Genomic DNA, 55,656 nt, shown 5'->3' on the forward strand with positions numbered 1-55,656 from the left:
CGATCAGCTTCGCGCCGGGTGCGACGCCCTTCTCTTGGCCGTCCGACGCGGCGCCGCTGCCGGCGATCGTCGACGCGACGTGCGTACCGTGCCCGTTGAAGTCGGCCACCTCCTCGTACGGCACGAAGCTGGTGCTGGTCGCGATCTGCCCGGCCAGGTCCGGGTGTTCGGCGTCGACACCCGTGTCGAGCACCGCGACCGAGACACCGGTGGCGGTGTTCCCCTCCGCCCAGACCTGCCGCGCGCCGATCTGCGCGGTCGAGTCGGCCAGGCTGGCGGTGACCCGGCCGTCGAGCCAGACCTTGGCGATACCGCCGGTGAACGACGGGCCGGCCGGTGCACGCCGGGCGGTCGTACCGGCCGCTGTCCCGGTCAGCGAGGACCAGAACGTCGGTGCCTGCGCGCGTTCCTGGGCAACGGCCGCGCCCTGGACGCTGGTGAGCGGCCGTACGACCGTGGAGCCGGCCACGTTCGCCGTGGTACGGGCACGGGCGGCGGCGTCGGTGTAGCGGACGATCAGCGGCAACCGGTCGGTGTTCGCGTCGTCGTAACCGTCGGCGATCAGCCCGGTCACGTTGAACAGTTGCCGGTCGAGCAGCCCCGCGGTGACGTACGGCAGGGCGGCGTCCGGGTAGACGTACAGCGATCCGTCGACCACCGCGCGGTGGAAGCTGGCGGTTGTCCCGTTCGGACCCTCGACCGAACGCAGCGCGCTGCCGTCGGCGGCCGTGCCGACCGTGACCTTGTCGCCGGTGATCAGGGTGACGCTGTGCGAGCTGCCGGCTCCCGGTGGGGGTGAGGTGACCGGAGCCTGCGGTGGAACCGGGCCGGCGGGTGCGGCGGCGGCGGGCGGGGTGACGCCCACCGCCAGGGCCGCGACCGTACCGAGGGCGATCAGCCCCGGCCTGCGGATGGGTACGAGAGGCAAGGGATTTCCTTCGTCGTCATCGGATGTTTGGCAAGAGCATCCGGCCGGTCTGTTACATCGACACCAAGATCAGCCTGGCGGCGTTGCGACATGTCGCATTCTTGCCATCCGGTCCGTGGACCGGCGGTGCCAGCCCAGCGGTGCCAGCCCAGCGGCGTCAGCCCGGCGGTGCTATCCCGTGGGGGCGGACGCGGAGTAGCGGGCCGGGGTGGCGCCGAGGTAGCGGCGGAAGTGTCGACTCAGGTGCGACTGGTCGTGGAAGCCGACCGCCACGGCCACCTCGGCCGGGGGCTCACCGGCGAGCAGCCGACGGCGTGCGGAGTCGATCCGCCGCCCGGTCAGGTACCGGTGCGGTGGCACCCCGTACGCGCCGGTGAACGACCGGACCAGGTGGCTCGGGTCGGCGTGCAGGATCTCCGCCGCCTGTCGCAGCGAGACCCCCTCGGCCGTACGGGCGTCGATCAGGTCGCGCAGCCCCGTGGCGAGGCGGCGGTCCGGCGCGGCTGGTGGACTGCTCGGGTGCCGGACCAGGTGCCGGCGCAGCCGCTCACCCACGAACGCCAGCCGGCTCTCCGCCTCGAACGCGTCGGCGGGGGTGGCGAGGGCACGGTGAAGCTGGTCGATCCGGCGCCGCAGCAGGGGGTCGTGCAGGGTGGGGGTGTCCACGGACGCGTCGACCAGGCCCGGGTCGAGCACTGATTCGTCGAGGTAGAGGACCCGTTTGCGGAAGCCGTACCGGGTGGCCGCCCGTCCGTCGTGGACCACGTGCGGCGGCAGGAGGGTGACCGCCTGCTCGGCGGCGTCGTGGCCGTGCCGGTCGAGGGCGTAGTTGATCGCACCGTCGTCGACGATGAGCAGGGTCCAGGTGTCGTGGGTGTGCGCCGGGTAGGCGTGGCCGAGGAAGCGGGCGTGGAAGACCTCGGTGATCCCGGCGACCACCGGATGCCAGGCGGTGACCCGCTCGGGTCGTGGCGTGTGCCGCACGTCAAGAACGTACAAGACCGGGGTGGCGGTGGGCGGCAGGGTGAGGGACATGACCACCTTTTCCACCAAGATCGCCGTACTGCTCCGGGACGACCTGGCCACCTGGCAGCGGCTCAACGTCACCGCGTTCCTGGTCAGCGGGATCGCGGCCACCGCACCGGAGGTGATCGGCGAACACCACGTCGACGCCGACGGCACGAAGTACCTACCCATGTTCGGCCAGCCGGTGCTGGTCTTCGCCGGCCCCGGCACGCTGCTGACCACGGCACACGGGCGGGCGGTGGAACGCGGGCTGGCGATGTCGGTGTTCACCGCCGAGCTGTTCGGCACCGGGAACGACACCGACAACCGGGCGGCCGTACGGGCGGTGGCCCGCGCCGCGCTGGACCTCGTCGGGTTGGCGGTCATCGGACCCCGCAACGCCGTCGACAAGACACTGAAGGGCGCCAGCCTGCACCCCTGAGCACCCGCCGGTGGTAGCTGACGTCGGTACGCGGGTGGTGTCCTCGGGATCGCCTTCGTTCGGCCATCGCGGGGCAACCTCGGCCTCACCCGTACTCCGAAGGATCGGTGTTGATCTTCGATTGTCTGCCCGAAGGAGAACCTCCATGCAGAAACTCGATCGACGCGGATTCCTCGGCCTGACCGGCGCCGCCGGCGTCGGGCTCGCGGCGGCGGTGGCCGGCCTCTCGGACGCCCCCGCCTGGGCCACCGGCAGGCTCCCCACCGACCTGTTCAAGCTGGGCGTCGCGTCCGGCGACCCGCTGCCCGACGGAGTCGTGCTCTGGACCCGGTTGGCGCCCGACGCCCTCGCGGCCGACGGCCTCGGCGGCATGCCCCGCCGGGTCGTCCCGGTGCAGTGGGAGGTCGCCGAGGACGCCCGGTTCCGGCACGTCGTCCGGCGCGGCCTGGACCTGGCCACCCCGGAACTGGGGCACTCCGTCCACGCCGAGGTCAGCGGGCTGCGGGCCGACCGCGAATACTTCTACCGGTTCCGCGCGGGCAACGAGGTCAGCCCGGTCGGGCGGACCAGGACCGCTCCCGAACCGTGGGCGCGGCCCGGCAGCCTCGCCTTTGCCTTCGTCTCCTGCCAGAACTTCCCGACCGGCCACTTCACCCCGTACCGGCACCTGGTCGAGGAGGACCTCGACCTGGTCGTCCACCTCGGCGACTACATCTACGAGGGTCCGGCGGCCGGCACGATCGGACGCGCCCACCTGCCGGCGGCGGAGATCTTCTCGCTGGCCGACTACCGGGTACGGCACGCCCAGTACAAGACCGATCCGGATCTCCAGGCCGCACACGCCCGGTTCCCGTGGGCCGTCACCTGGGACGACCACGAGGTGGAGAACAACTACGCCGACGAGCTCTCCGAGGACGCCAACCAGTCACCGGAGAGCTTCCGGCAGCGTCGGGCCGCCGCCTACCAGGCGTACTACGAGCACCTGCCGCTGCGGCGCAGCGCGCTGCCGCGCGGTGCCGACATGCGGCTCTACCGGCGGCTGCGGTACGGCCAGCTCGCCGAGTTCAACGTGCTCGACGGCCGCCAGTACCGCGACGACCAGGTCTGCGGGGGCGGTTCGTCGGCACCCTGCGACGACGCCCTCGACCCGTCGCGGTCGATGCTCGGCGCGCAGCAGGAGAAGTGGCTGCTCGACGGGCTCACCTCCTCGCACGCCACCTGGAACATCCTGGCCCAGCAGACCGTGATGGCCCGCGCCGACCGCGACCCCGGACCGGGGCTGCTGCTGCCGATGGACAACTGGAACGGGTACGAGCCGGCCCGGCAGCGGATCTTCGACCGGGTCGCCCAGCGCCGGATCGACAACATGGTGGTGGTCACCGGCGACGCCCACTGCAGCATGGTCGCCGACCTCAAGCAGAACTTCGACGACCCGAAGTCGCGCACCGTCGGCGTCGAGTTCCTCGGGACCTCGATCACCTCGGGGGCCGACGGCGCGGACATGGACGCCCGGGGCACCGAGTGGCTCGCCTCGAACCCGCACATGAAGTACTACAACCAGCGGCGCGGGTACGTCCGCTGCACCGTCGGCCGGGACGAGTGGCGCAGCGACTACCGGGTGGTTCCGTACGTGACGACACCCGGTGCACCGGTGAGCACCCACGCCAGCTTCGTGGTCGAGAGCGGACGTCCGGGCGTACAGGCGGACACCACCCACTGACCGGCGCGGCGAGACGACCGTAGCGGCTCAGGAAGCGGAACCGGGGTGCCCGGAGCGCCGCAGGCCGGCACTGCCGGCCTGCGGCGCCCGGCGCGCGGAGAAGGAGCTCCGCGCTGACCGGCGGTGATAGTCGTCGCGATGGGTGAACTCGACGACCAGACCGCCGGGAAGACTGATGCCCCGCCGGGGATCGGCGAGTTCCTCGGTGAACGGCCCGGCCCCGGCGCGGGTCGTGAGGGTTCCCCGTTCCGGCCCGGACAACTCCGGTGTGCCGGGGTGGGCGAGGCGGAACTGGGCGATCGACCGGCGGACGAGGTGGAGCAGTTCACGGGCCGCGCCCGCCGAGCCGAGCTCACCGCCGCCGAGCGCCAGGCCCGGCTGCCGGATGGTTCGCAGGCTGTCGCAGACCAGCAGCAACCGTTCCGGCTGGTTGCCCGGCCCGGCCGGCAGCAGGTGCAGCCGGCCCGGCCACTGCCAGCGGATCTGCCCGGTGACGATCCGGCTGCCGACCTGTTCCGACCGGCGGCGGTGCCGGGGCCGGCCGGTCCGGGCCTCGCCCGGTACGCCCACCTTGTCGAAGTCCCAGTTGTCGCAGACGAACGCCAACCGCCGGTCGGTGACGGTGACGTCCGCCGGCCGGAGCAGGGACCAGTGCAGGTTGCCGTTGCCCAGCGACGGGCCGAGCAGGTAACCGGCCACGTCGACCCGACCACGCCAGAGGGACCGCTCGCCCGGGTCGAGCAGCACCCGGTGGTGCCGGTCGAGCTGGGGGTACCCGCGGTCGTCCTGGTCCGGCTGGTCGAAACGGTGCGGCCGGACGAAGTACGGGGATGCGTCGTCGCTCATCGGCGGAGGGCCTCCTGTGGACGAACTTCCTCCTGTCCAGGTTCGCGGACTGCGTGACCCGCGTCATGACACCTGTTAGGGGGTCGGCTGATCGGGTGAGGCGTATGACCGGTAGTCGCCGATCTCCTCCGCCCGTACGAGTCCGTCCTCGATCGCTCGGGCCAGCAACGCCGCCTTGGTCGCCGCCGGGCGGCCGGCGCGGGCGTACTTGATCCGGGCCCGGTCGACGTACTGCTTCACGGTGTGCTCGCTGATGTTCATCCGCCGGGCCACCGAAGCCTTCGACATCGACTGGAACCAGAGCAGCAGCGCCTCACGCTCCTTCTCGGACAGTACGGGTCGACCCGACCGGCGGTCGCCGACGATCGCACCGGCGAGCGCGGGCGGCACGTACCCCCGGTCGCTGGCGGCGGCGAGCACCGTCGCGACGCAGTGTTCGCGCCCCTCGTGCTTGGCGAGGAAGGCCACCGCCCCGGCGTCGAGGACGGCCAGGATGATGTCCGCCTCGGTGTGTTCGGAGTAGACCACCACCCGGCGGCCGGCGGCACCCAGCTCGGCGACCTTGTCGAGGACCAGGTGCCCGTGCAGCCGCAGATCCAGCATGATCACGTCGGCGGTCGGCTGGTCGTCGCCGAGCACCACGTCCGGATCCTCACCGGTCGCGACCACGGTCAGCCGCGGCTCCTGGTCGAGCCAGGAACGTACGCCCTCGACCACCACCGGGTGGTCGTCGATGATCGCGACGGTGAAGCGCTGCTCCCGGTCGTCGCTCACGTGGCCCGCCACCGGGTCTGCGCCCATACCTGATCCCCGTCCCGCTCGTAGACGTACTCGACTTCTCCGTTGTCGGTGCCGGTCGCGGCCGGCCCGGCCGGATCCGGTCCGGTGCTGGGGGTGACCACGCTGACCACCACCTCATCCGGCTGCGCGACCACGGTCAACCTGGCCCACTGCCGGGCGGTGGCGAGGGTCGCGGTGAGTGGTTCGGCCAGCCTGCGGCGAACGTGTACGGGTAACGCCGGCAGCGTACCAACGGAAACCAGCTCGACCGGAAGACCGTTTCGTTCGGCGATGTCGACCGCCGCCCGCAGTTCGTGCAGCAGCGGATCGGGCACGTCGTCGGACTCCGCGATCAACCGGCGCAGCCGTGCCGCCTCCAGGGCGCACCGCTGCTGCACCGCCGGATCGGTCGGGTCGGCGGAGCCGTCGGCCAGTTCCGCGAGCAACGCCCCGGCGGTCCGGCTGACCAGGGCCAGGCGTTCCTGCCGGTCGGCTCGGGCCCGCTGGGCGGCGATCCGTTCGGCGTCGAGGGCCGCGCGGGCCGCCGCCGTACCGGCCGTACGGGCGGCCAGGGTACGCAGCACGCTGGCCGCGACGCTGAACGCGATCGGGAGGGTCGCGGTGCCGTACGTGTACATGGCGTACCGGCTCAGCCCGGCTGCGTCCCCGGCGCCGTAGGCGAAGACCGCGACCAGGGCGATGGCCGCCTCGGCGGCGAAGACCGCCACCAGTGCGGTGACCGGCCGCCCCCACAGCACGAGGACGACAAACCAGCCGAGTGTGCCCCAGCCCCAGTTCGCCGGCAGGAACAGCAGTTCGTCGGGGGTGTTGACGAAGACCACCGCGTCGACCAGGAGCAGTACGCCGATCAGCCGCCAGGTCGGCGTACGGGTGCCCCGGAGCAGGTGGGCGGCGGAGATCGCGCCGACCACCACGAAGATCAGCCATCCGGCGCCGACCGTCCACGGCCACCGGTACACCGACCAGTTCCCGAGCAGGGCCGGCACGTTGACCACCGTGTGCCAGCCGAAGGCGATGAGTACGGCGGCGATCCGGCTGCCCCGGTCGGCGGTGGCGGCGACACCGGCGACCACGTCCCTCGGCGTCGCGCCGGTGCCGTCCCGGGCCGTGGTGGCGTCCCGACCGGTGGTCCGGTCGGGATCGGCGCTGCGGGCGAGCGGGACGGTCCGCCGGGTCGCCGCAGCGGCGCCGATCGGGTGCGGTTCAGTGGACATCGGACCACTCCAACCGGACCCGGGTGCCCCGACCGGGTGCGGAGTCGACCTCCGACCGTCCGCCGATCGCCGCCATCCGCCCGTGGATCGACTCGCGCAGGCCGTACCGGTGCAGCGGAACCGTCAGCGGGTCGAAGCCCGGCCCGTCGTCGGTCACCTCGACCGCGACGCCCGCGTCGGCCAGGGCGGTGAGCCGTACCGAGACGGCGGCGCCGGGGGCGTGCCGGGCCACGTTGGACAGCGCTTCGGCGGCGCTGTCGGTGAGCGCGTCGGCGATGTCCGGCGGCACCGCGCAGGGGTGCAGGTCCACGGTCGGGGCCAGCTCGGGCAGGCGGTGCAGGAGGGCCCGGAGCCGGTCGTCGAGGGCCGCCGGCACGCTCGGGTCCGGCGACGCCGACAGCGCGCGGGTGCGGGACGAGGCCAGCTCGTCGAGCGTACGCAGGTCGGCCGCCGCCCGTACGCGCAGCAGCGGTGAACCGGCGCCCACCCCGCCGAGCCCGACGACGGTGAGCGTGGACAGCACGGTGTCGTGCAGGTCGCGGTTGTGCCGGCGTTCCGCCGCACGGGCGGCTCGGGCGATCAGCACCTCGCGGGAGGCCCGCTGGTAGTCGGCGAAAGCCTCGTCGGCGGCGCGGCTGCTGCGCCGGGTCAGCGCGGCCAGTCCGGCCCCGAAGATGGTCTGCACGACCAGGGTCACCGAGTGCGAGATCGCCTCGGTGTTGTTGTCGGCGAGATGCGCCCCGTACGCGTACGCCGCCGTAACCACCAGTCCGGCCGGTACGGACCGGGAGGCGGGCAGCCCGAAGTGGGCGACGACGATCGACGTGCTGGCGAGGATGGCCAGCCAGCTTCCCTCGCCCGGCAGCACCTCGGCGGCGACCAGGCGGTTGATCAGCAGGCAGCAGACGATGGTCAGGGTCAGGTCGACGTAGATGATGCCGGGGGTGAGCCCGCGCCGCAGGGTCGACGCGGCGAACAGCACGGACCAGCCGGTCAGCACGACGATCGTGACGATCAGGAGCGGAGTGGAGACCGGCGGCGTCCGTACGGCCAGCGCCACGGCCGCGCCCGCGAGACCGCAGGTCAGCCGGAGCAGCGCGGGGAAGATCGCGAAGACCTGGTTCAGTGCGCCGCTGGCCGGCCGGTCCTCGTCGCGGGCGGGATCCGGGGCGGTGCCGAGGCTGGTGACCAATGTCAATTCCTGCCCTCCCGGCGGCTGATCGGTTCATTGGCCGGACGTCCGGCATATCGACGGGGGAGAATAGCACGAATAGCCCGATCAGTTCCCGTACCGGTGCAGCCGTTACGGGGCTGTGTCCCGGCGCCGCCGGGGACGGCCGGTTTCGGTCCACGCCGGATGGAGAACCGGTTTCAGTCCAGGCCGGATGGAGAACTGGTAGGGCATGAGCGAGATCAGGGTGGGCACATCGTCGTGGGCGGACCGGCTGCTACTGGCCTCGGGCTGGTATCCGCGGGAGGCCAACACCCCCGCCGGCCGGCTGGCCTACTACGCGGACCGGTTCGACCTGGTCGAGGTGGACACCACCTACTATGCGCTGCCGGCGGTCGAGACGACCTCGGCCTGGGTCGACCGGACACCACCGGGGTTCAGGTTCAACGTCAAGGCGTTCAGCCTCTTCACCGGTCATCCGACCGCCATCTCGGCACTGCCCCGGGACCTGCGCCCGACGGGTGACCCGAACGGCCGGGTACGCCGCCGCGACCTGCCCGAACCGACGTACGAGGAACTGTGGGAGAGGTTCCGGGCCGTCCTCGAACCGATCGCCGCCGCCGGCAAGCTGGGCGTGGTGCTGCTCCAGTTCCCGCCGTGGCTCGGTTACGGGGAAGCGGCCAAGCGGCGGATCATCGAGGTCGCCGAGCGTTGCCGCCCGCTGCGGGTCGCGGTCGAGTTCCGGCACAGCTCCTGGTTCGACGGAGACAACGCCCGCTACACGGTCGGGTTCCTGGCCCGCAACGACCTGTCGATGGTCTGTGTGGACATGCCGCAGGGGCACGCGTCCTCCGTACCGCCGGTTCTCCTCGCCACCGCGGACCCGGCGGTGGTCCGGTTCCACGGCCACAGTGCGGCCTGGGGCAGCGGCGACAAACAGGAAAAATTCCGGTACGCGTACGCCGAGGGCCAGCTCGCCCGGTGGGCCGACCGGCTGCGCGAGTTCGCCCGCGAGACCGACGAACTGCACGTGCTGATGAACAACTGCTGCGGTGACCAGGCCCAACGCGACGCGGCCCGGCTGGCGGCACTGCTGCGCCGCGACGGCAGCCGACCGGACGCCGACCAGTTGACCCTGCTGCCGGTCGGCTCCTGACAGTGGCCTGCTGCGGCTGACGCCGGACGTCAGCTCCGGGCGTTCGGCCGGGGTGCCTGGATGGACAGGAACGCGTCGATGTTGCGCAGGTGCTTGGGGGTCAGCCCGAGGTGCGACTGCGGGGACACGATCAGCGTCGGCGCCAGCCGGGACAGCTCGTTGCCGTTGTCGTGGGCGCGCAGCTCCCAGGTCGCGTCGTCGTCGGTCCAGACCAGGGGGCGGCCCTCGTCGCGGACCACCCGCTCGGCCGCCGGATACTTCCACCAGCCCCGCGCGACGGCGACCGGGGCGGCACCGGCGAGCGCCTGCTCGCGCTCGTCGAACTCCGGGGAGTCCTGGGTGTCGAACCTCGGCAGCCCCAGCAACCGGGCCAGGTTCTCGGCATCGTGCTGCCAGGTCGTGTGCCAGCGGACCTCGGCCCGCCCCGACTCGTGCACGGTACGGATGAAGTCGAGCACCGGCTGCGCGGCGAGGATCGGCCAGTCGACGCCCGCCGAGCTGGCGGTGCCGGTGACCCACTGGTCCCGGGGCCACACGTTCCGGTCCGGCTTGCGGCTGATCGCGTTGACCACCCCGTCGATGTCGAGCAACCACACCGGTGTGGGATCGACCGTCTCCATGACAGCAGTTGTACGCCCAGCCCACCCGTACCACCAGCCTTTTGGGAAGGCAGGGGCGGGCGGCGTCTAGCGTGGGCTTGACTCTGACACGGTGTCAGGGGCCACGGTGGGACAGGTCATGTTCAGTATCGGAGACTTCGCCAAGATCGGCCGGGTGTCGGTCCGGATGCTGCGTCACTACGACGCGATCGGACTGCTGCGCCCGGCATCGGTCGACCCCGGCAGCGGGTACCGCTCCTACCACGCCGATCAACTGCGCCGGCTCAACCGGGTGATCGCCCTGAAGGATCTCGGCTTCACCCTCCAGCAGGTGCAGACACTGCTCGACGACGAGTTGGACGTCGAACAACTGCGCGGGATGCTGCGCCTGCAACGGGCGGAACTGGCCGCGCGGCTGGCGGCGGACGCGGCCCGGTTGACCGGGATCGAGGCGAGGCTCCGGATGATCGAGAACGAGGGCCACATGCACACCGAGGACGTTGTACTCAAGAAGATCGCCCCGGTCCGGGTCGCGGAACTCAGCGCGGTCGCGGCCAGCTACGAGACCGTCGACCTCTCGCCGGTGATCCAGCCGCTCTACCCGGAACTGCTGTGCCGGATCGAGGCGGCCGGGGTCGACGTGACCGGGCCGTCGGTCGCGTACTACGAACCGGCGCCGGGGGAGTCCGGCGAGGCGGTCGTGGTGCACGCGTCGGTGCAGGTCGCGGTCGCCCCGCGCGACGGCTACGACTTCACCATTGTCGACCTGCCCGGCATCGAGTCCGCCGCGACGATCATCCACCGTGGTTCGATGCACGAGGCCGACCGGAGCATGCAGATCCTGGCCCGCTGGGTCGAGGAGCACGGCTACCGCATGATCGGGTACGCCCGCGAGGTGTGCCTGGAGTTCGTACCGGACGAGCCGGACAAGTGGGTCCACGAGTTCCAGGTCGAGGTCGCCCGGTAGCCGGCCCGTCCCGGCGGGGCCCGTCCTGTCCCGGCGGCCCGCCGGGGCGAGGGCGGGTTACCGGGTGAAGGCGAAGTAGGACAGGTCCGGGTCGAGGGTGGCCGGCGGGGCGGTGAGCTGGTGCAGGCCGACGCTGAGGGTCCGGTCGTCGGGGGCGGCGAAGGCTAGCTCGCGGAAACCGGCCTCGGTGAACCACTCGCGGATGGTCGGGGTCAGGTCCGGGGCACGGCGGTGCCGGGTCCAGATCACGAAGGCGTCCGGCGCGCAGAGCTGGGGCAGGGCCGCCACGGTCGCCCGTACGTCGGCGTCGGAGATGTTGCCGAAGACGCCGCACATCAGCACGATCTCGGCGGGTACGCCACCGAGGTAGGAGGTCGCCACCCCCGCGTCGGCCTCCACCACCTCGATCTGCCGGTCCAGCCCCGCCGCCGACGCCGCAATCCGTGCCGCCTTCGCGTTCGTCGGATCCAACTCGACCAGCCGGGCCCGTACGTCCATCCGTCGTGGATGGTCGCCGAGCACTCCGATCACGTCGCGTCCCTCCCCGGCGCAACCGCTGACCAGCCTGACCGGCCCCGGCGGAACCTCCGCGAGCGCCCGACGCAACTGGTCCTGCACCAGGCGCAACCGGTGCCACAGGTGCGATCCCGGCTGGTCGTACGCGCTGTGCCACGCGGTGCCGTAACGGTTCATGGCGACAACTCCCCGTCTCGATGTGTGACCCGCACCCATCATCGCCGAACGGGGCGGAAGACTGTGGCACCCTCGACGCAGAGCCGCCACGGACTCGACGACCTGGGGAGAGAAATGACCGATCAGTACGGCCAGGGCTCCCAAGCACAGCCGTCCGCCCAGCCGAACCCGCAACCGCTCCCCGCCCAGCCCACCGGGCCGTCCCCGTACGCCGAAGCGAGCGCACCGCCGCCGTATCCGTACGGTGAACCGGTTGTGCCGCCGTCGTATCCGGGTGGGGCGCCGTTCCCGTACCCGGACGGGGGTCCGTACCCGTACGGGGATCCCGGGCAGCCGGTCGCGCAGCGTAATCGGGCGAAGCCGTTTCTCGTCGCCGCCGCCGGTCTGCTCACGCTCTTCGTGCTCACCCTCGGTGGGCTCGCGATCTGGGACGGTGTCCGGGAGGACAGCGGGGTCGCCGGCTGCCGGTCGTTGGCGGACCGGACCTCCGGGCAGAACCGCGAGTTGGCCGAGGACGAGCACCGTGAGCTGCGCGAACAGTTCGCCGACTCCGACATCCGGGCGATCCGCGAGCACGGCACCGAGATGATGGACGTGCTGTGGGAGGTGTCGAAGCTGCCGCCGGGTGAGGAGATGGGCGCGCTGCGCTACCTGCCGCAGTTGTCCGTACACGCCGAGGGGCTGCGGCGGGCCTGCGCCGAGCAGGGTGTGGTGATCTCGCCCAATCTGCCCGACTAGTCCGCTCACCGTCCGCGTACCGGCGTCGGCGAGGTCCGTAAGCTGCATCTGACCGGCTGCGCGGTGCCCGGCGACGGCCGCCGCAGGGCAAGGGTCGGGTCCCCCGGGACGGAGGAGAGACGAGATCATGACGCGCGAGCGAATCGGCCTGGTGGTGCACACGGGCCGGCAGGCGGCGATCGAGGCCGCCGGTTTGGTGCGTCGGTGGGCGGACGCGAACGACATCACGGTCAGTGACATCGACGTATGGGAGCGGGACTGGGACACCTGCCACCGGCGCAACGCGGTGGACGAGGCCGAGGCCGCCGGCCACCCGGCGCTCGTCGTCACTGTCGGTGGCGACGGTACGTTCCTGCGCGGTGCCCGGATCGCGGCCGAGGACGGCGTACCCGTACTCGGGATCAACGTCGGCCGGGTGGGTTTCCTGACCGAGGTCGACCCGAGTGAGATCGATGCCGCCCTGGACGCGTTCTTCTCCGGGCACGTGCACATGGACGAGCGGCTGATGCTGACCCTCTGCGCCTCCCGCCCGCTGGAGATCCCCAAGGGCATGCAGGACCTGCTCCGGTACGGCCGCGGCCCGTTGCTGCCCCCGCCCCCGCTACGGCAGGCGGAGGAGCCGATCAACCGGGCCGGGGTGGCGCTGGACGTGACCGCGCTCAACGACATCGTGTTCGAGAAGCTGGCCCGCGACCGGCAGGCGAGTCTCGGGGTCTACCTGGACGAGAGCCTGTTCACGTCGTACTCGGCGGACGCCCTGGTGGTGGCGAGCCCCACCGGGTCGACGGCCTACAGTTTCGCCGCCGGCGGACCGATCCTGTCGCCCCGGCTGCGGGCACTGGTGCTGACCCCGGTCGCCGCCCACATGGTCTTCAACCGGAGCATGGTCGTGGCGGCCGACGAGGCGGTCTCCGTACGGGTCCTCGAACACTCCGGCTCGGTGGCGGTCAGCGTCGACGGGCAGCTCCGGGGGGTGCTGAACCCGGGCGACTGGGTGACCGTGCAGCCGGCGGCGCAACCGGCCAAACTGGTCCGGCTGCACTCGTCGCACTTCTACTCCCGGCTCCGGGAGAAGTTCTCCCTCGCCGGTGCCCCGGCCGCGATCGCGGACAGCGAACCGGTACGTGGGCGGGCGGAGTGAAGGCGGCGCCGCGTTACGGCAGGATCGACTTGACGAAGGGGTAGAACAGGTGGTTGTAGGTGCCGTTGTCGAGGAACTTGCCGTTGCTGAGGATCGCCTTCCGCAGGGTTTTCAGGTCCTTCTCCCTGCCCTGCGCGGTCAGGCGGGCGCGGAGTAGTGCCGCCTCCTGGGTGACTTCGGCGGAGAGTTCCCGGACCAGTCCGGCGGGGGTGCCGAACCGCAGACCGCCCATGTGCCCCGCGAGCCCCTGCACCTTGTCCTCGAATTCCTTGAGATCTTCCGGTACGCGGTTGAACAGTCCCATGGGTCGCCGCCCTCGGTAGTCAACGATCGGATTCGTGCTGCGCATCCGCGCTGACGTTACAAGCGGCGGACCTGACCGGGGCTCGCCCTCGAGGCCGCAGGTCGGGACTGTTCAGTCCATGGTGGGCGGATCGACCGGTCGGATCGTCGTCCGGTCGGCGAGCACCGCGCCGCCGTTCGACACCATCCGCGGTCCCAGAGAACCAACTCGCCTTTTCTCGTACATCGTCTTTGATGTACGCACACAATGCCGCTCAGTTAGGGCGGTGGGTGGTTGGGTGACGCCGGTTGGTCATGGCGGCGTGGTGGAACATGGAACAACGGAACTACCGGTATGACTGTCGATCGACCAAGAAAGACCGTCTGTCCCGGGAGTTCCGTTGTCGGTTCAGTTTGCCATGCCAGCGTTGGGTGGCCCAGCCCGTGATCACATCGATCTCGGGGTGTTGACCAGTACCGTCCCACCCGACCTGGTTGACGAGGTCATCGATACGGCCGGTTGCCGGGAACAGCGACGCCGGGTCCTGCCCGCCCGTGTGGTGATCTACTTCGTGCTCGCGTTGGCACTGTTCAGCGCCGCTGACGGCTACCGCCCACCGGGATACCGGGCCGTTGCACGGATCCTGGTCCTGCGGTGGCGGTGGCTGTGCCACGGATGCGTACTCGCGTCGAGTTCGGCGTTGACGCAAGCCCGGCAACGGCTCGGCGTCAAACCGCTCCACCTGCTCTTCGACCGGGTCCGTGGCCCTGCCGGCACCCCAACGACCGGATCGACGTTCGTTTTCGGGCGACGCGTCGTCGCATGGGACGCCACCACCCTGGCCACCCCGGACACCCCCGCGAACGCCACCGAGTTCGGCTACCACGGCCAGGCCCGTAACCCCACCAAAAAGCCCACGGACAGCTACCAGCGCCGGCTCGGCAGCACCCCACTGATCCGACTCATGACACTCATCGACTGCGGCACCCACACCATCATCGACGCCACCTTCGACGGAGTCGTCACCTCCAGCGAACCCGCCCTCGCCCGGCGGCTCCTCGCCTCACTCACCCCCGGCATGCTCCTCCTCGCCGACCGGAACTTCACCAGTCACGACCTGTGGTCACACGCCACCGCCACCGGCGCCGACCTCATCTGGCGAGCGAAGAAGAACCTCCAACTCGTCCCCACCACCCACCTACCCGACGGCTCATTCCTCGCCACACTCCCCACCAGACGCGAGACCGCCCGCCTCAACGGCGCCCGCGCCCGCGGCTGCCCACCCCAACCACCACGCCACGGCCACCAAATCCGCGTCGTGGAATTCACCATCACCACCACCGGCCCGAACACCAGCACCGAGGAATACCGCCTCCTCACCACCCTCCTCGACCACCACCACGCACCCGCACAACACATCGCCGCCCTCTACCAACAACGCTGGGAATCAGAAACCCACTACAGCTTCCTCAAACCCCGCCTCATCGGCACCAACACCACCCTCCGCTCACACACACCCACCGGCATCACCCAAGAGATCTACGCACTCCTCATCACCTACCAAGCCCTCTGCCACCTCCGCACCGAAGCCGCCACCACCGCCAACCACGACCCCGACCACATCTCCTTCACCCTCACCCTCCGCACCGCCCGCACCGCCCTCCACCAACCCCCCACCCACCACACCCGCAACCACACCATCACCGACATCCTCAACGAACCACCACTCACCAGACGCCACCGCACCTACCCCCGCCAACGACGACCAACCGCCACCCCCTACCCCACAAAACCCCGCCACCAACCCCGACCACCCACCCACACCCACCACCACATCACCATCACACCCAGCCAAACCACCACCAAAATCACCAACCAACGCCTTAACTAAGCGGCATTGTGTACGCACACCAAAGACGATGTACGAAGAAAACGCGTGTGTTGGTTTCGCGCGGGTAGACAAGGCAGCCAGCGGATCAGGCGGTGGCGGCGAGCAGGTCATGGACCGCGGCGGGGCCGGTTTCGTCCTGGTTGCTGAGGATGACGAGGCGACGGTCGGAGTCGGGCAGCCAGGCGGCGAACGCCTTGAACCCGGCGTTGTCGCCCGAGTGCTGGCGCCATCGCTCACCGTTGACCGAGCCGATGAACCAGCCGTAGCCGTAGCTGCGCAACTCGGTGCCGTAGACGGTGGCCGCGTGTTCGGTGAACGTCAGCCGCAGCGACTCCGGGCCGAGCAGGCGCCCGGCGGGTAGTGCGTCGAGCCACGTGAGCATGTCGTCGACGGTGGACCAGACGTCGCCCGCGCCCATCCCGACCGAGTCCAGCTCGAACGAGGGCACGGGACGGTCGGCGGCATGGCCGCGCGCCAAACCGGCGCGGTCGCCGGGGGCGCCCGCGAACGTACCGTCCATGCCCAGGGGCGTGAAGATCTCGCCGGTCAGGAAATCACGGTACGGCCGGTCGGCGGCTCGTTGCACGACGTGGGCCAGCAGGACATAACCGGGACTGCTGTAGTGCCAGCCGGTGCCGGGCTCGAACAGTGGCCCGGCCTGCTGGAAGGCGGCAAGCAGGTCGTCCGGTGCCATTCCGGCGGTCAGATCGATCGTCGGGTAGTCCTTCCAGTGGCCGAGGCCGGAGGTGTGCACCAGAAGTTGGTGCAGGGTGATCGGCCCCCACGACTGCGGGCACCCGCCGATCCACCGGTCGATCCGGTCGTCCAGGGCCAACGCGTGCCGCTCGGCGAGCAGCAGGACCGCCGCCGCGGTGAACTGTTTGCTGATCGAAGCGAGCTGGTAGCGGGTCTGCCGCGAGTTGGGCGTGCCGGTCGCCGTGTCGGCGTAACCGCTGTTGACCTGGGTCAGGACCGTGTCGCCGCGGGTGACCAGGATCGAGCCCCGGACCGGTGGTGTGGCTGGTGGCATGGCTCGACTCTACGACTTCGCGCGGGCGGCGAGCAGTTGCCGGATCTCCTCTTTCAGGTGTTCCGAGACACCGTCGGCCTCCACCAGTCGGGGCAGCAACTCCGGCTCCAGCATCCACGCCCGGAACCCCTCGGCGATGGTCATCCCGCGTTCGGGGCGGTGGACCACCCGTACGTCATCACCGGCACGGACCTCGCCGGGCTCGACCACCCGCAGGTACGCACCCGGCCGCACCTCCCGGGTGAAGCGCTTCACCCAGCGCGGCTCGGCCATCTTCAACTGGAAGGTGGCGCACGGGATCCGGCCGAACGTGGTCTCCAGCAACAGGTCGGCGCCGATCCGCCACTGTTCACCGATGAGCGCGCCGTTGACGTCCAGCCCGGTCGTGGTGAGGTTCTCGCCGAAGATCCCGCCCCGCAGTGGGCGCCCCAGTTCGGTCTCCCACCAGTCGTAGTCCTCGCGGGCGTAGGCGTACACCGCCTGGTCGTCGCCGCCGTGGTTGGCGATGTCGAAGATCTGGTCACCGACCAGGCCGCTGTGCAGCCCGGTGGTTTTCGGGCCGGGAGCGCGTACCTGCACCGGGCCGTCGACGGGCTGTTTGTTGATGCCGGTGACGCCGACCGACTTGGCGCTGTTCGCCTCCGGCACGGCCAGGTTCACCGAGAGAACCGTCCCCATGGATCCCGACCCTACGTCGACCCAGCGGTAGGGTCCCGCGAATTTCTGCGGCCACAGTGGACCGACGGTGGCGTGGCTCACACCCGATCAACTTGGACGATCGGGTGGAAAGCCCTCGATCTAGCCTGCCCTGTGCGGTAGATCACCGAACCTGTCGGTTATGTGCCGTACCGGATATGGGGGAAAGAAATGAAGAAAAGACTGCTGGGTGTCGCCGCCGCGGCGATCATGCTGGTCGCGGCGTCGCTGAGCATCGCGGCGCCGGCACAGGCCGCCGAGAGCCCGGTGGCGCTCTGCGGGTCCGACTACTACGTGCTCGACAGCCACGGCGTCTCCGGCGCCACGGTCTACGTGCTCGCCTCCCGGGGCGGTGCGGCCTACAACTGCGTGGTCACCATCAAGACTGCGAACCGGGGCAAGGCGACCTGGGTGGCCGCCTCGATCGGGACTCCGGACGGGCGGTCCGGCATCGACGAGGGCAACTTCCTGTACTACGCCGGTCCGATCCGGATCAGTGCCCCGAGCCAGTGCATCCAATGGGGCGGTGCCGGCGGCAACCGCAGCTGGTGGACGAGCGCGTGGTCGTACTGCAGCTGATTTTCGGGTAGTCGCACCCGGCCAGCGCGGCGGGGCGGACCGGGTGGGCGCGTCGACCGACCGCTCACCCGGGCGCCCCCGGTACCGGTCGCCGTACCGGCACCGGTTCAATGTGCGCATGGTTGTGCGAATCGACGTGGACGCGGTGCGCGGTGCGGTGGATCCGGCGGTCTACCGCGAGGCCGAGGAACTGCTCGCCGACGGCCGGCTGGGCCGTACCGTCGAGGTGGGCGGCGGCCTGATCGGCGCCGTACACGGCGAGGGGACCACGGCGTACGAGGTGTGGGTCGGCGTGGTCGGTGGCGCGTTCACCGGCGAGTGCGAGTGTGCCGCGTCGGAGGCCGATCCGGACGAGTTGTGCGTGCACGCGGTCACGTTGACTCTCGCCGCCCTCCGTGACGGGTTCCACTGGTCCTCGGCGGCCACCGCACCGTCGACCGTCGAGGTCGACCCGGAGGTCCGCCGGCTGGCCGAGGTCGCCGCCACCCTCCCGATCCGCCGGCTGGCCATGCTGGTCGCCGAGCACGCGGTCACCGACCGCCGGTTGGAGACCCGGCTGTTGACGTACGCCGGGCAGCTCGGCGCACCGACGGACCCGGAACTGGCCGACGTGCGCGCGACCGTCGACGGCCTCACCGCCACCGACGAGTCCGATCCGTACGACGCGGCCAAGGCCGGTCAGCAGCTCGTCGAGGAGCTGGAGGTGCTCGCCCAGCGCCCGGCCACCGAGTCGACCCTGCTCACCGTCGAGTACGCCGCCCGCCGCTGGGACACCCTGCTCGGGTCGCTCGGCGAGGCCGCCGACGACGAGGACTTCGAGGAGATCGGCTCGGCCCTGCGCGCGGTGCACGTACGGCTCTGCGCGGAACTGCGTCCCGACCCGGACGCGCTGGTCGAGCGGATGCTCGACATCATCGAGGCGGCCGAGCCGGTCACCTCGTGCCTCGACCTGCCGACCGACTACCTCCCGGTCCTCGGCCCCGACCACGTCGCCGCCCTGACCGACTGAGCCCGGTCAACCGACGGATACAGTGCCCGGATGTTCGCGATCGCACTGGACGCCGGGGCCGAACTGCGCCCGCTGGAACCGTGGCAGGCCGAGGAGTTCCTCGCCCACATGGACCGGGCCCGCGCCACCGTCGACCCGTGGATTCCGTGGGCGAGCCGAAGCACCGACCTGGACTCGGCCCGCGCCACGCTCCAGCGGTACGCGGACCTCGCCGCCCGCGACGCCGGCCGGCTGTACGGCATCTGGCTCGACGGCACCCTCGTCGGCGGGACCATGTTCACCTCCTTCGACACCAACACCGGCATCTGCGAGATCGGCTGCTGGCTGGAACCGGCCGGGCAGGGCCGGGGTCTGATCAGCCGGGCGGCCGGGCACCTCGTCGACTGGGCGGTACGCGTACGCGGGATGCACCGGGTCGAGTGGCGTACCAGCCCGGCGAACACCGCCAGCAGCAAGGTCGCCCGCCGGCTCGGGATGCGGTTGGACGGCGTACTGCGGGAGACGTTCCCGTACCGGGGAGTCCGCCACGACACCGAGATCTGGTCACTGCTCGCCCCGGAGTGGCTCGCCCGTACTTCCATCGCCCCCTGACGATCAGGGTGTACGGAATTGACTTGTCGCTGATGTAGTTCCACCCTTTCGGCTTTTCGTTTGGCTGGTTGTGGAAACTGCGTGTTCGAGCGGCCTACGGAGGCTGCGACACGGGTGTATGTCCTTAGAGGAGGGTTAACTTTTCAGCCGCTCAGAGTGACCGAATGATGCTCTGCTGTCGCTCCCAGTTGTGGCAACGTCTGTGCTCGCGCTCCCGAGGCGGGGTGCCACTGACATTGACGCGGAGAAGACCATGAGCACCCCGAACCACCCCGGCCAGGAGCCGCCGTACCAGCCCGAGCTGCCGCACGCGCCGTACCCGCCGCAGCCGGCCTATCAGCCGGGCGTGGCGAGCTACCAGCCCGCCCCGCCGCCGCCCGGCTACCCGGCTGCGGCGCCGCAACCGGGGTACCCGGTCGCGGTGCCACCTCCGCGTAAGCGCCGACGGTGGCTGGTGCCGAGCCTGATCGGCGGCGGGATCGTGGTCGCGCTCTGCTGTGGCGGCACGATCATCGCGGCCACCTCCGGGGACCTGGAGGAGACGACCAGTTCGGCCGCCGCGCCGGCCGCCGCGACCGGTTCCGACGCCCCGGCGGCTCCGAAGGCCGCCGAACCCGCCAAGACCGAGGCGCCGAAGCCACCGCCGGAGGAGCCGAAGAAGTACAAGGTCGGTGAGACCGTACGGGGCGGCGATTTCGAATTCGTCGTGCATGGCGTCAAGTGCGGCATCGCCCAGGTGGGCAGTTCCTACCTGAACCGGAAGGCGCAGGGTACCTTCTGCCGGACCGATGTCTCGGTGAAGAACGTAACGAAGAAGGCCCATCTGTTCCACGCAGACGGAACCGTCAGCGCGCAGGACGCGAGCAACCGCGAATACGAGGCGGACGGTGAGGCGAACATCTACGGCAACAAGGATGGCGCCGGCTTCCTGGACGAGATCAATCCGGGCAACTCGATTCGCGCCTTCGTCTACTTCGACGTACCGAAGAACACGAAACTGACCACGATCACCTTCGACGCCGGACTGTTCACCCTCGCCGAAGACGCAGTGGTCACGCTCTGACGGTGGTCGCCGCCACACGTGCGCTTCGAGCTGCTGCCTTGACCTCAAGTGAGCTTCAACTCGCAGGCTGATCATCAAACGCAGAACGGAGCTGTTGATGATCGACCCGAGTACGCCGATCCGCCTGGCCCGGCCCAGCCGTGACCTGGCGGCGGCCGAACACTTCTACGTACACGGTCTGGGCCTGGAGGTGCTCTACCGCGGGGTCGCGGGCGGCCCGGACGAGCATGACCTGCTGATGCTCGGCTGGCCGGAGGCGTCCTGGCACCTGGAGTTGGTCGGCGGGGAGAATCTCACGGTGCGCCCCGTGCCGACAGAGGAGGACCTGTTGGTGCTCTATCTCGCCGGGCCGGTGGACGACTCGTTGGTGACCCGTCTGGAGCAGGCCGGCGGGCGGAGGGTGTCGCAGGGCGCGTACTGGGACCGGTGGGGCGTGACGGTCGAGGACCCGGACGGTTACCGGCTGGTGCTGTCCAACCGGTCGTGGTCCAACGCCGGGTAGCCCGATCCGCTATCACGCGGGTGGTTCGAGGAAGTGCAGCAGCCGGTCGGTGAGTTCGGCCGGCTGCTCCTCGAAGATCCAGTGCCCGGAGTTCTCGATGACGTCGCCGCTCACCGTGGTCGCGTACTGCCGGACCTGGTTCTGTACGGCGTCCCCGAGGCTGGCGCGGGCACCGAGGGCGAGCACCGGCATGGTGAGTTTCGTCTTGGCGTACTCGGTGTTGTCGGCGACGTCCTGGGGCAGGGCACGGAAGTACGCGAAGCTCGCCCGCAGGTGCGCGTCGTCCTCCAGGTGCCGGGCGTACTCGCGTACGTCGTCGGCGGTGATGCCGTCCTGGACCTCCATCGAGTCGGTGAACCGGTCCACCCAGAGGTCCTCCCGACCGTTCATGATCTCCTCCGGCAGCCCGTTGGGGAGGCTGAAGAAGCCGATGTTCCAGAAGCCGGGGCCGTCCTCGGTCAGCGCGGGGATCTGGAAGAGGGTCCGGTCCGGGATCGGTGCCTCGGTGAGCACCAGTTTGCCCACCTCGTCGCCGTGCTCGGCGGCGTAGGCGTACGCGACCATCGTCCCGATGTCGTGCCCGACGAGGGAGATGTCGCCGTCCAGGTCGAGTTGGGCGAGTAGGCCGTGTACGTCGTCGGCGAGCGTCTTCTTGTCGTACCCGTCCGGTGGTGCGTCGCTGTCCCCGGCGCCGCGCAGGTCGGGTGCGATGACCGTGTAGTGGCGGGCGAGTTCGGGCAGGACCTTCCGCCACATGTACCAGGTCTGCGGGTAGCCGTGCAGCAGCACCAGGGGATCGCCCCGGCCGCCGCGTACGTAGTTCAGGGCCACGTCACCGACCTGGGCTTTCTGTTCGGTGTAACCCTGCGGCACCCGTCCGCTGCTCATGGTCGTCCTCCCCGTCGGCCCCCCGGTCGAGCCGGTCTACCCGCCGTCCGGGCCGGTACACCCGCGACGGGGGCCGTCAACGCCGTCGGGACGTTGTAGGAATAGATGCCGGTATATAGCATGGGCGGGTGTCGTCGCCGGCACGGGCACGGGTTGACCGGGTGCCGGCGGACACGAGCACCGGAGCCGGGTGGCGGCCGTCCGCGCAACGACGCGGGGGCCGTGAAGTCGTCGCAGCCACGCTGCCGGCGGACCGGCTCCGACCGGCCCCGACAGCCGGTCGAGAGGAACCCACCCGTCATGAGACTCATCCCCGCGCGCCGCCGCGTGCCGGTGGTCGCCGCCCTGGTGACCGCGCTCGCCGCGAGCGTCGTCGGCCTCGCCGGCCCGATCCTGACCCAACCCGCCTCGGCGGCGGCCGGTTGCCTGGTCGACTACCAGGTCAACCAGTGGCCCGGCGGGTTCACCGCCACCGTCCGGGTCACCAACGGCGCCACCCCGGTCACCGGTTGGACCGTCCGTTGGACCTATCCCGCCGCCGACCAGCGGATCACCAACGGCTGGAGTGCCCAGGTCACCCAGGTCGGCGCGGTGGTCACCGCGACCAACGCCGGCTGGAACGGGAGCCTGCCGGCCGGCGGGTCCACCGAGTTCGGGGTGCAGGGCACCTTCGGGGCCAGCAACCCGACGCCGACCGGGTTCACGCTCAACGGCGTACCGTGCAACGACGCCGGACCCACCACGGCGCCGCCGCCGACCACCCCGCCGCCGAGCACGACGCCGCCGGCCACCACCCCGCCGCCGACCAGCCCGCCGGTCACGACGCCGCCGGCCACGACCGCGCCGCCGACCACCCCGCCCGCGACCACCCCGCCGCCGAGCGGATGCGGCACGGCCGCGTTCTGTGACGGTTTCGAGAGCCAGACCGGCGGTACGCCGACCGGCGACTGGAACGTCAACTACCCCGACTGCCAGGGCAGCGGTACGGCCACGGTCGACACCACGGTGGCGCACCAGGGCACGAAATCCATACGGATCAACGGCACCGCCGGCTACTGCAACCACGTGTTCGTCCGGGCCACCCGCGACCTCACCGGACTCGGCCAGGTGCGGTACGGCCGGTTCTGGGTACGGCACACCACGGCCCTGCCGACCCAGCACGTGACCTTCCTGGCCATGCGGGACGCCAACGACGGCAACCGTGACCTGCGGGTCGGCGGCCAGAACGGGGCACTGCAGTGGAACCGGGCCTCGGACGACGCGACCCTGCCGGAACAGAGCCCGGCCGGGGTGGCGCTCAGCGTGCCGCTGCCGACGAACCGGTGGACCTGCGTGGAGTTCGTCGTCGACGGGGTGCAGGGCCGCCTGCAGACCTGGGTCGACGGCGGCGCGGTGACCGGGTTGACCGTCGACGGGACCCCGACCCACGACATCGACGGGCAGTGGCTCAACCGGGCCAACTGGCGACCGAACCTGACCGACCTGCGGTTGGGCTGGGAGAGCTACGGCGAGGGGGCGGACACCCTCTGGTTCGACGACGTGGCGCTCGGGTCGAGCCGGATCGGCTGCTGACCCGCTGACCGACCCACCCGTACGGGCCGAGCCGGGTGACGAGATCGGCCGGCTCGGCCCGTACGGCAGTGGGTTTGTTTTCCGCAGAGCGGGGATGCGGCAGCAGTCGACCCACCGGGGGCGGCACCGAGCCCGGGGAGCGGACATGACCGAAGCGACGCTCGACTACTTCGAACCCCGCGGTGGCGCGGTGCTCGCCAGCCTGCTGATCGTCCGGGACGTCGACCGGTCGCGGGAGTTCTACGAGCGGGTTCTCGGCGCCATCTGCGTACGCGAGCGGGAGCCGTGCATCCTGCACTTCCGCAACAGCTACATCGTGATCAACAACGAGGGCGGCCCGACCGACGACAAGCCGACCGTGCAGGCCCGCGCCCCGCAGGACTCGGGGACGTTGAGCTGCGCGATGAACATCCGGGTCATGGACGTACACGCGGTGTACGACGAGTGGCGCTCGCGCGGCGGCGAGTTCCTGACCGAGCCGAAGGACCACGGGATGGAGATCCGGTGCTACTTGCGTGACCCGGACGGCTACCTGATCGAGGTGGGCCAGACGACCGGGGGCCTGGAGAGGATCGGCCGAGCGCCCCGGTGACCCGTCGCCCGGCCCCTACGCGGGCTGCGCCCCGGTCAACCGGAAGGTGAAGTAGTCGACCTGCCAACCGTCGCGTACCAGGCTCTGCTGCGCCAGGACCGTCGCGGTGAAGCCGGTCGCGTCGATCAGGTGCCGCAGGTAGGTCAGGTCACCGGAACTGCCGAAGAAGATCAGCATCCGGCCGTCGGCGGTCAGGTGCTCCCGCGCCTGGGTGAAAAACGCGGTCATGGCCTGATAGTTCTCGTCGGTGCTGGCGCCTTCGAGCAGGTCACGAGGGGCGAACCAGCGAAACGGCGGGTCGAAGACGATCAGGTCGAACACTCCGTCGACCGCGCCGAACACGTCGCTGTGACGTACGTCGACCCGGTCGGCGACCCCGTTGCGCTCGGCGTTGGCGGTGGCGGCGTCCACCGCGTACGGATTGATGTCGACCGCGACCACCCGGCTCGACTTCGACGCGGCCAGGATCGCGTTGACACCGCTGCCGGTGCCCATGTCCAGCACCCGGTCGGTCTCCCGCACCTCGGCCAGGACCGCACCACCCAGCAGGTGCGACATACCGGTGATCGGATGCACCTGCGGCGGGACCACCAGCACCCGGTCCAGGTACTCGAACGTCTGACCCGTACCGGACTCCGGTCCGGCTTCGGCCCGTGCCTGCCGGTACGCGTTCTCGTGCCACTCCCGGACGCGGTCGACGTACTCGGCGGACATCATCGGAGTGTGCTCGTCCATGGGTGTCCCGATCATCCGGTGGTGCACGGGCGGCCGTCGATGGTGCAGGCGGTCGGGGCGGAGCTGACACCCACCCCGTCGACCCGGAACCGGAAGCTGACCGAGCCGCCCGCCGGTGCCGGCCCGGTGTCGGCGGCCGGGACGAACGTCCAGGTGGTGCCGTCCTGGGTGACCTCGGCCCCGGTCACCTCCCGAACCGTCATCGCCGGCCGGGGCAGGGTGATCGTCACCGTCCAACGCGGCGTCGGGGCCGGGTTCGGGTTGTCGATGGTCACCGTCACCCGGTAACCGACCAGGGTCGCGTCCCCGATCGTGTAGACCGCGGTCAGCGCGCCGGCCGGGGGCGCGGGCGGCGGCGGTGCGACGGACGGCGATCCGGTGGCCGTACCGGCGGGGTTCTCCGGCCGGGCCGGGAGCCCGGCGGGCGGGACGGCCTCCGCGTCGGGGGCACCGGTCCGGAGCGCGTTCGGGCTCGCCTCGCTGCCCGGGGTACCGGGGTCGGCGCTGCTGCCCACCCCCACCTCGGCCGGTGGTGCGACGTTCAGCGGAACGTGGTCGTCCGGCGTACGCAGGACCAGCACGATGAGCAGGACGAGCGCGGACAGCACGGCAGCCGCACCGGCGACGACACCCACCCCGATCGACCAACGCCCGACGGTCACCCCGCCGGACGTACCGGGACGAGCCGGCCCGGAGACGAACGCGCCACGGATCGCCGCCCCCACCCCGAGTACGGCATCGAGCACCGCCACCGCCCGGGTACGGGGCGGCGGACCGGTCCGGACCGGTGGTGGCGGCACCGGTGGTGACGGTGGGACGGTCCCCGATGGACGGTCCGGCGAGTCGAGCCGCAGGTCGCCGGTGGGCTCGTCCGGATTCACGACCGGTACTCCTTCATGATGCTCGGATCCGTTGTTCACTCCGTGGACGAGGGGATCGGCGCGGGTTCGAGGTACACCGGCAGGTGGTGGTGCGCCTGCCCGGCGAAGAGAGCCACCTCGTACGCGACGTCGCCGACTTCCACGTCACCGTCGAACCGTACGGTCAGCACGGCGCCGCCGCGAGTCGTGGCGACGAACAGGTACGCCTCCCGCATCTGCACGATGATCTGACGTACGGTGCCGGCGCCGGTCTGCCGCCCGGTCGCCACGGCGAGCGCGTGCAGCCCCGCCGTCACGCTCGCGACCTGGTCGGCCAGTTCGGCGTCGACCTGCCCGGAGGCGGCGAGTGGTAGTCCGTCGGGGGAGAGCACCATCGCCAGGTCCGCTCCGGTGACCCGGTTGACGAGGTCGTCCAGGAGTCGGGTCAGGTTGTCGGTCGCGACCATCGGGGAAACCACTCGTCGTTGTCCTCTCGCTGCCGTCAGCCGGCATCAGTGTTGTCTGTCATCGGTACGTGGCACCGTGCACGACACGCCGGTACGTTCACGACGCCGGCCGTTTCGGCCAGTTCGGCGTCGCCGATCCGTCGCTGCCCCGTTCGGCTGCCAACACCCGGAGCCGGTTGAGCAGCTCGCCACGGTTCGCGCAGTTCAGCCGTTGGCGCATCCGGGCCACATGGTGCTCGACCGTCTTGGCGGAGATGAACAGCCGGTCGCCGATCTGTTTGTAGGTCAGGCCGCTCAGGACCAGGTCGGCCACCTCCTGCTCCCGGTCGCTGAGGCGGCTCTCGGTGGGTGCGGTGACGGCGTCGGCCACGGGTGCGTTCGAGGCGCCGGCCGGGTGCGCGGTGCCCTTGTGTCCGGCCGGTCGGCCCTGCAACATCCGGGCGCAGTCGAGCAGCGCGGTCATCGCTCGCCGGTCCGCGGTCCGGATCGCGGCCTGGCCGGCGAGTCGTGCGCCGTCCCAGCCCAGGCCGGCGTCGTGCAGACCACGCGCGGCGGTCTCGACCCGAGCGGGATCGACGGTGCCACGCAGCACCTCCACCCAGCTTTCGGCAGCGGCGGCCATCACGGCAGAGTACCGGCTGTGACCGACGTTCGCCGCGAGCGCGGCGACGTGTTCGTCGGCTGCCGCGGGAAGTTCGGCGATGATCGCGGCGTGCAGGCCGCTCCACCGCAGTTGGGTCGCCCAGAGCGCCGGGCCGCCGAGCCGGTCCAGCAACGCGTACGCCTCGCGTAGGTACGGTTCGAGCCGGTTGAGTTCACCCAGCCGGGCCGCCGCGATGGTGATCTCGCCCAGCGGCAGGAAGCTGAACAGGTCGACCGGGTGCCGTACCAGCGCCTCCCGGGCCTGCCCCCAGGCGCGCTGCACCGCCGGCAGGTCGCTGTCGCGTCGGGCGATGCCCATCTCCAGCGCGCTGGCGAAGAGCAGGTCGCGTGATTCGAGCGGATCGGTGGCATCGGGCGCGGCGGATTCGGGGGCGGGCGGGCCGGTGACCGTGCGCAGCGCCTCGGCCGCCATCGCCGTACGGCCGCGCACCATCAGGATCCACGCCTGGAGCAGCCGGTGCCGGCGGGACATCAGTGCCCCGCCGAGGCCGGCGGCGATGGCCCGGTCCAGCACCCGTTCGCCGATCTCCAGTTCGCCGCAGTGCAGTGCCACCAGGGCGGCGAGCGCCGCCGGGCTGTCCGGCAGCAGGACCGTACGGCCGGCGGGTTCGAGCAGGGCGGCGGCCTGTACGAGGGTGGACAGGGCCGCGGTCGGCGGGGCGGTGAGCGTTTCGCGTACGCCCCGGACGGTCAGCAGGGCGGCGCTGGTGAGCAGCGTCGGGGGCCCGTCCGTCGACGGCTGCGGTGCCGGGGCGTCCGGTTCGGCGTCGTGTCCGGTGCCGATGGTGGCGATCGCCGCGAACGCGGCCGACGACGGGGCGTTCGACCAGCGGTACAGCTCGGCGCTCCGGCCGAGCTGCCCCCGGTGGGTGAGCGCGGTCGCGGCGACCGTGGCGCCGTCGCGCCGGTCGTCGGGGTTCGTGGCGCCCACCAGGCGGTCGGCCAGGCGCAACGCGGTGTCGAGGTCTCCGGCGAGCGCGGCGGCGTACGCCTGTCGGGCGGTGGTCGGTCGGCCCGCCGTGGCGGCGGCGGCGAACAGGTCCGCGGCCAGCGACGGCTGCTCGGCCAGCGCCTCCTCGGCGGCGGCCTCGATGGTCAGCCCGGCGTTCTCGCCGCCGACACCGGGGGTGAGCAGGGAACGGACCAGGGGCAGCACCGGGGCGCCGCGTACGCGTTGCAGTTCCGCCAGCCGTTGCCAGACGGCGATCCGCTGGCCGGCGGGACTGAGCGAGGTGACCGCCCGTTCGACGATCGGGGGCAGCCGGTCGTCCGGGCCGAGCAGTCCGCTGGCGCGGGCCTGCGCCAGGGTCTCGTCCACCTCGTCCGGGTCCTGTTCGAGCAGGGCGCCGAGCAGGTCGACCGGGAGCGGAACCCCGGCCGCGACGGCCAGGAGCAGTCGCCGGACCGGCCAGGTGAGGTCGGCGACCTCCGTCCCGAACGGCAGCAGCGCGGCCGGGGGCACCCGGTGCACGGCTCCGCCCGCGTCCGCCGCCTGCGGCTGCCGGGCCGGCGTGCCGGCCTCCGGGCGCAGGGCCGCCGCCAGCCGTTCCACGAACCGGGGTACGCCGCCCGTCTGCCCCTGTACGAAGCTCACCAGGTTCGGTTCGGGTCGGTGGCCGTACGCGGTGCCGAGCCGGGCGGCGGTCCGTGCCGGGGTGAACGGGGCGAGCAGCAGCGGTGGCCGGTCCCGGGTCAACTGCTCGGCCAGCTCGACCAGGGCGGCCGGTCGGGGCCAGGGCCGGTACGCGACCGCCAGCCGGGCCGGGCCGGTGTCGAGCCAATGCCGCAGTTCGCGCAGCCGGTCCTCGTCGAGCAGGTGCGCGTCGTCGACCAGCAGCACGGCACCCGGCTCGGGTGCGGTCGCCGCCGCCGGCCAGGTGTCGAGCACGGGGTGCCCGGCCCGCCGGTAGATCCCGGCCAGCTCGTGCAGGAGCGCGCTCTTGCCGTACCCGCCGGGGGCGGTGATGGCGACGGCCAGCGGGGCGTGCGGGTCCGCGTCGACCGCGTCGAGCAGCGCCCCGGAGGGTCCGTCCAGCACGAGCTCGGGGCGGATGGCGGTGTGCGGACTCAACGTTGTCCTCTCGGGGCACTGCGACCGGGGCGCTCGTCGACCGCTTCACGGCCGGTGCCGCGGATCCCCGTACCACGGGGTTTCGGCAGTTTCAGCGGGGTGATCCGGATCGGCGGGCGGGGTGGCGGTTCGGGTTCGGGCTCCGGCCGTACCAGGTCGCCCGACGGTTGCCGGCCCCGGAGCGGTTCGGGATGGGTCCACTGTGGTTCGTGGTGGCTCGGTGCCGGTGCCGGTGCCGGGTCGGCGGGTCGCGGCTCGGGGGCGCGGGGCTCGGGTCGGGGGGTCGGCAGGACGATCTGCCCGGCGGCCACCGCAGCACCGGCCGCCGCGCTGGTGTCGGGGTCGGGCCCGACCGTGACCAGGCCGGGGAACCGGATCTCGGCCAGTTCGGCGACGAGCGGCGTCCGCGCCCAACCGCCGATCAGGAGTACGCCGTCGAGCTGGTCGCCCGGCAGTCCGCTGGACCGGACGGTGGCGGCGAGGGTGTCGACGGCGACCTGCACGGCGGGGCGGACCAGTTCGGTGAACTCGGCCCGGGTGACCGGGACCCGGATCGGGCCGTGCGGCAGGTGCAGGCGTACGTCGGTTTCGGTGGTGACGGCGAGCCGTTCGCGGGCGCGGGCGCATTCGGCGGGCAGTTCGAGCAGCGCGACCCGTACCTGGGCGTCGTCGAGCTGGCGGGGGCCGAGCTGGCGGCCGAGTTCGGTCCGTACGTGTTCGTGCAGCGCCTCGTCGAAGTCGAGTTCGCCGCCGTACGGTTCGCCCTCGCCGGCCGAGTCGAGTACGCCGAAGCCACCGACCCGCCCCCGCCCGACGACGCTGGCGGTGCACCCGTCCGGACGCAGCGCGAGTACGGCGACCGTGCGCCCGGTGAAGCCGGCGGCGACGTGGTTCTCGGCGGCGGTGACCGCCTCGGAGAGGAGGGTGACGTTGCTCAGCCCGATCTCCCAGAGCGCCGCGTGCACCAGGTTGCGCCGGTACGCCCCCCAGCCGGCGGGGTGGCTGAGCACGATCTGTTCGGGGTGTCCGCCCTCGTGGGCCGCGACCTGCTCGACCACCCGGCTGGTCAGTACGGCGGTCAGCGCCGGTGCGGACCAGCCCTCCCCGCCGATCAGCAGCGGTACGGGGTCGCCGACGCGGGCGACGAAGTCCCGGGCGACCCGTCCGGCGTCGTACGGGGTGCCGCCCAGGGCCGGGTCACCGGGGGTGAGGGCGCCGTTGGGGGCCAGGTGCAGCACCGGTGCGATGGTGGGGGAGTGGGTGTCGAGCCAGGTCACCTCGGGTGGGGCCCAGGAGTTGTCCCAGAGTCGGGAGATGGCGGCGGTGGTGTGGGACCCGCCGATGTCGATCCCGAGGACGTACGCCATTGCACCCGATTCCTTCAGCGATTCTGACTCATCCTTTCGTACCAGAGATCTCTCCACCAACGGGACCCTAAATCTGACGGGACGGACCCCCTAAGCCCCTAACGGCGACGGTCGGTGCTGCCCTAGTCCGGCCCCCCGCAGGACCGGGATCCGTCCCCGATGTCCGGTACGTCACCCACGGCCTAGCGTCAGTGGCAGTTCTGGCGCCCCCGTCGTCGGATCGCCCCGGCCTCCGTCCACCCGACCGGCCCCCGTTCACCCGAGGAGATTTGTCCACCATGGACTCCACCCAGAACCTGCACGATTTTGTACTCAACCTGCTCACCGACGTTGACGCCCGGTCGGCCTTCGAGCTGGACCCGGAGGCCACCCTGGCCGACGCCGGGCTGGGCGACCTCACCCCGGCCGACGTGCAGGACGTGATCCCGTTCGTGGTGGACACCGTGCCGCTGCAGGGCATCACCGCCCTCGCCCCGGTCGGCGACCTCGGCGGCGTGGCCGGACTCGACGGAGGTGCGCTCGGCGTGGTCGGGCAGTTGCAGGCCGTGGCGGACCAGATCACCTCGGCCGGGTTCGGCAACAGCGTCGACGTCAACGCCGGCATGCTCGGCGCGATCACGGTCGACCCGACCGGTCTCGGCGCCGCCGCCGCGGTGATCCCCGGCATCGGTGCGGCGGTCAGCCCGGCGGGCCTGTCCACCGACCTGTCCGGCGTCAACGACGTGGCGAACACCCTCGACCTGGGCGTGGTCAACACCTCCGGGGTGACCGGCCTGGTCGACACCACGCAGAGCGTGGCCAACGACCCGACCGGTGCCGTGCTCGACGGCACCGCCACCGACGGCCTGCTCGGCACCGCGGACTTCGCGGTGAACACGGTCACCGGCCTGACCCACGTGACCGGCCTGACCGACTCGCTCGACATCGGTGGCCTGACCGGTGGCCTCACCGACGGTCTCACCGGTGGGCTGAACGGCGTCCCGGTGGTCGGCGACGTGGTCGACACCCACGGCGTCCTCGGCGGCGTCACCTCCACCGTCGGCGGCACCCTCGACGGCGTCGGCCTCACCGGCGACCTGGGCCTCGGTGCGAACGCGCACGCCACCGCCGACACCCACGGCGGACTGCTCGGCATCACCGACGGTCTGCTCTGATCGGCTGCGCCGCGGCCCGGGGGTGGGCGCGGCGCGGCGACCGGCCGGAGACCGGGCCCCGCTGCGGTGGGCCCGGCCTCCGGCCCCCTTTCCGGTACGGCCCCTTGATAATCCCGTCGACTGCCACTTGATAATCGCGTCGAAATCGGCACACTTGGTGCGTGATGACGCCAATTTGGCTTGACGTGCTCGACGAGACCAGCCGCCTCTGTGCGGCGCACGGTCGCAGTGACCTGGTCGACTCGGTACGTCGCAAACGGGTGCAGTTGCTGGATCCGGGGCTTCGGGTCCTGGTTGTCGGCGAACCCAAACAGGGCAAGAGCCAGCTCATCAACGCCCTGATCAACGCGCCGGTCTGCCCGGTGGGTGACGGCCGGACCACTGTGGTCCCGACAGTGGTCCGGCACGCCCCGGCGCCGACCGCCGCCCTGGTCCGTACCGCCGCACCGGCACCCGGCCGACCGGCCGTCGAGGCGCCCGTACCGGCGGAGCGGGTGCCGCTGCCGATCGAGCAGGTCGCCGCCCGGATCAGCACCGCGGTCGTCGCCGGTCCCGGTGCCGTCGGCAGCACCCACGTCGAGATCGGGGTCCCGCGCGGGCTGCTCGCCGGTGGGCTCACCCTGGTCGACACCCCCGGCGCGGAGGGCCCGGACCAGGCCCGGACAACCTCGGCGTACGCGGCGCTGGCCCGACCGGACGCGGTCCTGCTGGTCACCGACGCGACCAGGGAACTCTCCGTCCCCGAGCTGAACCTGCTGCTGCACCTGGCCCAGTCGCACCCGAACGTGATCGTCGTCCAGACGAAGATCGACATGGTGCCGGACTGGCGCACCGTGGTCGACCGCAACCGGCAGCACCTGGCCAGCGCCGGGGTCCCGGCGGCGCTGATCCCGGTCTCGGCCGCGTTGCGCCTGGCGGCGGCGCAGACCGACGACAAGGTGGTCAACGCCGAGTCCCGGTTCCCCGACCTGATCGGCCGGCTCCTGCGCGACCAGGGCAGCAAGGCCGAGGTGCTGGCCCGGTCGGCGGTCGCCCTGCTCAGCCGGACCACGATCGAGCAGCTCGCCGCGCCGCTGCGGGCGGAGCTGACCTCGGCCTCCTCCGGTGACAACTCGGCCGCGATGAACCGGCTCCGGGCCGCCCAGCGCGAGGTCGACGAGCTGCGCCGGTGCACCACCCGGTGGCAGAACACGCTCAACGACGAGATGGCCGACCTGCTCTCCGACATCGAGTACGACCTGCGCGACCGGACCCGCAAGATCCTGCGCCAGGTGGACGAGGCGTTCGAGACGGCCGACCCGCAGACCGGGTGGGAACCGTTCCAGGAGTGGCTGGAGGAGAACCTGGTCGAGGCGGCCGAGGCGAACTTCGTCTGGCTGGCCCAACGGTGCGACTGGATCGCCGGCCGGGTCGCCACCCAGTTCACCCGGTACGGTCACGACGCCCTGCCGGACTGGTCGGTGCAGGTCCCCGCCGACATCGCCGAACGGCTCCCGGTGCTGGAACAGCCGCCGATCGAGCGGTTCACGCCGACCCAGAAGGTGGTCACCGCGTTGCGTGGCTCGTACGGCGGGGTGTTGATGTTCGGGCTGGCGACCAGCCTGGCCGGCATGCCGCTGATCAACTTCGTGTCGCTCGGTGCCGGTGCGCTGTTCGGCGGCAAGAGCATCCGGGACGAGAGCAAGTCGCTGCTCAAGCGGCGGCAGGCGGCGGTACGGATCGCCGCCCAGCGGCACGTGGACGACTTCTTCCTGCGCCTGAACAAGGACTGCCGGGACACCGCCCGGCGGGTGCAGCGGATGCTGCGTGACCACTTCGCGGCCCTGACCGAGGACCTCCAGGAGGCGATCGTCGCGTCCCTGCGTACGGCGAAGCAGTCCGCGGACGCCGACGCCGCCACCCGCGACCAGCGGCACCGCCAGATCGAGCAGGAGATGCGCCGGCTGGCGGCCCTCTACGAGCAGGTACAGCAGCTCGCGGCCGGGCGCGGCGGCATGGGTTCGGCCCCGCTGGGCAGCCCCCGGTGACCGGCGCCGGCCGGCTGGACGAGTCCGTGCCGGCGCTGCTGACCGACGCGCTGACGCTCTACTGGGACAACCCGGCCGCCACCGAACGCCTGCGGCACTATCTCGACCGGTTCGACGAACCGCTGCGGATCGCCGTCGCCGGGTCGTGGCGGGCAGGCAAGTCGACGCTGCTCAACGCGATCCTCGGGGAGGAGGTCGCACCGGTCGAGCCGGCCGACGGCGGCCCGCTGCACACCTGGTACGAGGACGGCCCGGAACCGGGGGCGACGGCGTACTCGGCGGAGGGGTCGGCGTGGGAGCTGCCGGTGATCCGGTCCACCGGGGCGCTGCGGGTGGAGCTGGGCGGGTGGCGGTCCACGCAGGTCAGCGAGGTGGTGGTGCGCTGGCCGACGCGGGTCCTGCGGCACACCACCCTGGTCGAGATGCCGGCCGTCCCGCCGACTGGCGAGGACGAGGAACACCCCACCGCGATGAAGATCATCCGGGATGCGGACGCGGTCCTCTACCTGACCCGCGACGGGCGCGAGACCGACCTGCGGTTCCTCCGGGCGCTGCGCGAGGGGACCGTCGGCCGGTCCACCCCGGTCAACGTGTTGCAGGTCCTCGCCCGCGCGGACGAACTGGGCGGCGGCCGGGTCGACGCGCTGGTCACCGCGAAACAGCTCGCCCGACGGCAGTACCAGGAGCCGGGGGTGCGCCCGCTGTGCATGGGGGTGGTGCCGGTGGCCGGGCTGGTCGCCCTGGCCGGCCGGGTGCTGAGCGAGATCGAGTTCGCCGCCCTGGCCGCGCTCGCCGAGCTGCCCCGCGAGGAGCTGACCGCCGCGCTGCTGTCGGCCGACCGGTTCGTCAACACCCAGTTCACCACCGTTCGCCCCGCCGGTGGTCTGCACGCTGCCGCCACTGACTATTCCGATTCAACCCTTCTGCCGGACGCCACCCAGCGGCGGGCGCTGCTGGACCGGTTCGGGGTCTTCGGACTGCGCCTGGCCACCACGCTGATCCGTACCGGTGCCACGAACCGGGCCGGGCTCGCCGCCGAACTCGTCCGCCGCAGCGGGCTGACCGAGCTGCGCGAGTCGATGGCCCGGTACTTCACCGACCGCCGGGAGGTGCTCAAGGCCCGGTCCGCGCTCGCCGCCCTGGAACGGGTGGTGCGCGGCGACCCCCGGCCCGGGTCGGCGGACCTGCTGGCCCGGGTGGAGCAGGTGCTCGCCTCCGCGCACGACCTCCGCGAGCTGCGCCTGCTGGCCACCCTCCGCGACCCGAAAACCAAGATCGACCGGGACCTGGCCGCCGAGGCACACCGGCTCGTCGGTGGCAACGGCACGAGCCTGGCCGTACGGCTGGAGCTGGACCAGGACACCGACGGCGGGCAACTGTGGGAGCGGGGCGTCGACGCCCTCTACCGCTGGCAGGCCCAGGCCGAGGATCCCCTGCTCCGGCCCGACCAGCGGCGTATCGCCCGGGTGGTCCTGCGCAGCGTCGAGGGGATGCTCGCCGAACTGCGCGCTGGCTGGTCACTACACTGAGCAAACCCTGGCCCGCCGCTGCCGCCTGCCTGCCAGGGGTCGCCTCGGACGGAGTTTTCCATGCTGACCATGCAAGATGCCCTGGCCCGCCTGACGGCGTACTGGTCGGAGCAGGGCTGCCTCGTGCTCCAACCGATGAACACGGAGGTCGGTGCCGGCACGCTCAACCCGGCGACCTTCCTGCGGGTCCTCGGCCCCGAGCCGTGGCGCACCGTGTACGTCGAGCCGTCGGTCCGCCCGGACGACTCCCGGTACGGTGAAAACCCGAACCGGCTCCAGACGCACACCCAGCTCCAGGTGATCCTGAAGCCGGAACCGGGCAACGCGCAGGAGCTGTACCTGGGCAGCCTGACCGCGCTCGGGATCGACGTGGCCGCGCACGATGTCCGGTTCGTCGAGGACAACTGGACCGCCCCGGCGATGGGCGCCTGGGGGCTGGGCTGGGAGGTCTGGCTCGACGGGCTGGAGATCACCCAGTTCACGTACTTCCAGCAGGCCGGTGGGGTGAACCTCGACCCGCCGTCGGTGGAGATCACGTACGGCATCGAGCGGATCATCATGGCGTTGCAGAACGTACGCCACTTCAAGGACATCGCGTACGCGCCCGGGGTCAGCTACGGCGAGGTCTTCGGCCAGTCCGAGTACGAGATGTCCCGCTACTACCTGGACGACGCGGACGTGGCGGCCAACCGCGAACTCCTCGAGCTGTACGCAGCCGAGGCCCAGCGGATGATCGACGCCGGCCTGCCGGTCCCCGCGCACACGTACGTGCTGAAGTGCTCGCACGCGTTCAACGTGCTCGACTCCCGGGGCGCGGTCTCCACCTCCGAACGGGCCGCCGAGTTCGCCCGGATGCGCCGGATGGCCGGCGAGGTCGCCCGCCTCTGGGCCGCCAGGAGGGAGGAGCTGGGCCACCCGCTGGGCGTGGTCGAGCAGACCCCGCCGGCCGTCGCGCCCACCGCCACCCCGACCGGCGAGACCGGCACCCGCCAGCTCGTCTTCGAGATCGGCACCGAGGAGATGCCCCCGGCCGAGGCGCGTACCGCCCGTGAGCAGGTGCGCCGGGAGCTGACCGAGCGGCTGGCCGCCACCCGGCTGGCGCACGGCACCATCCGCGTACTGGCCAACCCCCGCCGGCTGGTCGCCGTCGTCGACGACGTCGCCGCCCGCGAAGAGGACCACATCCGTACGGTGAAGGGCCCCAAGGCCGCCGCCGCGTTCACCGCCGACGGGCAGCCCACGCCCGCCCTGCTCGGTTTCGCCCGGTCGCAGAAGATCGAGGTCGACGCCCTGGAACGGGTCGAGTTCAACGGCGTCGAGCACCTCGCCGTACTCCGCCCCGAAGCCGGCCGGGAAGCCGCCGACGTCCTCGGTGAGGTGCTGGCCAAGGTGGTGACCGCGCTGCGGTCGGCGAAGAACATGCGCTGGAACGACCCGAACCTGGCCTTCACCCGCCCGGTCCGGTGGCTGCTCGCCCTCTGGGGTGACCAGGTGGTCCCGGTGGCGGTGTCGTCGCTCGTCTCCGACCGGCAGACCCGGGTGCACCGCAACTCGCCCGCACCGACCATCCCGGTCGCCTCGGCCGAAGCCCACCTCGGCATCCTGGCCGACGCCGGCATCGTGGTCGACCCGGACGAGCGTCGCCGGCTCATCGTCGCCGGGGCGGAGCGGCTCGCCACCGAGGCCGGCGGGCGGCTCGACACCGACGCCGAGCGTTCCCTGATCGACCAGATCCTCTACCTGGTGGAGCAGCCGACCCCGCTGCTCGGCCGGTTCGACCCCGACTACCTCCGGCTTCCGGAGGCGATCCTGGTCAACGTGATGCGCAAGCACCAGCGCTACCTGCCGGTGCGCGACGCCGACGGCAAGCTCCTGCCGTACTTCGTGGCGGTCGCGAACGGTGCCGTCGACGCCGACCTGGTCCGGGCGGGCAACGAGGCGGTGCTCCGCGCCCGGTACGAGGACGCCGCCTTCTTCTACCGCGCCGACCTGAAGGTTCCGCTGGTCGGGATGCGGGAGCGGATCAGCCGGCTGACGTTCACCGACAAGCTCGGTTCGATGGCCGACCGCGCCGACCGGATCGCCGAACTGGCCCGCGTACTGGCCGCCGCCCTGGATCTCGACCCGGCCGACGTGGCGACCCTGCACCGGGCCGCCGCGCTGGTGAAGTTCGACCTCGGCTCCCAACTGGTCACCGAGATGACCAGCCTCGCCGGGGTGATGGCCCGCGACTACGCGCTGCACGCGGGGGAGTCCGAGGCGGTTGCCGAGGCCGTCTACGAGGCCGAGTTGCCGCGCGGTGCCGGCGACGCGCTGCCGCAGTCGCTGCCCGGGGCGCTGCTGTCCCTGGCCGATCGGCTGGACCTGATCGCCGGGCTCGCCGCCACGGTCGGGCTGCCGACGGGCAGCAGCGATCCTTTTGCCGTACGCCGGGCGTTCCTCGGTCTGCTGGCCGTGCACCGCGCCCACCCGGAACTCGCCGGTCTGAGCCTGACCGAGGCGCTCGCGTCGGCGGCCCGGCGGCAACCGGTGCCGGTCGAACCGTCGGTGCTCGCCGCGGCGGCCGAGTTCCTGACCCGTCGGCTGGAGCAGTTGCTCACCGAGGAGGGCCAGCCGGTCGACCGGGTACGGGCAGCGCTTCCGCACGCCGAGCGCCCCGGACTGGTCGACCTGCTGCTCGGCCAGATCGACACCCTGGTCAAGGACGAGCAGTTCCGCGCCCTGGTCGAGGCGATCCAGCGGGCCCGCCGGATCGTCCCCGCCGGTACGCCCACCGACTACCGCCCGGAGGCGCTGGTCGAGCCGGCCGAGTTGCGCCTGCACGAGGTCCTGACCGAGGTACGCGCCGCACTCGACCCGCATGCGGACCTGGAGCGCTTCAACGAGGTCGCCGGACGGATCACCGCGCCGGTCAACACGTTCTTCGACGACGTGTTCGTGATGACCGACGACCTCGACCTGCGCGCCGCCCGCCTCGGCCTCCTGGCGACCGTGAGCGCCCTCGGCGCCGACCTGCTCGACTGGGACCACCTGCGGATGTAGCCGACGCTGCCGTTCTGCTCCGCCGTTCCGGCGACCGTGTCCCAGCGGTCGCCGGAACGGGAGCAGAATGGCGCCGTGTCAGACCACACGACCTCAACCCGGCTGATCGCGTCCGCCGCACGGGAGGGCCTGGCGCCGCTCGGGCTGCGCCGCCTCGGCAGGTCACGTAGGTGGTACGACGATCGGGGCTGGTGGGTCATCCACGTCGAGTTCCAGTCGTCCCGTAGCGCGGGCACCTATCTCAACATCGGTGCGATGTGGCTGTGGGTGGACAAGAACTTCTGGACCTTCGACGAGGGGGACCGCCTGTACTGGCGCGACGATGGTTCCTTCACCTACGACCCGCAGTACGGCGAGTCCGGGTGGCTACAGTTTCTCGACTTCCTGAGGGTCGAGCAGTTCTCGCGTGATCTGCCGTCACTGGTCCAGATAGCCGCGCGTCGGGTAACCGAGCTTCTCGCGAGTGATCCTGACGCCCTCCAGGAACGCATCCTGGCCACCATCCACGCGACCCGGCAACGGCTGAAGCTGCCGCCATCGGTGATCACAGCCCCCACCGCCCGACCCGGTGCGGACGTCAGGGGGCTTCCGAGTCCAGGTGCCGCTCGATGCCGTCCGTCATCCGGGTGAACTCGCCGACGAGGTCGACGTCGTACCGGTCGGCGAGGACGAGAACCGCCCACAGGCAGTCGGCCAGCTCGTGGCCGAGCAGGTTGCGGGCATCGGTGATCTCCCGGCGACCGTCGACCGCCATGACGAGCTTGGCGAGGTCACCGACGTCGCCGACGAAGCCCAACGCCAGGTCGCCGGTGCCCCATGGCTCGCGTCCGGCGGCGATGTTGTACCGGTCGTAGAGCGCGGCTATCGCCATCGCGCGTGTCTGTAGAGTCGCCAGGTCCATGCCCGACACCGTAGATCGACACCGGAGCCCGTGGGTACCCGCGAGCAAGCCGTCTTTCAACTGTCGGTGACCGTGGGCGGCGGCAAAGCACTTTGGGGCGTACATCATCGATGATGTGACTACATCGAATTTGATGTAAAGCCTTGACGCATTATGTGGCCGAGGTCGACCGCATGCCGGTCGCGTGGTCAGCTGGAGAGGAACTCGCTCCACCTCGACCACAATGTTCCGATCATGTCACCCGTGCCATTGATGATGTTGGACAGGAAGTTGCCGGCGGAGGTCAGGTTGCCCTTGCTGGCGGCGAGAAGAGGGCTGAACAACACCACAAGGACCAGGCTGACCAGGAACATCGCGCCGCCGACCACGACGATTCCGGCAGAGACGATCAGGTAGATCACTCCGGTGAAGAGTGCCACCGGGATTTTCACGAGCAGGAGCACGAGTCACCCTTTCGACGCGCCCGACAGGTGCGAACAGCAGATCAGACGGACGCGGCGGACAACATCGCCGATCAGGGCCTTGTGCGGCCCATCTGGTCCATTGTGTCCGGTACGAAACAGTCGGCATTCGTGGCCGTCGAGCCGTACGTGCCGATGATGATCTGATTGATCCACGCCGACCCGATCAGGACGGTAAGGGTTATCCGTTTATCCAGGGGCGAAAAGCGGCGGTACGGCGGGGTTTCTGGGGGTGACAGGGCCACCCACCTGGGGGAGAACGGCACTAGCGTGGGTGGCATGGACAGCACGAACGCGCTCGGCGAGTTCCTGCGTGCCCGGCGGGAACTGGTCCGTCCCGAGGATGTCGGGATCAGCCGGGGTGTCGGGATGCGGCGGGTTCCGGGTCTGCGCCGGGAGGAGGTGGCGATGCTCGCCGGCATCAGCTCGGACTACTACCTGCGTCTGGAGCAGGGGCGCGACCGTAACCCCTCGATCCAGGTGCTCGACGCGCTCGCCACGGTGCTGCAACTCGACCCCGAGGCGACCGCGTACATGATCGGGCTGACCGGGGAACGGGCGTCGCACCTGCGCCGGCTGGCCCAGTCGTCGCCCCGCCGACGGACGTCGCCGCAACTGGAGCGGGTGCCGGCGAGCATTCTCCAGCTCATCGACGGCTGGCCCACCAATCCGGCGTACGTCCAGAACAGGTTCTCGGACGTACTCGCGGTCAACTCCCTGGCGGCGGCGCTTTCCCCCAACTACGCCCCGGGGGTGAACCTGCTCTGGGCGGTGTTCCTCGACCCGGCCGAGCGGGACCTGCGTCGGGACTGGGAGGAGGTGACGGAGGAGGGCGTGGCCAACCTGCGTGCACTCGCCGGACCCGACGTCGACGATCCCCGGCTGGTGGAACTCGTCGGAGAGCTGTCCGTACGCAGCGACCGGTTCCGGCGACTGTGGGGGCGCCATGACGTGCAGCCCAAGCGGGGCCGGGTGAGCAGGCTGACCCACCCCCAGGTCGGCGAGATCGACCTGCAGGGCAACAAACTGGCGATCGGTGGTTCCGACGGCCTCATCCTGGTGGTGTTCCACGCCGAACCGGGCAGCCGGAACGCCGAACTGCTGGGCCTGCTGGGCAGTCTCGTCGCCGCTGACCCGGCCCGGATCCGGGACGACCCCGACCGGCAGCCCGTCGACGAGTAGCGCGGCGGTCGCTCACAACCCGTGGACGAGCACCGCGGCCACCACGGGGACCAGCACGGCCCAGCACAGCAGGAGCGCGGCGAAGGGCGGTCGGGGCACCTCGGCCACCGGCGGGGGGACTGTCCCGCCACCGCGTACGGCCTGCTCGCGGGCGTGGCGCAGCGCGTGCCGCAACTGCTCGGCGGTCCGCTCGCCGGACGCTGGCGGCGGGAACCGCATCCACTGTCGCGCCGTGACGGTGAGGGCGTACCCGTTCTCGTCGTCGAGCACGGACACCTCCGAACCGGTGCCGTCCACCCGTAGCTCCGCCGACCAGGTGAGCCGGTGGACCCGCCAGGCCGTGACCATCACCAGTCCGCCGGCGTTCCAGCACAGGTACGCACGCAGGTGGCGCCGCCAGCCGTGGTAGAGCGGAAGCGCCGTCAGGGGTGCCGCGATGGCGAACGCCCCCGGCAGGGACAGGGAATCGAGCAGGAAGAGCGAGTCGAGCGGGCCCGTGATCAGCAGCCCGGCGGGAGCCAACACCGCCACCACGGAAGCCAGCGCCCGGGCCCAGCCGATCAGCGGGTGTGACCGGTGGAACCGCAGGTCGCCGGGGGAGGCACGGCGATCCGCCTCGGTGAGCAGGCTCAGGTCGACCGGTGGTTCGTCGGCCTCGGCCGAGTGTTCACCGGTGACCGGGTGGACCGGGATCTCCTTCAGCGCACGCACCGGGTTCCGGGGCAGCCGTATCCGGCCGTCGACCTCCACCGCGCACCAGTGCCCCGGGCGCGGATCGCCGTACAGGACTGCCTGTTTCGGTGTGGGGTCCGGCTCCGGGTCGCCGGGCGGCTCGGCGTGGATCGCGGGAACGGTTACCAGCGTGGTCCGACCCGGTCCGGGGCCCGGCAGGAGGACGAGCACGTTGCCTTCCTCCTCGAGCGCACCGACCGCCCGTACGGGCTGCGCCTCGCCGAACAGCCGGCGCAGCGCGGTGTTGCGCTCGACCGTACGCATCGCCAGGGCGGTGCCGAAGGCCGCGACGATCGCCGCGAGGGTGAGCCACCCGGCGGCGTCGTACGGTTCGCTGACCGGCTGCACCAGGCCGTGACCGTCCACGTAGAACTGCATCGTGCTGCCGACGGGGTAGTCGTCGGCGTCGAGGACGTCCACGTTCGCCTGGCTCCCGTCGGGGAACGCGACCCCTGCCGTGAAGCCGTCGCGATGCTCCCGCACCACCCCGGTCATCACCCGGGCCGCCTGCTGCTGGGCGTCCCTGCGGTCCTGTTCGGCCAGTCCCCACCAGCCCATGCCGATTGCGCCGACAGCGAGCACCGCGATCAGGGCGAGCCAGTGCCGGCCGAGCACCGGCACCCGGGTCGGCCGGGGCACCGGCCGGTGGTCCGACACGGGCACGGTCGACGCGGGGGCGGACCCGGCGACCCACCGGGCCGATCCGGGGAGATACCAGAACAGGGCGGCGTAGCCGAAGACGACGGGGTAGGTCCACCAGGGCATGGTCGGGTCGAGGAAGTCGGCCACCAGGAACGCCACCGTCGCGCCGACCGCGGACCAGGCCGCGGTACGCCAGTGGAGATAGACGACGAGCATCGAGCCGAACAGCAGGCCGAAAAACGTCGAGGCGGACCGGCTCGGCAGACAGGGGTCCGCCACCGAGCACGTGGGTTGCCCGACCTCCCCACCGACGACGATGACACCGATGACGGCGAATCCGGCGAGCGGCACGAGTAGTCGCGGACTTCGCAACCACGACCAGGACGAGAGCATCGAATGATCATGCCGGGCCGGGGCGACCCGGTCGACGGCTGTTCGGCTGACCCGTACCGAGTGGTTTCCCGTACCGGCGACCGGCGGAATGCACGGTCGCCGGCACGGGAACCGGCTCGCCGCCCCGGCGCGACGAACCGGCCTGCCGCCCGCGGTGAGTTTTCGCTCCTATTCGGCGGCGGCGCGTTTCGCCAGGCCGCGCGGCGGAGCCTTCATACCGACCACGATGTCCACGATCTCGATGTAGCGGGCCTTGGCGCCCATCCGGAAATCCGTCGCCGCCGCGTGGATTTCCTCCAGGGTGTCCGCCTCGACCATCGTGACCTGGTCGTAGCGGGCGTCGACACCGCTGCACACGACGTGGGTCAGTAGTTTGGCGTACCTGCCCATGTCCCGCGCATGTCCGGCGGAGACCTCGTGGATGCCGTCCCGGCCCAGGGCGAAATACTCGGGACTGATCTTCATGAACAGGAACGCGACGTACTTGTTCTTTTCCGCTAACTCATGCATGGCACCTTCCCAACCGAAACCTTCGATGGGTAGTTGAGCGATCACCGTGAGTTTATGGTTTGTGACAGATCGTCAGAGAGAACTGTCCGCTGGCCGACTCAACGAACGGTGGCGGTGCTCCCGGCGGTGAAACCGGGCTGCGTCGATCGGGCTGTCGTGGCAGGGTGCGGGCATGGGCGTACCCGAGGGTTTCGCGTACACGACCCGGGCCGGCGGCGTGGTCGTCATCTCCCACCACGGTCGACCGGCGACCACGCTGCGTGGCGGCCGGGCGGCCGACTTCCTGGCCGAGGTCGAGGACGGCGACCCGCAACAGGTGATGGCCCGCTGGACCGGCAACTACCGCCGGGGCAACGAGCGGACCGCCAGGAACCACCCGCGCAACGCCTGACATCCCGTGGCGATGGACGTCGAGATGGCGGGGGCCGACCCGAGACTCCGGCGGGCCTGGTACGCCACCCTGGCCTCGCTCGCCGTCATCCTGCTCAGCAGCCTGGTCATGCCCGGCATCGGCCTGCTCCACGAGACCCGTCCACTGTGGATGATGCTCGGCGCGGTGGGGATCCTCGCCTTCGTCGTCGCCCAGGCCGGAGCGCTCTACGTGGTGGCCACCCCGTGGGTCACCGAACGCCTCCGGCGCCGCCTGCTGGCCGCGTACGCGGTGACGTCGGTCCTCTCCGTACCGCTGGTCGGACCGGTCGGCGGCGGACAGTGGGCGACCTGGGCCTGGATCGGCGGCTCGATCGCCGGCTCGGCGCCCCTGCTGCTGCGTCGACGGGCCGCCGCCGTGGTGACCGTGGCCGCCCTGGTGGTCGCGGCCGGGGTGGCCCGCTGGACCGACGGCCCCGCCTCGCGGGTGGTCGACTACCTGGTCATCACCCTGGTCCTCGCAGTGACCGTTGCCGGGATGAGCATCCTCCAGGTGTGGCTCTGGGACCTGTTGGTGCAGGCCCAGCGGGGACGGGCCGCGCTGGCCCGGCTCGCCGTCACCGAGGAACGGCTGCGCTTCGCCCGCGACGTGCACGACCTGCTCGGACACAACCTCACGGTGATCGCGCTCAAGGCCGAACTGGCGTCCCGGCTCGCACCGGTCGACCCGGAACGGGCCGGTCGGGAGGCCGCGCAGGTGCAACGCCTCGCCGCCGCCGCGCTGACCGAGGTACGCGAGGCCGTACACGGTTACCGGAGCGTGCGGCTGCGGGACCAACTCGCCGCGATCGAGCAGGTGTTCGCCTCGTCCGGGGTGCGGTGCACGGTCAGCCACCCCGACCGGGACCTGCCGCCGGAGACCGCGACCCGGCTCGTCCCGGTGCTGCGGGAGGCGAGCACCAACGTGCTCCGGCACAGCACCGCGACCTGGTGCACCATCGAGATCCGGATCGACCCGCAGGAGGTACGGATGACCGTGGTCAACGACGGTGCCGGTGACGCCGGACCCGACCGGCACAGCTACGGGCTGCGCGGGCTGGCCGACCGGCTCGCGGACGCGGGCGGGGCGCTGCGTACCCGGCGGGACGGGCGGGTGTTCACCCTGGAGGCGACCGTCCGGGCGGTCCCGTGATCCGGGTCCTGCTCGCCGACGACGAGGAACTGATCCGGGTCGCCCTGGCGGCGCTGCTCGGCCTGGAGGGCGACATCGAGGTGGTCGCCCAGGTCGCGGACGGGCGGGAAGCCGTACGGGCGGCGCTCGCCCACCGGCCCGACGTGGCCGTGGTGGACCTGGCGATGCCGTTGCTCGACGGGTTGGGCGTGGCCACCGAGCTGGGTCGGGTGCTGCCGGACTGCGCGGTGGTGATCCTCACCGGGCAGGGGCGGCCCCGGCATCTCCAGGTCGCGTTGACCGCCGGGGCCAAGGCCTTCCTGCCGAAGGGTTCGCCCGGTGGCGCCCTGGCCGACGTGATCCGGCGGGTGCACGGCGGCGGGCGGTACGTCGACCCGGCGCTGGCCGCCGACGCGCTGACCGCACCGGAGTGCCCGCTGACCCCGCGTGAACTGGAGGTCCTGCGTTTGGCCGAGCAGGACACCCCGGTCGCGGTGATCGCCCGGCACACCCACCTGTCGAACGGGACGGTCCGCAACTACCTGGCCGCCGCGGTCGGCAAGCTCGGGGTGACCAGCCGGGCCGAGGCGATCCGGACCGCGTACGAGCACGGCTGGCTGCCGTAGCGCGCGGGCGGGTGCGGTCGCGGTACCGGTCAGGTGGGCAGGGTGCGGGCGGCGATGGCGGAGGCGGAGATGGCGGCGGGAAAGCCGGCGTAGAAGGCGACGTGGGTGAGCAGGGCGGCGATCTCGTCCCGGGTCACCCCGTTGTTGATCGCCCGGTGCAGGTGCTCGGGCAACTCGTCCGGCCGGTACAACGCGGCCAGTACGGCAACCGTGGCGAGACTCCGGTCGCGCGGGCTCAACGCCGGATCGGTCCACACGTTGCTGTAGAGCGGATCGGCGACCAGGGCGGCGATTCCGGGAGTGAAGGAGTTGGCCAGGTCGAAGGTCGACGGGTCGGGCGTACTCATGGTGGTTCCTTCCCCTGGCGGGTCAGCAGGCGGCGAGGGCCCGGCGTTCGATGCTCTTCGCGTACAGCGGGGTTTCTCGGCTGTTGTGGTCGGCCGAGGCGACCTGGCGGGCCGCGGCGGCCTGTTGCAGGGTGAGGCCCTGCCGGTCGATGAAGTCCAGGAACTCGGGGGTGGTCAGGGAGACCACGCTGTTGGTGTACTCGCAGCGTCCCTCGTCGATCGGTTTGACGCTGAGGTCCCAGATGACCCTGATCTTGGTACGCCCACCCGGGCTGTACACGTCGGAGAGCGACACCATCCGGCAGTGGTGCGGACCGGCCGGGTCACCGACGTAGTGCTGGATGACCAGCCCGTCACCGATCTGCTCCACGTTGATCGACATCGCCCGCCCGTCGTCGGTGGTGGTGTAGCCGGCCGCGATGTGGTCCGGCGGGGCGCACCGCTGGTACTCCGCCTCGGGCAGGTTGAACAGCCAGTCGGCGATGTTCACCCGCTCCATCGGTGCGTTGATCACCGCGTGGAACGCGGATTCGCTCAGGATCTGGTCGTCGGGCATCGCGCCCCTCCTCCACCCCGGATGAGCTGGGAGAACGTCCCCAGCGGCTCCCTCGGATGATCCCAGCCGGGCGCCGGGTCGGGTGCCGGATCGCAGGATGCCGGGACGCCGACACGTCAGCCGAGCAGCCGCCGCTCCCACGCCCAGGCCGCGATCTCCACCCGGTTACGGGCACCGAGTTTCATCTGCACGCTGCCGAGATGGGTCTTGACCGTGCCGACCGCGATGAACAGCCGGGCGGCGATCTCGGCGTTGGTCAGCCCCCGCGCGGCGAGCTTCACCACGTCGAGTTCCCTCGGTGACAGGCCGGCGTCGTCGCGGGCCGGCGCCGGGGGACTGAGGTGCTCCAGCAGCCGTACGGTGATCGACGGGCTGATCAGCGCGTCACCGGAGACCGCCGCCCGGACCGCCTCGACCAGCAACGCCGGGCCGGAGTCCTTGAGCAGGAATCCGCAGGCGCCGTTGCGCAGGGCGGTGTGCACGTACTCGTCCAGGTCGAACGTGGTCACCACGACCACCCTGACCGGGTCGGCGACGCCGGGGCCGGCGAGTAGCCGGAGCGCCTCCAGCCCGTCCATCCGGGGCATCCGGATGTCCAGCAGGGCCACGTCCGGCCGCAACCGCCGGGCCAGGGAGACCGCCTCCACGCCGTCGGCGGCCTCGCCGACCAGGGCCATGTCCGGCTGAGCCCCGATGATCATCCCGAAGCCGGTCCGGACCATCGCCTGGTCGTCCGCGATCATCACCCGGATCACCCGGTCACCCCCTGCCGCAGCGGCAGCGCCGCGTCCACCACCCAGCCGCCGTCGATGCCGGGACCGGCGGAGAAGCGCCCGCCGACCGCCCGTACCCGCTCGGTCAGACCGACCAGACCGTACCCGTGGTGTCCGCGCTGGCCGGGCACGCGCTGCGCCGCACCGTCGTCGGTCACCCGGACCAACAACCAGTCCGGCGTACGCCGCAGCGACACGTCCACCAACCGGGCCCCGGACGCGTGCTGGCGTACGTTCGTCAACGCCTCCATGACCACCCGGTAACCGGAGGTGGAGACCTCCACCGGGATGTCCTCCAGGGTCCCGTCGACGTGCAGGCGGGCCACCGGGGTCGGGGCGCTGTTGAACCGGGCCAGCAGCGGCGTCAGGTCCGCCACCCCGGCCAGCGGCGCCAGCGGCGCATCCGGTCCGGCCTGCGGATCGCGCAGGATCCCCACCATCCGCCGCATCGAGGTCATCGTCTCCGCACCGGCCCGCTCGATCTGCTCCAGGGCCATGATCACCCGCTGTGGGTCCTGCTCGGCGATGAACCGGGCACCCTGCGCCTGCACCACGATCCCGGTCACGTGGTGGGCGATGAAGTCGTGCAGGTCGCGGGCGAACTCGGCGCGCTGCTCGGCCCGTACCGTGGCCATCGCCCGCTGCCGCCCGTTGTCCAGCAACCGCAGGTACGTCCCACCCGCGCTGGTGGCGGCGGCGCAGAGGGCCAGGAACAGCCCGGCGATGACGTAACCGCTGCCGGTCGTGCTGCGCATCGGCAGCACGAACAGGGCCGCACCCGTGCCCAGCACCCCGGCCAGCGCCCACCGGGCGGCCCCCCGGCGGGCGACCACGAACAGGACCCCGAGCAGCCCGCAGGTCTCGGCGAAGCCCCAACTCGCGGCGCTGCCCGGAGGGCGATCGGCGATCCTGACCACCAGGGTGAGCACGACGGAGGCGGCGGCGAGCACCAGCGCCGCCCGGGGCAGCCGCCGCGAACCCTGCGGATGCGCGGGCAGCCAGACGATCGCCGTCGCCACCGCCGTCGCCACCCCGAGCAGGGTCAGCACGCTGTTGCTCGACTCCCGCCCCCGGATCAGGCCGACATACAGGTCGAAGAGCCCGAGCAGGGCCATCAGCGCGAGCGCCGCGAGCTGGCCCAGCCGGAACCACACGTGTCCGAGTCGAGGGGTCGTCATCGTGACCCAGCGTAGCCAGCGGGCGGCGGCGGCAGATCGGCCGAAAGTCAGACCCGCCGCCGCCCGAACCCGGCTCCGGACCGATGTGCCACCCGGTGGCCGACGGCGAAGCTTCCTGCGGAGTTGTTGGACAGCCACTGGAGGATCGATGAGTTCCCAGCACCACGCCGCCCCGGTCGCCCCGCCGGACCAGTCCCGGGCCGCCGTGGCCGCGGTCGACCTGGTCAAGGTGTACGGCAGCGGCGACACCGCCGTACGGGCACTCGACGGGGTCACGGTCGGCTTCGGTCGGGCCGAGTTCACCGCCATCATGGGCCCGTCCGGCTCGGGGAAGTCGACCCTGATGCACTGCCTCGCCGGCCTGGACTCGGCCACCTCGGGTCAGGCCCTGCTCGGCGGCACCGACCTGACCCGGCAGTCCGACCGGGCGCTGACCACCGTACGGCGGGAGCGGATCGGGTTCGTCTTCCAGTCGTTCAACCTGCTGCCGCAGCTCACCGCCGCGCAGAACATCACCCTCCCGCTCGACCTCGCCGGCCAGCGCCCCGACCGGGACCTGTACGCCCACCTGGTCGACGTCCTCGGCATCGGCGACCGGCTCAGCCACCGGCCCAGTGAACTCTCCGGCGGCCAGCAGCAGCGGGTCGCCCTGGCCCGTGCCCTGGTGTCCCGCCCCGAGGTGGTCTTCGCCGACGAACCGACCGGGAACCTCGACTCCCGCTCCGGCGCCGAGGTGCTCTCCTTCCTGCGCGACTCCGTACGCGACCTCGGCCAGACGATCGTCATGGTCACCCACGACCCGACCGCCGCCGCGTACGCCGACCGGGCGGTCCTGCTCGCCGACGGGCGGATCGCCGGGGACCTCGCCCGCCCCGACCACGCCTCGGTGACCGAGGCCCTGCACCGGCTGGTGGCGACCCGATGAGGGCCACCGTGCTGCGTACCCAGCTCAGCGGGGTCGCCCGCCGCCCGAGCAGGCTGCTGCTGACCGGGCTGGCCGTACTGGTCGCGTCGTTTGTCGTGTTCGCCGCCGTACTGGCCCAGCAGATCACCTCGCGTACCGTGGAGGCCACCGCCGCCAGCACCCCGGCCGCGACCGACCTCGTGGTCGGCGACCCGGAGGGAACCCCGGTCGGTGTCGACGTGCTCCGCAAACTCCGGGAACTGCCCGGTGTGGCCGAGGCCGCCGGCCGGCTGAACAGCGGACTCGCCCTGGGTGAGTCGGGCAGCGGCTACCTCGGGCTGCACGCCGATCCGGGCACCGGTCCACTCGCGCTGACCCGGATCGTCGAGGGCAGCTACCCGGACGCGGCCAACGAGATCGCGGTCACCCCGCGTACCGCCGAGCGGATGGGGCTGACCGTCGGCACGGTCACCACCACCGCCAGCGGGACACCGACCGGCCCGGTCAAACTGACCGTCACCGGTGTGGTCGAGACCGACAGCGACGGCGGTCAGGACGCGTACGCCCCGGACCTGCTCGCGACCGCGCTCGGCGGTACGGACCTGCTCGGCCAGGTCGACCTGCGCCTCGCCCCCGGCACCTCACCGGCGGCGGTACGCACCCAGGTCGAGGGCATCCTCGCCGCTGTGGCAGAACCGGAGCGCCCGGTGGTGCGTACCGGTGCCCAGGCCCGGACCGCCGAGGCCAAGATGGCGGTGGCCCGGCTCAGCGTGGTCTTCTCCCTGGTCGGCATGTTCATCTCGATCGCCGTGGCCGCCGCCGCCCTGGTCGCGACCTCGACCTTCCGGATCGTCTTCGCCCAGCGGATGCGGCAACTCGCCCTGCTCCGCGCGATCGGGGCCAGCCGGGGCCGGCTCGCCGGGGCGCTCGCCGTCGAGGGCGCACTCACCGGACTCGTCGCCGGTACGGTCGGCGTCACCATCGCCCTCGCCCTCGGCCACGCCCTGCCGGCGGTCCTGCGGGCCTTCGACCTGACCGTGTCGTCGCCGGGCTTCCCGCTGGCCGCCGCGCTCGCGGTGATCGCCGGGGCGACCATCGTCACCCTGGTCGCGGTCCTGGCACCGGCGTTCGGCGCCGCACGGGTCGCCCCGCTGGAGGCCCTGCGGGCCGCGAGCACCACCTCCGGTCGGCGCGACATCGGCGTGCTCCGGCTGGTGGGCGGCCTGTTGCTGGCCGCCGGGGCGGCGCTGCTGGCCGGGCTGGTGGTGACCCGGCTACCCGGCCCGGAGCCGGAGAACTACAACCCGGAAATGCCCCTGCTCATGATCGTCGTCTCCGGCACGCTGGCCTTCTTTGCCCTGGTCACCCTCGGCCCGGTACTCGTCCGGCCGGTGCTGTGGCTGGTCGGCTGGCCGCTGCGCCGGCTCGGTCCGGTCGGGCGGCTGGCGGTCGGCGGCATCGGGGGAGCACCCCGGCGGGCCGCCGCGGTCTCGGTGGTCGTCGCGCTCGGCGTGACCCTGATCGCCGGGGTCCTGGTCGGCGGGGAGTCCATGCGGGTGCTCGGCGAACGGGAACTGGCCGTCAGCGCACCCGCCGACTTCGAGGTGACGGCCGCAGCCGGTACGACCCTGCCGGCCGGAGTGGTCGAGGCGGCACGCGGGCGCGGCGAGATCAGGAACCTGACGCCGTACCGTCGGCTGGACGGGTTGGTGCTGAGCCGTACCGGCGATCCGGCACCGGTCGGCGGTGGCGGGGAGCTGCTCGACGCCACCGACCTCGTCCTGAGCGGGCTGCCGGAGGTGCGCAAACTCGACGTACGGTCGGGTCGGGTCGCCGACCTCGGACCCGGCCGGGTGGTGCTCGCCGGCTACGTCACCTGGGACACCGGCCTGCGCGCCGGTGACGCGATCACCCTGACCCGCGAACAGCGGAAAATCGACGTACGGGTCGCGGCCGTCCTGCCCGGCGCCACCCCGCTGATGTCCGGTGTGGTGCTCGACCCGGCCGACCTCGACCGGCTCGGTGCCCCGGCCGGCTACGCCGGGCTGCTCGCCGACGCGGCACGCTCGGGCGAGGACGGCCGGACCGCAGCCCAGAAGGCGCTGCGACAGGTGACCGAGGGCAGCACCGGGCTCGGCCTGACCGTGCTCGCCGACAAGCGCGACGAGATCAACGGGCTGGTCGACACGTTGCTCGGCATCGCGGTCGGGCTGGTCGGACTGACCGTGCTCATCGCCGTTGTCGGTGTCGGCGCCACCACCGCCCTCTCCGTGGTCGAGCGGGTACGCGAGTCCGGCCTGCTCCGCGCGGTGGGACTGTCCAGGGGCGGGCTGCGTTTCATGCTCACCACCGAGGCGAGCCTCTACGGCCTGATCGGCGCCACGCTCGGTCTCCTGCTCGGCGTCCCGTACGCCTGGCTCTCGATCGAAGCCCTCGGCGCCAACGCCCCGCTGCGTTTCCCCGCCCTACCCCTGGCCGCCCTCTTCCTGGCCCTGGTAGCCCTGACCGCCGTAGCCGGCCTACTCCCGGCCCGCCGCGCCTCCCGAGTAAGCCCCGTAACCGCCCTCGGCACCGACACCTAACCCCTGCCCTCGCCCCGCCCCGCCCCCGCCCCGCCTCGCCCTCGCCTCGCCTCGCCGATCTTGCACTTGTGGTGCCTCGAATTGCGGTACTCGTCCGGGTTTATGAACCACCACAAGTGCAAGATCGTCGCGGGTTCCGGGCGGGGCGGGGCGGGGCGGGTGGGGCGTGGGGGCGTGGGGGCGGGGGTGCGGTGGGGACGGGGGTTAGTGGCCGAGGAGGTGGAGGGTTTCTTTCCAGAGGTGGTTGGCGAGGGTGGGGTCGACGGCGTACGGGGCTACGCCGACCATGCCGGCCGGGTCGGGGGCGGGGATGGCCTCGTTGTTGTCCTCGAAGTAGTGGCCGGTGACGCCCTCGATGTACGGGGAGGCGGCGAGCAGGACCGAGGTGGCGGCGCCCTGTTGCGGGGTCTTCCAGCCCGGCGGGACCTCCAGGCGGTTGCCCTGCTCGTCGACCGCGCCGACGAAGCGCAACTGCGCGTCGTCCAGGTGGCGCTGGAGGTTGGTGACGATCCCGCCGGGGTGGAGTGCGTTGACGGTGATCCCGTCGGCGGCCCACTGCTCGGCCAGGGCGACGGTGAACAGGACCATCGCCGTCTTCGACTGGCCGTACGCGGACCAGCCGTCGTAGGGCCGGGCGGTGTAGTGGATGTCCTCGAAGACGACCGGGGACATCAGGTGCGCCGCCGAGCTGACCACGACGACCCGGGCGGCCGGTGCGGCGGCGAGGGCACCGTGCAGGCCCAGGGTCAGGGCGGCGTGACCGAGGTGGTTGGCGGCGAACTGCGCCTCCCAGCCCTCCGGGGTCCTGGCCAGCTCCGGCAGGGCCATCACCCCGGCGTTGTTGACCAGGATGTCCAGCGGGCCGGTCCAGTCGGCGGTGAACCTGTCGATGGTGGCGCGGTCGGTCAGGTCGAGCCGGGCTACCCGTACGTCGTCGCGTCCGGTGGCCGTACGCAGGTCGGCGGCGGCGCGTTCGCCCGCCTCGGTGTTGCGTACGGCCAGGGTCACCTGGGCACCGGCGGTGGCGAGGGCGAGGGCGGTTTCCAGGCCGATGCCGGAGGCGCCACCGGTGACGACGGCACGCTTGCCGGTCAGGTTGACGCCTTCGATCACCTCGGAGGCGGTCGACCGGGCGTCGAAGGGTGTGGTGATACGGGACATTGCGGACTCCCTGGCTACGACGGGGATATAACGGCGTCGATCGGCTGTTCAATCCATCCGGATGGTTTAAACCATGCCACGGGCCGAGGCCGAGAGTCAACCATCCAGTTGGATTGCTAACATGGGCGGGTGGCGTACAACTCGGCGGCGACCCGCAAGCGACTGCTCGACGCGGCTTTCGAGGAGTTCTCCGAGCGTGGGCTGGCCGGGGCGCGGGTCGACCGGATCGCCGCCGTCGCCTCCGCCAACAAGCAGGCGATCTACGCCTACTTCGGCTCCAAGGACGGTCTCTTCGACGCGATGCTCGAAGACCGGCTCGGCTCGCTGGCCGACGCGGTCCCGTTCCTCCCCGACGACCTGCCCCGGTACGCCGGAACGCTGTTCGACCACCTCGTCGTGAACCCGGAACTCGTTCGCCTGAACCAGTGGAAGTTCCTGGAGCGTGCCGACGTGTCGACGGCCGAGGCCGACTCGTACCGGGACAAGGCGCAGGCGCTGCTCACCGCCGGGCAGGCGCGGGGGACCGACGAGACGACCGCGGTCGACCTGCTCCTGCTCGTCATGAACCTCACCTTCGTCTGGACCACCATCGCCCCCACCGTCCGCGCAATCGGCGGGGCCGACGAGGCGGAACGCCTGCGCCGCCACCGGGCCGCCGTGGTCGCCAGCGCCTCCGCCATCACCTCGGCACTGACCACCTCACCGGTGGCAACCGACGACCAGTAGGGCCTGCGGCTACTGCGTGGTGAGGGGGCCGGGCGTCGCGGCCGGAAGCTTGTCCACCACCACGAGGGTGGTGCCGGGATCGAGTTCGTCGAGCAGTTTGCGCTGCCCGCTGCGGGTGATCCGGATGCAACCGTCGGTGACGTTGGTGCCCAGGTCGTCGTCGTTGTACCAGGTGTGCAGTCCGATGTGGGCGCCGCGCAGGCCGGCCGGCACCGCGTCCGGGTCGTCCGGGACCGCGCCGAGGGCGAACACGTCGGTGTCCGCGTAGACGCGGCCGATCAGGCTGGAGCGGCCGAGCAGGAACGTACGCCCCAGCGGGGTCGGGGTTTCACGGGTGCCGAGGGTGGTGCGCCAGGTCTGGACCGGCTTGTCGTCGCGCAGCCAGGTCAGCTTGTACGTCTTCCGTTCCACGACGAGCAGGTCGCGCAGTGCGACGGTGGTCCAGTTGCCGGGCGGCACCCACGCCACGGTCCGGTTCGCCGAGGGGAGCAGGACGGCGGCCCAGCCGGACCGGCGTTCCACGATGGGCACGGTCAACGGCACCCCGGCGAGCATCGGTGCGAGGAAGGCCCGGGGTCGGCCACCGGGTGCGTCGTACGCGCCGACCCTGGCGGTCGGGCGCAGCCCCTCACCCAGCCGTACGGTCGACATCGGATCCGGGTCCGCCGGGAAACCGCCGGGTGCCGCATCGTAGTCGACCACTGGTAGGTTGGCCGGCGGCGGTATCGCGGTTATCGATGGCTCGGTGCTTGCCGGCGTCGTGCTCGCCGGACCGGCCGAAGCCGGTGTCACCGTCGGATCGGGTGCGACCGGAGGCCGGCTGGCCCGGTCCGGACCGGCACCCGATGTGATCACGAGGGTCAGCGCGACCAGGCCGCCGAGCAGCGCGAGGAGGCCAGCGGAGAGCAGCAGACGCGCACGCGTCCGACTCGGAGCCGGCGGTTCCGAAGGGACAAAAGGCACACAGCAACTGTACGTGGTGAACTCGCCCCATTTGGTAAGTCTCGTCGTTCGGTGGCCGATGGCTCGCTCGGGCCCCGGCACCCGCCCGCCGATCGTGAGAAGAAATCGCGTCAGCCACTCATCCGCTCGACCCGTTCCTACGTATGACGTGACGGAAGAGCTTGGGTGGGAGATCGAGGAGCGTATGGCTCGGATACAGCAGATCCAGCGACCCGCCGGCCCCAGGACCGTCACCAGCCGGGGCGGACCGCCGCGGTCGAAGGGTGCGATCGCGGTGCTCGGCGCCTCCGTACTGGCCGGCGCCTGGGCCCTGGCCATGCTCACCGCCGCGGGCCAGGTCCTCTACGTCTACAGCTACGTCTACCTCGAGTTCTACGCCGGTGTGGTCGCCCTGGTCTCGCTCAGCCTGACCGTGATGGCCGGCCTGCTGGCCACCGACCGGATCGTGCTGCTGGTCCGGCACCGGGTGCTGCTCCAGTCCGCGCACCGGACCACCGGCGTCATCGCGGTCACCACCCTCGGCCTGCACATTCTCACCAAGGTCTCGGGTGGGCGGGCCGCACCGGTCGACGCGATCATTCCGTTCGTCTCGCAGCGCGGGCTCTACGTCGGGCTCGGCACGATCGCCGCGTACCTGATGGCCGCCACCCTCTGGACCGGCCTGATCCGGGCCCGTTTCGTCAACCGGGGCAAGCCGTGGATGTGGCGGGCGCTGCACAGCACCGCGTACGCCTCCTGGCCGATCGCGCTGACCCACGGCCTGAACGCCGGCCGCCAGCCCGCCGCCTGGGTGACCCTGAGCTACCTGCTCTGCGTCTTCCTGGTGATCGTCGCGCTGCTGGTCCGGCTCTCGGTCAGCCTCGGCCGCAAGCGCAAGGACCAGGGCATGACCACCGGCTCGATCAAACCGATCGGCAAGGCCGTACGCGACGGTGCCGAGTCGCGTACCAACCTCGCGGGTTCGACCTTGCGCAGCGACGTACGGGTGAGCTGGGCCGAACCGGAGAGCGCCGGCAACCTGCGGGTGGGCCGGGCCGAGGAGCGGGCGGGGCGCCGGGCGCGTCCCGACCGTACCGCCGCCGAGGGCACTCCCGGCCGCCGGTCGAGCCGTTTTGTCGTACCGGAGGTCCCGCAGCCGGGCACCGTCGGAGCCGAACCTGCCGCGGACGGCCCCCGGTACGGGCGGCGCTGGTCCGCGCGTACGGAAACCGACTCCGCCCCGACCAGCCGCCGCCGCTCCGAGCGGGACATCCAGCGTGACTACGAGCGGGACTACGTCGACAGCGGCCGACCCGAACGCGACACCGGTCGCCGGTCCCGCGACGCCGAGCGCGACGACTACACCACCGACCGCGACTACACCGCCGAGCGTGACGTTGACCGGGACTACACCGCCGACCGCGACTACCGGCCGCGCCGGGGGGCGGAGCCGGAGGTCGAGTTGGAC

At 71.6% G+C, this 55,656-nt stretch carries 54 protein-coding genes (2 of these 54 only partly in view); 27 read left to right on the forward strand and 27 right to left on the reverse strand.

All coding sequences use genetic code 11. The features are described from left to right. Both OIE47_RS21940 and OIE47_RS21945 read right to left on the reverse strand, forming a co-directional pair. Nucleotides 1-928: the beginning of a S8 family serine peptidase gene (locus OIE47_RS21940; protein WP_326556403.1), read on the reverse strand. The gene continues 2,792 nt to the left of window position 1, outside the view; the window shows 928 of its 3,720 coding nt (coding positions 1-928); the start codon lies at nt 926-928; the stop codon falls past the left edge of the window. Between the two features lie 171 nt (nt 929-1,099). Continuing rightward, nucleotides 1,100-1,978: an AraC family transcriptional regulator gene (locus OIE47_RS21945; RefSeq protein WP_326556404.1), complete on the reverse strand. Its 879-nt coding sequence runs from the start codon at nt 1,976-1,978 to the stop codon at nt 1,100-1,102. Here OIE47_RS21945 and OIE47_RS21950 point away from each other — a divergent pair. Together OIE47_RS21950 and OIE47_RS21955 are read left to right on the forward strand one after the other, a co-directional pair. Next, on the forward strand, nt 1,962-2,375 hold the full coding sequence (locus tag OIE47_RS21950) for a DUF2000 domain-containing protein (protein WP_326556405.1): 414 nt from the start codon (nt 1,962-1,964) through the stop codon (nt 2,373-2,375). The two genes, OIE47_RS21945 and OIE47_RS21950, sit on opposite strands and share 17 nt — an antisense overlap. Nucleotides 2,376-2,520: 145 nt before the next feature. Further along, complete coding sequence (locus tag OIE47_RS21955) at nt 2,521-4,095, forward strand: alkaline phosphatase D family protein (RefSeq protein WP_326556406.1); 1,575 nt, start codon at nt 2,521-2,523, stop codon at nt 4,093-4,095. A 27-nt stretch (nt 4,096-4,122) separates the two neighbouring features. Here OIE47_RS21955 and OIE47_RS21960 read toward each other — a convergent pair whose 3' ends face one another. The 4 genes from OIE47_RS21960 to OIE47_RS21975 all read right to left on the reverse strand — a co-directional run bounded on the left by OIE47_RS21960 (nt 4,123) and on the right by OIE47_RS21975 (nt 8,154). Then, nucleotides 4,123-4,941: a hypothetical protein gene (locus OIE47_RS21960; protein ID WP_326556407.1), complete on the reverse strand. Its 819-nt coding sequence runs from the start codon at nt 4,939-4,941 to the stop codon at nt 4,123-4,125. Between the two features lie 75 nt (nt 4,942-5,016). Then, on the reverse strand, nt 5,017-5,742 hold the full coding sequence (locus OIE47_RS21965) for a response regulator transcription factor (protein ID WP_326556408.1): 726 nt from the start codon (nt 5,740-5,742) through the stop codon (nt 5,017-5,019). After that, complete coding sequence (locus tag OIE47_RS21970) at nt 5,712-6,956, reverse strand: hypothetical protein (RefSeq protein WP_326556409.1); 1,245 nt, start codon at nt 6,954-6,956, stop codon at nt 5,712-5,714. Before OIE47_RS21970 ends, OIE47_RS21965 begins: the two co-directional genes overlap by 31 nt. After that, nucleotides 6,946-8,154, reverse strand: coding sequence for a sensor histidine kinase (locus OIE47_RS21975; protein WP_326556410.1), 1,209 nt, complete (start codon nt 8,152-8,154; stop codon nt 6,946-6,948). Before OIE47_RS21975 ends, OIE47_RS21970 begins: the two co-directional genes overlap by 11 nt. A 205-nt stretch (nt 8,155-8,359) precedes the next feature. On the opposite strand from OIE47_RS21975, the gene OIE47_RS21980 reads away from it, so the two are divergent. Further along, the gene (locus OIE47_RS21980; RefSeq protein ID WP_326556411.1) at nt 8,360-9,283 is read left to right on the forward strand and encodes a DUF72 domain-containing protein; all 924 of its coding nucleotides are present in this window, start codon (nt 8,360-8,362) and stop codon (nt 9,281-9,283) included. A 29-nt stretch (nt 9,284-9,312) separates the two neighbouring features. Here the strand turns inward: OIE47_RS21980 and OIE47_RS21985 are convergent, their stop codons facing one another. Beyond that, nucleotides 9,313-9,903 carry a hypothetical protein gene (locus tag OIE47_RS21985; RefSeq protein ID WP_326556412.1) on the reverse strand — a complete coding sequence of 197 codons (591 nt, stop codon included), beginning with the start codon at nt 9,901-9,903 and terminating at the stop codon, nt 9,313-9,315. A 118-nt stretch (nt 9,904-10,021) separates the two neighbouring features. On the opposite strand from OIE47_RS21985, the gene OIE47_RS21990 reads away from it, so the two are divergent. After that, nucleotides 10,022-10,849 carry a MerR family transcriptional regulator gene (locus tag OIE47_RS21990; protein WP_326556413.1) on the forward strand — a complete coding sequence of 276 codons (828 nt, stop codon included), beginning with the start codon at nt 10,022-10,024 and terminating at the stop codon, nt 10,847-10,849. Between the two features lie 57 nt (nt 10,850-10,906). Here OIE47_RS21990 and OIE47_RS21995 read toward each other — a convergent pair whose 3' ends face one another. Beyond that, nucleotides 10,907-11,542 (reverse strand): SAM-dependent methyltransferase, encoded by a 636-nt coding sequence (locus tag OIE47_RS21995; protein ID WP_326556414.1) that lies wholly within the window; start codon nt 11,540-11,542, stop codon nt 10,907-10,909. A 114-nt stretch (nt 11,543-11,656) separates the two neighbouring features. On the opposite strand from OIE47_RS21995, the gene OIE47_RS22000 reads away from it, so the two are divergent. Both OIE47_RS22000 and OIE47_RS22005 read left to right on the forward strand, forming a co-directional pair. After that, nucleotides 11,657-12,280, forward strand: a complete 624-nt coding sequence (locus OIE47_RS22000; RefSeq protein ID WP_326556415.1) for a hypothetical protein — start codon at nt 11,657-11,659, stop codon at nt 12,278-12,280. Between the two features lie 127 nt (nt 12,281-12,407). Then, on the forward strand, nt 12,408-13,421 hold the full coding sequence (locus OIE47_RS22005; protein WP_326556416.1) for an NAD(+)/NADH kinase: 1,014 nt from the start codon (nt 12,408-12,410) through the stop codon (nt 13,419-13,421). Between the two features lie 13 nt (nt 13,422-13,434). On the opposite strand, the gene OIE47_RS22010 is transcribed toward OIE47_RS22005, so the two are convergent. Then, the gene (locus OIE47_RS22010) at nt 13,435-13,725 is read right to left on the reverse strand and encodes a hypothetical protein (protein WP_326556417.1); all 291 of its coding nucleotides are present in this window, start codon (nt 13,723-13,725) and stop codon (nt 13,435-13,437) included. Nucleotides 13,726-14,167: 442 nt separating this feature from the next. Here OIE47_RS22010 and OIE47_RS22015 point away from each other — a divergent pair, with 442 nt between their 5' ends. Continuing rightward, the gene (locus OIE47_RS22015) at nt 14,168-15,595 is read left to right on the forward strand and encodes an IS4 family transposase (RefSeq protein ID WP_326556418.1); all 1,428 of its coding nucleotides are present in this window, start codon (nt 14,168-14,170) and stop codon (nt 15,593-15,595) included. An 85-nt stretch (nt 15,596-15,680) separates the two neighbouring features. On the opposite strand, the gene OIE47_RS22020 is transcribed toward OIE47_RS22015, so the two are convergent. Together OIE47_RS22020 and OIE47_RS22025 are read right to left on the reverse strand one after the other, a co-directional pair. Then, nucleotides 15,681-16,625: a serine hydrolase domain-containing protein gene (locus tag OIE47_RS22020; RefSeq protein ID WP_326556419.1), complete on the reverse strand. Its 945-nt coding sequence runs from the start codon at nt 16,623-16,625 to the stop codon at nt 15,681-15,683. Nucleotides 16,626-16,634: 9 nt separating this feature from the next. Then, nucleotides 16,635-17,303 (reverse strand): MOSC domain-containing protein, encoded by a 669-nt coding sequence (locus tag OIE47_RS22025; protein WP_326556420.1) that lies wholly within the window; start codon nt 17,301-17,303, stop codon nt 16,635-16,637. Between the two features lie 189 nt (nt 17,304-17,492). Between OIE47_RS22025 and OIE47_RS22030 the strand changes: the two genes are divergently transcribed. From OIE47_RS22030 to OIE47_RS22050, 5 genes are all read left to right on the forward strand, one after another. Further along, on the forward strand, nt 17,493-17,900 hold the full coding sequence (locus OIE47_RS22030) for a hypothetical protein (RefSeq protein ID WP_326556421.1): 408 nt from the start codon (nt 17,493-17,495) through the stop codon (nt 17,898-17,900). A 118-nt stretch (nt 17,901-18,018) separates the two neighbouring features. After that, complete coding sequence (locus tag OIE47_RS22035) at nt 18,019-18,909, forward strand: hypothetical protein (protein ID WP_326556422.1); 891 nt, start codon at nt 18,019-18,021, stop codon at nt 18,907-18,909. A gap of 30 nt (nt 18,910-18,939) precedes the next feature. Next, nucleotides 18,940-19,500, forward strand: a complete 561-nt coding sequence (locus tag OIE47_RS22040) for a GNAT family N-acetyltransferase (RefSeq protein ID WP_326556423.1) — start codon at nt 18,940-18,942, stop codon at nt 19,498-19,500. 253 nt (nt 19,501-19,753) lie between these two features. Beyond that, complete coding sequence (locus tag OIE47_RS22045; RefSeq protein ID WP_326556424.1) at nt 19,754-20,563, forward strand: DUF4352 domain-containing protein; 810 nt, start codon at nt 19,754-19,756, stop codon at nt 20,561-20,563. A gap of 97 nt (nt 20,564-20,660) precedes the next feature. Then, on the forward strand, nt 20,661-21,065 hold the full coding sequence (locus tag OIE47_RS22050; protein ID WP_326556425.1) for a VOC family protein: 405 nt from the start codon (nt 20,661-20,663) through the stop codon (nt 21,063-21,065). Between the two features lie 12 nt (nt 21,066-21,077). Here the strand turns inward: OIE47_RS22050 and OIE47_RS22055 are convergent, their stop codons facing one another. Continuing rightward, the gene (locus OIE47_RS22055) at nt 21,078-21,953 is read right to left on the reverse strand and encodes an alpha/beta fold hydrolase (protein WP_326556426.1); all 876 of its coding nucleotides are present in this window, start codon (nt 21,951-21,953) and stop codon (nt 21,078-21,080) included. Nucleotides 21,954-22,253: 300 nt separating this feature from the next. On the opposite strand from OIE47_RS22055, the gene OIE47_RS22060 reads away from it, so the two are divergent. Next, on the forward strand, nt 22,254-23,525 hold the full coding sequence (locus OIE47_RS22060; RefSeq protein WP_326556427.1) for a cellulose-binding domain-containing protein: 1,272 nt from the start codon (nt 22,254-22,256) through the stop codon (nt 23,523-23,525). 145 nt (nt 23,526-23,670) lie between these two features. Then, entirely contained in the window at nt 23,671-24,117 is a 447-nt protein-coding gene (locus tag OIE47_RS22065) for a VOC family protein (protein ID WP_326556428.1), read from the forward strand. Between the two features lie 15 nt (nt 24,118-24,132). On the opposite strand, the gene OIE47_RS22070 is transcribed toward OIE47_RS22065, so the two are convergent. From OIE47_RS22070 to OIE47_RS22090, 5 genes are all read right to left on the reverse strand, one after another. Next, the gene (locus OIE47_RS22070; RefSeq protein ID WP_326556429.1) at nt 24,133-24,852 is read right to left on the reverse strand and encodes a methyltransferase; all 720 of its coding nucleotides are present in this window, start codon (nt 24,850-24,852) and stop codon (nt 24,133-24,135) included. Nucleotides 24,853-24,863: 11 nt separating this feature from the next. Continuing rightward, complete coding sequence (locus tag OIE47_RS22075) at nt 24,864-25,733, reverse strand: cellulose binding domain-containing protein (RefSeq protein ID WP_326556430.1); 870 nt, start codon at nt 25,731-25,733, stop codon at nt 24,864-24,866. Between the two features lie 35 nt (nt 25,734-25,768). Continuing rightward, nucleotides 25,769-26,179, reverse strand: a complete 411-nt coding sequence (locus OIE47_RS22080) for a roadblock/LC7 domain-containing protein (protein WP_326556431.1) — start codon at nt 26,177-26,179, stop codon at nt 25,769-25,771. 97 nt (nt 26,180-26,276) lie between these two features. Continuing rightward, the gene (locus tag OIE47_RS22085) at nt 26,277-28,913 is read right to left on the reverse strand and encodes a helix-turn-helix transcriptional regulator (RefSeq protein ID WP_326556432.1); all 2,637 of its coding nucleotides are present in this window, start codon (nt 28,911-28,913) and stop codon (nt 26,277-26,279) included. Next, nucleotides 28,910-30,280, reverse strand: a complete 1,371-nt coding sequence (locus OIE47_RS22090) for an Hsp70 family protein (protein ID WP_326556433.1) — start codon at nt 30,278-30,280, stop codon at nt 28,910-28,912. The genes OIE47_RS22085 and OIE47_RS22090 overlap by 4 nt, the downstream gene beginning before the upstream one ends. Before the next feature lie 278 nt (nt 30,281-30,558). Here OIE47_RS22090 and OIE47_RS22095 point away from each other — a divergent pair, with 278 nt between their 5' ends. The 5 genes from OIE47_RS22095 (at nt 30,559) to OIE47_RS22115 (ending at nt 38,662) form a co-directional block, all read left to right on the forward strand. After that, on the forward strand, nt 30,559-31,434 hold the full coding sequence (locus OIE47_RS22095) for an IniB N-terminal domain-containing protein (RefSeq protein WP_326556434.1): 876 nt from the start codon (nt 30,559-30,561) through the stop codon (nt 31,432-31,434). 164 nt (nt 31,435-31,598) lie between these two features. Further along, nucleotides 31,599-33,461: a dynamin family protein gene (locus tag OIE47_RS22100; protein ID WP_326563195.1), complete on the forward strand. Its 1,863-nt coding sequence runs from the start codon at nt 31,599-31,601 to the stop codon at nt 33,459-33,461. After that, nucleotides 33,458-34,990 carry a hypothetical protein gene (locus OIE47_RS22105; protein ID WP_326556435.1) on the forward strand — a complete coding sequence of 511 codons (1,533 nt, stop codon included), beginning with the start codon at nt 33,458-33,460 and terminating at the stop codon, nt 34,988-34,990. The genes OIE47_RS22100 and OIE47_RS22105 overlap by 4 nt, the downstream gene beginning before the upstream one ends. A 60-nt stretch (nt 34,991-35,050) precedes the next feature. Beyond that, complete coding sequence (locus OIE47_RS22110; RefSeq protein WP_326556436.1) at nt 35,051-38,032, forward strand: glycine--tRNA ligase; 2,982 nt, start codon at nt 35,051-35,053, stop codon at nt 38,030-38,032. Between the two features lie 75 nt (nt 38,033-38,107). Then, nucleotides 38,108-38,662 (forward strand): hypothetical protein, encoded by a 555-nt coding sequence (locus OIE47_RS22115; protein ID WP_326556437.1) that lies wholly within the window; start codon nt 38,108-38,110, stop codon nt 38,660-38,662. On the opposite strand, the gene OIE47_RS22120 is transcribed toward OIE47_RS22115, so the two are convergent. Both OIE47_RS22120 and OIE47_RS22125 read right to left on the reverse strand, forming a co-directional pair. Further along, nucleotides 38,610-38,933 carry a nucleotide pyrophosphohydrolase gene (locus OIE47_RS22120; protein WP_326556438.1) on the reverse strand — a complete coding sequence of 108 codons (324 nt, stop codon included), beginning with the start codon at nt 38,931-38,933 and terminating at the stop codon, nt 38,610-38,612. The two genes, OIE47_RS22115 and OIE47_RS22120, sit on opposite strands and share 53 nt — an antisense overlap. A gap of 188 nt (nt 38,934-39,121) precedes the next feature. Further along, nucleotides 39,122-39,376, reverse strand: a complete 255-nt coding sequence (locus OIE47_RS22125) for a hypothetical protein (RefSeq protein ID WP_326556439.1) — start codon at nt 39,374-39,376, stop codon at nt 39,122-39,124. 297 nt (nt 39,377-39,673) lie between these two features. On the opposite strand from OIE47_RS22125, the gene OIE47_RS22130 reads away from it, so the two are divergent. Then, the gene (locus tag OIE47_RS22130) at nt 39,674-40,576 is read left to right on the forward strand and encodes a helix-turn-helix domain-containing protein (protein WP_326556440.1); all 903 of its coding nucleotides are present in this window, start codon (nt 39,674-39,676) and stop codon (nt 40,574-40,576) included. 12 nt (nt 40,577-40,588) lie between these two features. Here the strand turns inward: OIE47_RS22130 and OIE47_RS22135 are convergent, their stop codons facing one another. After that, nucleotides 40,589-42,343 carry a hypothetical protein gene (locus OIE47_RS22135; protein WP_326556441.1) on the reverse strand — a complete coding sequence of 585 codons (1,755 nt, stop codon included), beginning with the start codon at nt 42,341-42,343 and terminating at the stop codon, nt 40,589-40,591. 168 nt (nt 42,344-42,511) lie between these two features. Then, nucleotides 42,512-42,853, reverse strand: a complete 342-nt coding sequence (locus OIE47_RS22140; protein ID WP_326556442.1) for a hypothetical protein — start codon at nt 42,851-42,853, stop codon at nt 42,512-42,514. Nucleotides 42,854-43,025: 172 nt separating this feature from the next. On the opposite strand from OIE47_RS22140, the gene OIE47_RS22145 reads away from it, so the two are divergent. Genes OIE47_RS22145 through OIE47_RS22155 form a run of 3 tightly spaced genes read left to right on the forward strand, consistent with a single transcriptional unit; the run spans nt 43,026 to nt 45,019 of the window. After that, nucleotides 43,026-43,244, forward strand: coding sequence for a hypothetical protein (locus tag OIE47_RS22145; protein WP_326556443.1), 219 nt, complete (start codon nt 43,026-43,028; stop codon nt 43,242-43,244). 12 nt (nt 43,245-43,256) lie between these two features. Continuing rightward, entirely contained in the window at nt 43,257-44,414 is a 1,158-nt protein-coding gene (locus OIE47_RS22150) for a sensor histidine kinase (protein WP_326556444.1), read from the forward strand. Beyond that, entirely contained in the window at nt 44,411-45,019 is a 609-nt protein-coding gene (locus OIE47_RS22155; RefSeq protein WP_326556445.1) for a response regulator transcription factor, read from the forward strand. Before OIE47_RS22150 ends, OIE47_RS22155 begins: the two co-directional genes overlap by 4 nt. 29 nt (nt 45,020-45,048) lie before the next feature. Here the strand turns inward: OIE47_RS22155 and OIE47_RS22160 are convergent, their stop codons facing one another. From OIE47_RS22160 to OIE47_RS22175, 4 genes are all read right to left on the reverse strand, one after another. Next, complete coding sequence (locus OIE47_RS22160; protein ID WP_326556446.1) at nt 45,049-45,366, reverse strand: carboxymuconolactone decarboxylase family protein; 318 nt, start codon at nt 45,364-45,366, stop codon at nt 45,049-45,051. 22 nt (nt 45,367-45,388) lie between these two features. Next, entirely contained in the window at nt 45,389-45,922 is a 534-nt protein-coding gene (locus OIE47_RS22165; RefSeq protein WP_326556447.1) for a hypothetical protein, read from the reverse strand. 116 nt (nt 45,923-46,038) lie between these two features. Next, a complete protein-coding gene (locus OIE47_RS22170; RefSeq protein ID WP_326556448.1) occupies nt 46,039-46,677 on the reverse strand; it encodes a response regulator transcription factor in 639 nt (212 codons plus the stop codon). After that, nucleotides 46,674-47,873 (reverse strand): sensor histidine kinase, encoded by a 1,200-nt coding sequence (locus OIE47_RS22175; RefSeq protein WP_326556449.1) that lies wholly within the window; start codon nt 47,871-47,873, stop codon nt 46,674-46,676. Before OIE47_RS22175 ends, OIE47_RS22170 begins: the two co-directional genes overlap by 4 nt. A 148-nt stretch (nt 47,874-48,021) precedes the next feature. Here OIE47_RS22175 and OIE47_RS22180 point away from each other — a divergent pair, with 148 nt between their 5' ends. Together OIE47_RS22180 and OIE47_RS22185 are read left to right on the forward strand one after the other, a co-directional pair. Then, entirely contained in the window at nt 48,022-48,798 is a 777-nt protein-coding gene (locus tag OIE47_RS22180) for an ABC transporter ATP-binding protein (protein ID WP_326556450.1), read from the forward strand. Beyond that, on the forward strand, nt 48,795-51,359 hold the full coding sequence (locus OIE47_RS22185; protein WP_326556451.1) for an ABC transporter permease: 2,565 nt from the start codon (nt 48,795-48,797) through the stop codon (nt 51,357-51,359). Before OIE47_RS22180 ends, OIE47_RS22185 begins: the two co-directional genes overlap by 4 nt. A gap of 204 nt (nt 51,360-51,563) precedes the next feature. Here the strand turns inward: OIE47_RS22185 and OIE47_RS22190 are convergent, their stop codons facing one another. After that, nucleotides 51,564-52,520 carry an SDR family NAD(P)-dependent oxidoreductase gene (locus OIE47_RS22190; RefSeq protein ID WP_326556452.1) on the reverse strand — a complete coding sequence of 319 codons (957 nt, stop codon included), beginning with the start codon at nt 52,518-52,520 and terminating at the stop codon, nt 51,564-51,566. Between the two features lie 129 nt (nt 52,521-52,649). On the opposite strand from OIE47_RS22190, the gene OIE47_RS22195 reads away from it, so the two are divergent. Beyond that, nucleotides 52,650-53,246, forward strand: a complete 597-nt coding sequence (locus OIE47_RS22195; RefSeq protein ID WP_326556453.1) for a TetR/AcrR family transcriptional regulator — start codon at nt 52,650-52,652, stop codon at nt 53,244-53,246. A 9-nt stretch (nt 53,247-53,255) separates the two neighbouring features. On the opposite strand, the gene OIE47_RS22200 is transcribed toward OIE47_RS22195, so the two are convergent. Continuing rightward, a complete protein-coding gene (locus OIE47_RS22200; protein WP_326556454.1) occupies nt 53,256-53,948 on the reverse strand; it encodes a L,D-transpeptidase in 693 nt (230 codons plus the stop codon). A gap of 445 nt (nt 53,949-54,393) precedes the next feature. On the opposite strand from OIE47_RS22200, the gene OIE47_RS22205 reads away from it, so the two are divergent. Next, nucleotides 54,394-55,656, forward strand: the 5' portion of a protein-coding gene (locus OIE47_RS22205; RefSeq protein ID WP_326556455.1) for a hypothetical protein. 366 nt of this gene lie beyond the right edge of the window; only the first 1,263 of its 1,629 coding nucleotides appear in the window; the start codon lies at nt 54,394-54,396; its stop codon lies off the right edge, out of view.

It is taken from the genome of Micromonospora sp. NBC_01796 (assembly GCF_035917455.1).
Lineage (GTDB): Bacteria > Actinomycetota > Actinomycetes > Mycobacteriales > Micromonosporaceae > Micromonospora_G.

Coding starts and splice junctions, on each gene's coding strand:
- OIE47_RS21950 (WP_326556405.1), top strand. CDS start 1,962: ATGACCACCTTTTCCACCAAGATCGCCGTACTGCTCCGGGACGACCTG.
- OIE47_RS21955 (WP_326556406.1), top strand. CDS start 2,521: ATGCAGAAACTCGATCGACGCGGATTCCTCGGCCTGACCGGCGCCGCC.
- OIE47_RS21960 (WP_326556407.1), bottom strand. CDS start 4,941: ATGAGCGACGACGCATCCCCGTACTTCGTCCGGCCGCACCGTTTCGAC.
- OIE47_RS21965 (WP_326556408.1), bottom strand. CDS start 5,742: ATGGGCGCAGACCCGGTGGCGGGCCACGTGAGCGACGACCGGGAGCAG.
- OIE47_RS21970 (WP_326556409.1), bottom strand. CDS start 6,956: ATGTCCACTGAACCGCACCCGATCGGCGCCGCTGCGGCGACCCGGCGG.
- OIE47_RS21980 (WP_326556411.1), top strand. CDS start 8,360: ATGAGCGAGATCAGGGTGGGCACATCGTCGTGGGCGGACCGGCTGCTA.
- OIE47_RS21985 (WP_326556412.1), bottom strand. CDS start 9,903: ATGGAGACGGTCGATCCCACACCGGTGTGGTTGCTCGACATCGACGGG.
- OIE47_RS21990 (WP_326556413.1), top strand. CDS start 10,022: ATGTTCAGTATCGGAGACTTCGCCAAGATCGGCCGGGTGTCGGTCCGG.
- OIE47_RS21995 (WP_326556414.1), bottom strand. CDS start 11,542: ATGAACCGTTACGGCACCGCGTGGCACAGCGCGTACGACCAGCCGGGA.
- OIE47_RS22000 (WP_326556415.1), top strand. CDS start 11,657: ATGACCGATCAGTACGGCCAGGGCTCCCAAGCACAGCCGTCCGCCCAG.
- OIE47_RS22005 (WP_326556416.1), top strand. CDS start 12,408: ATGACGCGCGAGCGAATCGGCCTGGTGGTGCACACGGGCCGGCAGGCG.
- OIE47_RS22010 (WP_326556417.1), bottom strand. CDS start 13,725: ATGGGACTGTTCAACCGCGTACCGGAAGATCTCAAGGAATTCGAGGAC.
- OIE47_RS22020 (WP_326556419.1), bottom strand. CDS start 16,625: ATGCCACCAGCCACACCACCGGTCCGGGGCTCGATCCTGGTCACCCGC.
- OIE47_RS22025 (WP_326556420.1), bottom strand. CDS start 17,303: ATGGGGACGGTTCTCTCGGTGAACCTGGCCGTGCCGGAGGCGAACAGC.
- OIE47_RS22030 (WP_326556421.1), top strand. CDS start 17,493: ATGAAGAAAAGACTGCTGGGTGTCGCCGCCGCGGCGATCATGCTGGTC.
- OIE47_RS22035 (WP_326556422.1), top strand. CDS start 18,019: ATGGTTGTGCGAATCGACGTGGACGCGGTGCGCGGTGCGGTGGATCCG.
- OIE47_RS22040 (WP_326556423.1), top strand. CDS start 18,940: ATGTTCGCGATCGCACTGGACGCCGGGGCCGAACTGCGCCCGCTGGAA.
- OIE47_RS22045 (WP_326556424.1), top strand. CDS start 19,754: ATGAGCACCCCGAACCACCCCGGCCAGGAGCCGCCGTACCAGCCCGAG.
- OIE47_RS22050 (WP_326556425.1), top strand. CDS start 20,661: ATGATCGACCCGAGTACGCCGATCCGCCTGGCCCGGCCCAGCCGTGAC.
- OIE47_RS22055 (WP_326556426.1), bottom strand. CDS start 21,953: ATGAGCAGCGGACGGGTGCCGCAGGGTTACACCGAACAGAAAGCCCAG.
- OIE47_RS22060 (WP_326556427.1), top strand. CDS start 22,254: ATGAGACTCATCCCCGCGCGCCGCCGCGTGCCGGTGGTCGCCGCCCTG.
- OIE47_RS22065 (WP_326556428.1), top strand. CDS start 23,671: ATGACCGAAGCGACGCTCGACTACTTCGAACCCCGCGGTGGCGCGGTG.
- OIE47_RS22070 (WP_326556429.1), bottom strand. CDS start 24,852: ATGGACGAGCACACTCCGATGATGTCCGCCGAGTACGTCGACCGCGTC.
- OIE47_RS22080 (WP_326556431.1), bottom strand. CDS start 26,179: ATGGTCGCGACCGACAACCTGACCCGACTCCTGGACGACCTCGTCAAC.
- OIE47_RS22090 (WP_326556433.1), bottom strand. CDS start 30,280: ATGGCGTACGTCCTCGGGATCGACATCGGCGGGTCCCACACCACCGCC.
- OIE47_RS22095 (WP_326556434.1), top strand. CDS start 30,559: ATGGACTCCACCCAGAACCTGCACGATTTTGTACTCAACCTGCTCACC.
- OIE47_RS22100 (WP_326563195.1), top strand. CDS start 31,599: ATGACGCCAATTTGGCTTGACGTGCTCGACGAGACCAGCCGCCTCTGT.
- OIE47_RS22110 (WP_326556436.1), top strand. CDS start 35,051: ATGCTGACCATGCAAGATGCCCTGGCCCGCCTGACGGCGTACTGGTCG.
- OIE47_RS22120 (WP_326556438.1), bottom strand. CDS start 38,933: ATGGACCTGGCGACTCTACAGACACGCGCGATGGCGATAGCCGCGCTC.
- OIE47_RS22130 (WP_326556440.1), top strand. CDS start 39,674: ATGGACAGCACGAACGCGCTCGGCGAGTTCCTGCGTGCCCGGCGGGAA.
- OIE47_RS22135 (WP_326556441.1), bottom strand. CDS start 42,343: ATGCTCTCGTCCTGGTCGTGGTTGCGAAGTCCGCGACTACTCGTGCCG.
- OIE47_RS22140 (WP_326556442.1), bottom strand. CDS start 42,853: ATGCATGAGTTAGCGGAAAAGAACAAGTACGTCGCGTTCCTGTTCATG.
- OIE47_RS22145 (WP_326556443.1), top strand. CDS start 43,026: ATGGGCGTACCCGAGGGTTTCGCGTACACGACCCGGGCCGGCGGCGTG.
- OIE47_RS22150 (WP_326556444.1), top strand. CDS start 43,257: ATGGACGTCGAGATGGCGGGGGCCGACCCGAGACTCCGGCGGGCCTGG.
- OIE47_RS22160 (WP_326556446.1), bottom strand. CDS start 45,366: ATGAGTACGCCCGACCCGTCGACCTTCGACCTGGCCAACTCCTTCACT.
- OIE47_RS22165 (WP_326556447.1), bottom strand. CDS start 45,922: ATGCCCGACGACCAGATCCTGAGCGAATCCGCGTTCCACGCGGTGATC.
- OIE47_RS22175 (WP_326556449.1), bottom strand. CDS start 47,873: ATGACGACCCCTCGACTCGGACACGTGTGGTTCCGGCTGGGCCAGCTC.
- OIE47_RS22180 (WP_326556450.1), top strand. CDS start 48,022: ATGAGTTCCCAGCACCACGCCGCCCCGGTCGCCCCGCCGGACCAGTCC.
- OIE47_RS22185 (WP_326556451.1), top strand. CDS start 48,795: ATGAGGGCCACCGTGCTGCGTACCCAGCTCAGCGGGGTCGCCCGCCGC.
- OIE47_RS22190 (WP_326556452.1), bottom strand. CDS start 52,520: ATGTCCCGTATCACCACACCCTTCGACGCCCGGTCGACCGCCTCCGAG.